This window comes from Pseudoalteromonas sp. APC 3250, from assembly GCF_030407915.1.
In the GTDB taxonomy this organism is placed as follows: Bacteria; Pseudomonadota; Gammaproteobacteria; order Enterobacterales; family Alteromonadaceae; genus Pseudoalteromonas; species Pseudoalteromonas tetraodonis.
The window spans coordinates 1-57,671 of the sequence record NZ_JASDCM010000007.1 but is presented as its reverse complement, the minus strand read 5'-3'; the positions used below and the strand labels follow the sequence as shown (position 1 = coordinate 57,671).

The following is a 57,671-nucleotide window of genomic DNA, read 5'->3' as shown; positions in this document are numbered from 1 at the left end:
TAACGCCCCTGAGATAATCACATCTTCAATAACGTAAGCTTCAGCGTCTAAATAAAACGAGATCACATCGCGCGACTCATCAACCGACGATGCTGGCGATGAACCACCAAAGCCTTGTGTGCCACCTGATGCATTTTCGCTACCAATACCACCGCTCAGTCCATCATAAATATTAACACCATTGTTGGTATCGTAATCACGGTATGCGTATTCGCTGCCCTCTAAAATACGGTACTCATCGGTGCGTATTTCTGCGCCCATTGCTAATGAGTAATCATCAAAATTTTGAGTAAAATCAAGATTAATTGTTTGCAGTGATAACTCCATACCATACGCGTAACCTTCACGTGGAATAGTGGCGCGAATATCTGCAGCGCTTAAGCCTTGGTCGTAACGTAAGAAGTTGGCATAAGAGGCATTAATCGTATCGCTAGTGGTGTAATCAATGCTGTTTTCACCATAGGTGTACGATAAGTCTAAGCTTGAGTCGTTATCAAACTGCGTTTTATAACCAAAGTTATATGAAATATCGTCAATCGTAGTGTTTATTTTTGGTAAAAAGCCAGCCGGAACTGTCGCATCACCATCTTGTAATACTGGGTTACCACCGGCATTGGCATTATGACGGAAAAATGCTGCTGATTCGTTATCACGCGTTGAGTAGGTAATAAAACCGTATAGTTCACCCGCTCCTAATTCGTAGCCGGTGTTAACCGTTAAACCAAATTGTTGAGAGTCGGCATCGCCAATTCTAAATGTATCGCGTGGCGCGGTTAGTTCACGCGGGTCGCCTGCCAGTAACGTGCCGTCACTGAGCTCAGTACAACCATAAAATTGACATGAACCATGAAGCCCTGCACGGTTAGTTGGTGCGCGGTCACGGTAGTTTATAGTTGTATTTAAATAACCATTGTCACCTAAAGCAAAGCCTTTATTAAAGTCGATGTTAACAGTTTCGCCATCACCTTCTGAATACTCACCGTAGTTAATAGCGGCTTTACCACCTTCGCTGCCATCTTTGAGCACAATATTTATAACACCGGCAATTGCATCAGAACCATATTGAGCCGCAGCGCCATCACGCAGTACTTCAATACGTTTAATTGCTGAGGCTGGAATAGCGTTCATATCGGTACCCGCCGTACCACGCCCCACCGAAGTATTAATATGAATAATACTGGCTTGGTGACGACGCTTACCATTGATCAATACCAACGTTTGATCTGGCCCTAGGCCACGTAGCGTTGCTGGTCTTAATGCGTCAGTACCATCACTGATAGATGAACTTGAAAAGTTAAAAGAAGGTGCAATAGCTTGAAGCATGCGGCCAACTTCTGTTTGGCCGGTATTTTCGAGTGCTTCTGCACTTAAAATATCAACGGGGACAGGTAAGTCTTCAACTGAGCGCCCTGCCACACGACTACCTACAATAGCAATTTTTTCGATGTTTTGTTCTGCGCTTTGTTCAGCGGCATTGATTCCTTGTGAATTAACTGCAAGTAAAGCAGGTAATACAGCTGCACTAACTCCTGAAAGCTTCATCATGTTGTTATCTTTCCTATTGATTTGTTTGAGTTTAATACTCAGTAAACCATTTTGATCAACAACCGCATCGAGCTGTGTCTCAGCCAGTAATGCTTTTAGTGCATCAAGTTGAGAATAAAATCCATACAACGAATTTGCTTCGTATTGCTTGGCAAGTTCATACGAAAAAACCACAGTTTGTTCTGTTTGCTTAGCAAATTCTATTAAGGCTTTGTCTGCTCGTTGCGCTTTTATATCAAATTGCATCATTTTCCCCTCGGTTTGACTTGCATACACACTGATACTTAAAAACAGCGGTGCAACAAGGCCAAATTGAGTTAAATGGCACGTATGGTTACTGCGCAACTTATATAAACAGTTAGCAAACAAAAATCCTCTATAGTTTTTTATCATTTTTTTAATCTTTAAATTACTTTTTACACCCTTACGAGCAACATTGATTAACAATGGTGTGATTTTCATTACGATTACCTATGATTTTTTTTGATATTTTAGGCTAACAACATGCTCGCCTAAACGTTCATGTTCAATCGAAAAATTATTTTGTAAGCTCTCTAACAGCCCTGCCACATCACCCGCTTTAAAAACACCGGCCACTTTTATACGGGCTAACTCATCAGATGATAGTTCAAACCGCGTAGCGGTATAACGGCTAACTTCGTTTAAGGCATCAACCAGTTGCTCACCATTAAATATCAACATGCCATTTTGCCAAGCTAAGTCACGCTGCACATCATCAACCGATAACTGTGTGATTGGTTTGGTAACGCTTTGTTCAATAATTGCTTTTTCACCGGAAATCACGATATTGGCATTAATTTGACGAATTTCATGATTGTTATTATCAGCTTGTTGATACGCTTTAAAATCATCAGCATTAACAGCAACGCTAGGATCGGTGATCATCACTTTACCCTCAGTAACAACCAGCTCGAGATCTGACGAAGTATTGCGCTGCACATTAAATACAGTACCGAGAGCGGTAAAGCTTTTATCACCGGCCATCACGCTGAATGGGCGTGATGCATCTTTAGCAACATTAAAACGGCCCTCGCCACGACTTAGTAACAATTGCCTACGGCCTTGGCTATAAGCGACTTCCAATGAGCTATTGGTATTAAGTTGTACAATTGTGCCATCTGGTAAAACATAGGTTGCTTGCTCACCAACTTTTGTTTTATAAATTTTTGTATAATTTACCTTGGCTAAATTTTTGTTGAAATTGCTATCTATATTTAGCAATAAATAGCTGCACATCATTAATGCAGCAACAATACTTGCTGCCATGCCAAATACATACGCAGGCTTTGTTTTGCTATTAGCCGATTGTTTATTTGGAAATAATACGCTGAGTTCGTTAAGTACACTCAGGTCATCCCAAAGCTGAGCTAATTCATACACCGCATTTTGATGAGCAGTACTTTGTAGCATCCACAGTTTAAATTGTTCCTGCTCTTCTTTTGTAAGGCCACGGTCAATAGCACTGATCCATTGCGATGCTTTTTCTAATATTAATTCTTTTGAGGTAAATTGATGGATGTTATTCATTTTGCTGCCCTCATTATGTCCGCACTTTGTTGGCAATGGTCGCTCTCATCGTGTGACTGTTCGCGCATATATAGCATGGTATTTAATAACCCTTTGGCAATGTGTTTTTCTACCGTACTTTGACTTAGCTGCATTTGCTGTGCGATCTCTTTTTGGCTCATTCCATAGACTTTTTTTAAAATAAAGCACTTTCTTACAACAGGACTTAATTGCTCAGTCGCCCGACAAAATAATAAAAAACGTTCTTTAGAGGTGTATTCGTCTTCTAATTGCATTGATTTAAGCAATTTGGGAAGTTCAGTTTCGTGGTTTAAAGGGGTACTAAATTTATTATCCCATTTAGCTATATGATTAAGTGCTAGGTGTTTAGCTGTTTTTAACATGTAGCTACGGGTGTATTGAATATCTTGCTTTAATTCAGCTTCATAACTTTTAACAAAGGTTTCTTGAACAATATCATCAACATCGTCAGGCAACACAATTTTAGACACGAAGCGCCGCAGTTGCGTGGATATGTCTGAGAATGTACTGGCTAATTTAAGTCCTCGAGCCACGTGGGTAGTCCCTTGTTATTATTATTACCGTAAGATTACGAGTTTTAGGGCTAATTACAAGGAGTTTTGTTAATTATTGGTTATTTATTAGTTGCTAACATACATAGTGCAATGTAAACGTATTACCTTTTAAAACTTTTTTAATCATTATGCCTGTTTGGTAAATATTGAAAGTTAGCGCAATTTTAGTTGATTTGGCTTTTTATAATGAGGGCAAACAGATATTTAGCTTAATTTTATTGGCGTGTTGTGTAGTAATTTAGTAGTCGCAACGCTACTATTAACGGATAGGAGTTACATATGAATAATCAAAAATTATCAGATTTTGAGCTTTATTTTCAAATTGAGGAAAGTAATCGCGTCAATCTGTTTGCCGTGGATGATTCGGCTGTGCCAAAAAGCTTAGCTGAACTTGACGCTGATATTCCGCCTTTATTTAAACTTGCTAACGAAGTAAGCAGTTTAGAGCAAAGCGCCTTAGGCCCTTTGCGTAATTTAGGTGATATTGCCCAAGAACTAACTACTTTTTTACAAGCTCAGTCGCGCAAAATAGATTTGATCATGAGTCATATTTTAGCCTCTGAACAACCAGAAGATAACTCTATCTATTGCGACAGTTACGGCGGTGGCGGCATTAAGTTTACCAGTGAACATTTGTATACATTAGGGCAAAAGTTTCGTACTAAACTTTTTTTACAACACGAGGCCTCTGCGGTGTATTGTTATAGCGAAGTGGTTGCCATTGAAAAACAAGATAATGAGCACTACCAATATACTCTGTTATTTGTATCAATAAGAGACAGCGACCAAGAGCTGGTTGTAAGAGCCAGCTTACATGCGCAAACTCGCCAGCTTAAAAAGCGCCAGCAACTTGAAAAAGCCAAAGAGAGTACAAACGATAAAAGCTAGCGTTTATTTACTTCTCAAATCGCTTTAAAATTGTGAGCCAAACGCTCATTTAGAAGTGACTTAGCAGTAATTGAACTGCTAAACTAGCCCCATCTTTATTTGTATTAAAAATCCATGAACTTTAGACTTTTACCTGAATGGGCCGAGCAAGACGCTGTTATGCTTACATGGCCGCATAAAGACACAGATTGGGCTGATAATTTAGCCCGTGTAGAACCTGTATATATTGAGCTTGCTAAGCATATAACAACGCAGCAAAAGCTTGTGATTGTGGCGCATAATAGCGCCTTAAAAATGCATATTACAGCATTGCTAAATAGCGCTAACATCCCTTTGAATCGTGTTCATTTTGTAGTAACCCCTACCAATGATACGTGGGCTCGCGATCATGGCCCGCTTACTTGTAGCGCTATTGACTCACCCGAGCAACTAAAAGTATATGATTGTACTTTCAATGGTTGGGGCAATAAATTTGAAAGCGCATTAGATAATCAAATTAATCGTACTTTGGTAAAAGAGTTAAGTAGCAAAAACAACCACTATCAAGCGCTCGATATGGTACTTGAAGGAGGCGGTATTGAAATAAACGAGCATGGTGTGTTGCTAACAACCAGCGAATGTTTGCTTAATAAAAACCGTAACCCAAATTTAAACCCAAGTGACATAGAAGCGCTTTTAAAAGCGCACTTGGGCGCAACAGACTTTTTATGGGTTGATCATGGCTATTTAGCAGGTGACGACACCGACAGCCACATTGATACCTTAGTGCGTTTTGCACCAAATAATACCCTTGTGTATGTGCAATGTGACGATAAAAGCGATGAGCACTTCAGCGCGCTTAATGCCATGCAAAAGCAACTACAAAGCTTTAAAACTGCCGATCGCACCCCATATAAGCTAATTGAGTTGCCATGGCCAAAAGCCGTGTACGATGATGAAAACACGCGCTTACCCGCCACCTATGCAAATTACTTAATTATTAACAATGCGGTATTAGTGCCTACTTATAACGATGTAAACGACCAACGCGCGTTAGCACAGGTTCAAAAAGCATACCCAGATCACACAATTATTGGGGTAAATTGTTTACCTATTATTGAGCAATTTGGCAGTCTTCACTGCATTACAATGCAATTACCTCGTGGATTTTTAGCTGGAGCAGCACAATGACAAGCCCTGCAAATTTATCAGTTGCCTTAGTGCAACAAAGCAACAGTGACAACGCTGAACACAATATTGAAAAATCAATTGCTGGCATTCGCGATGCAGCCAGTCAAGGTGCACAACTTGTTGTGCTACAAGAGTTACACCGTAGTTTATACTTTTGCCAAACCGAAGATGTCGACGTCTTTGATTTAGCCGAAACAATACCTGGGCCGAGTAGTAATACGTTAGGTGAACTTGCTAAAGAGCTTGGTATTGTGATTGTGGCGTCTTTATTTGAAAAGCGCGCTACAGGCCTTTACCACAATACCGCAGTGGTGCTCGAAAAAGACGGCAGTATTGCCGGTAAATACCGTAAAATGCATATACCGGATGACCCTGGCTTTTATGAAAAGTTTTACTTTACCCCAGGCGACTTAGGCTTTGAGCCTATTCAAACCTCAGTGGGCAAACTTGGCGTACTGGTGTGTTGGGATCAGTGGTTTCCTGAAGCGGCGCGTTTAATGGCGATGGCAGGTGCAGAGCTTTTAATTTATCCAACGGCCATAGGCTGGGATCCACGCGATGATAAAGACGAGCAAACCCGCCAAAAAGATGCTTGGGTTATTTCACAGCGAGCCCATGCGGTAGCCAATGTCGTTCCAGTGATTAGCTGTAATCGTGTTGGTCTTGAGCGCGACCCGAGTGGACAAAGTGACGGCATTCAATTTTGGGGTAACTCGTTTATTGCAGGTCCCCAAGGCGAAATATTGGCAGAGGCCGATAATCAAAGTGAACAAATATTAATGGTTGAACTTGATCAAAAACGCAGCGAGAACGTAAGACGTATCTGGCCGTATTTACGCGACCGCAGAATTGATCATTATCAAGATTTAACAAAAATCTATCGCGACTAAATAATAGTATGGCTCTTAGCAGCTAAGAGCCTAATTTAATGGAGTAATTAATGGCGTTTGAGCAATGGGCAGCCTTGCCTTGGGTAAAATCTCAAAAAGATAAAATTCAATGGGGCGAGCTTTTAGGCAGTGGCTTGAGCATTGCCATTGCACAAGGTGTAAAACAACAAGATAACTTAGTGTTAATAGTTACGCCAGATACACCAAGTGCTTTGCGCCTTGAAACCGAATTAGAGTATTTGCTTCCTGATAATCCGGTAATGATATTTCCGGATTGGGAGACATTGCCTTATGATCATTTCTCTCCCCATCAAGATATTATTTCAGCGCGCTTAGCAACGCTTAATACCCTGAAAAACGAGCAACAAAGCGTGCTCATTATGCCTGTATCAACGCTGATGCTGCGCACGGCCCCAGCTTCGTTTATATACGGTTCAACGCTTAATTTTAAAGTGGGCGATAGATTAGACACCCACGCTTTGCGTGAAAACTTAGAGCAAGCGGGTTACATGCACGTGCAACAAGTTATGGAGCATGGCGAATATGCAATACGTGGCTCTATTGTTGATTTATATCCGATGGGCAGTAAACACCCATTTAGGCTCGATTTTTTTGATGACGAGCTTGATACCATTCGCTTATTTGATGTGGAAACACAACGCTCAGATGAAAAAGTAGAAAAAATTGAGTTACTTCCTGCCCATGAGTTCCCCACTAACGACACGGATATTGAACGCTTTAGAATAAACTACCGTGAAAAGTTTGGCGCAAGCGCAGAGCAAGACTCTGTCTATATGCAAGTTAGTAAAGGTAATTGGCCTGGAGGTATTGAATACTACATGCCATTATTTTTTGATGGCTTGGCGACTATTTTTGACTATTTGCCTGAATCAACAACCGTGATGCAGCTAGGCGATTTAGAACATGCGGCGGATAACTTTTGGCACGATGTTAATGTACGCTATGAAAACCGCCGTGTGGACCCCTTGCGCCCACTTTTACCGCCGGATGAATTGTATCAGCCAATCAATGAGCTATTTTCAAACCTGGGCAATTATGGCCGTATTCGTTTATCGCAAGCAAAATTGGGCACTAAAGCGGGCAATAAAAACCTTGCCGTTAATGAATTACCCAATGTCCGCATTGATCATAAACAACATGAACCTTACAACGCATTCATTAGCTATGTGGCAGAGCAAAAAAAGAAAAAAGGCCGAGTTGTCATTAGTGTTGAGTCGGATGGTCGACGTGAATCTTTACTGAGTATATTAAAACCCAGCGGCTTGAAATTTAAAGAATTTGATACTTTTGAGCAATTTACCAACAGCAGTAGTGACGTTGGTTTAATTGTAAGCCCACTTGAACAAAGTGTCGTGCTTAGCACAAAACCTAGCCTGAGCATTATTACTGAGCAAGAATTGCTTGGAATTAAAGTATCACAACGCAGACGACGTAAGCACAAGTATGAAGCAAGCCAAGATGCGCTAATTCGTAACTTAGCAGAGTTAAAAGAAGGCCAACCGGTTGTGCACCTTGACCATGGTGTTGGCCGTTATCAAGGACTGCAAACAATTGATGCTGCCGGTGTGGTTACTGAATTTGTAACCATTATTTATGCCGGTGAAGCAAAGCTCTATGTGCCGGTATCAGCGCTTCATATGCTTAGCCGTTACTCTGGCGGTGAAGAAGCCAGTGCCCCACTGCATAAGCTCGGCTCTGATGCGTGGGATAAGGCAAAAAAACGCGCCGCTGAAAAAGTACGCGATGTCGCTGCTGAATTGCTCGATATCTACGCTCAGCGCCAAGCAAAGCCGGGTAATAAATTTACGCTGGATGGCCAAGCTTATCGTCAATTTAGTGATAGCTTCCCGTTTGAAGAAACGGATGATCAACGTAACGCTATTGAAGCTGTACTGGGTGATATGCAATCAAAACAAGCCATGGATCGCTTGGTCTGTGGTGATGTAGGCTTTGGTAAAACCGAAGTAGCAATGCGTGCAGCCTTTGTTGCGGTTAACGATAATAAGCAAGTTGCTATTTTAGTCCCTACCACCCTACTTGCTCAACAACACTACGATAACTTTAAAGACCGCTTTGCTGATTTTCCAATTGAAGTGGGTGTATTGTCTCGGTTTAACTCAACTAAAGAGCAAAAAGAAACCCTTGAAAAAATGAGTAATGGCAAGCTTGACGTGGTTATTGGCACGCACAAACTAATTCAACAAGACATCAACTTTAAAGATTTAGGCCTGTTAATTGTTGATGAAGAACACCGATTTGGGGTGCGCCAAAAAGAAAAAATTAAAGCCCTGAGAGCTGATGTTGACATACTCACCCTGACCGCAACCCCTATCCCCCGTACTTTAAATATGGCCATGAGTGGTATGCGCGATTTATCTATTATTGCTACCCCACCGGCTAAACGCTTAGCTGTTAAAACTTTTGTGCGCCAACGCGAAGAAGAGCTTATTCGCGAAGCGGTACTGCGTGAAATTAAACGCGGCGGCCAGGTGTACTTTTTACACAACAATGTAGAAACCATTGAGCGTGTTGCTCAGGAAATTAGCGAATGGGTGCCTGAGGCAACAGTTACCTCAGCCCACGGGCAAATGCGAGAGCAAGAGCTTGAGCAGATCATGACCGATTTTTATCACCAAAAATACAATGTACTGGTATGTACTACGATTATTGAAACCGGCATTGATGTACCCACAGCAAATACCATTATTATGGACAGAGCCGATAAACTCGGTCTTGCTCAGCTGCATCAATTACGCGGACGTGTTGGTAGAAGTCATCACCAAGCCTATGCTTATTTACTCACAGGTAACCCTAAAGCGCTCTCTAAAGATGCGAAAAAGCGTTTAGATGCCATTGCCTCATTAGAAGATTTAGGCGCAGGCTTTGCCTTAGCAACCCACGATTTAGAAATTCGTGGTGCCGGTGAGCTATTAGGAGACGATCAATCTGGACAAATGCAAACCATTGGCTTTAATTTATACATGGAAATGCTTGAACAGGCTGTTAACGCGCTTAAAAATGGTCAAGAGCCAACCCTTGAAAATTTATTACAAAAACAAACCGAAGTTGATTTAAAGCTACCTGCCTTGTTACCTGATGATTATATTCATGATGTTAACGCGCGTTTAGGTATGTACAAGCGTGTAGCAAGTTGTGCTAACCTTGCTGATATTGATGAACTGCAAGTAGAATTGATAGATCGATTTGGTTTATTACCTGATGCAGCTAAAAACCTATTTAGTTTACAACAACTAAAAATGCAGGCGAGCAATTTGGGCATAACCAAAATAGAAGCTAACCCGAGAGGAGGCTACTTTGAGTTTAGTCAAAATACCAAGGTTAATCCTAGCTTCATTATTGGTTTGATACAAAGTGCGCCACACATTTATAAAATGGATGGCGCAAATAAATTACGCTTTGCCATTAGCGAGGCGAATGCCCGTGAACGCTTAAAAATGATCACTGCTATGATTGCAGATTTCGAAAAAAAGGTTAGCCATTAATGTTGCTGAAAAAATCGCTGGTTATTTTATGCTGCTTATTTAGCAGTACTGCATTTGCAGAGCGCTGGTTTGAAGTAGAGGTGTTAATATTTAAACAGCACCCTGCTCCTTACTTACAAGAAGACTTTAGCTTAAAGCATGACGCCATTGAAGATAAAAACACCTTAGATTTATTGGCCTCTGCTTATAAAAACCAAGCAATGGACGCGTGTATAAACGGTGACCCACGCTTTCAAACACGTACATTTGCTGACACTTTGGTTAATTCAAACCCACAGTCTGCAGCGTGTAATGACAGCATTGATTATGTAAAAAGTTACGATGTGCTGCCAGTAACCCCTCAAGCACCAGTACAAGATTCGATGGAGCAAACTTACCTGCTCGCTCCTGAACAACTGCAGTTTGAACAACAACGCCAAGCTTTAGACCGCAAAGGACTCACCCCTATATTACATACCGGCTGGCGGTTTGAAGGCGCAAGTAAATCACGCTCACCCAGTATGCACTTATTTGCAGGCAACCAATTAAAAAACAATATGAACACCGGTTTTAGTTACGCCAATTCCGACTTTATTAGCTTACTTGATACTCCTGAGCCATTGTTTAATGAAGCACAGTCTCCGACCATGAAATGGGAGTTAGATGGCTTATTGAAAATACATTTACGCCATTATTTATACATTAATGCGGATTTCGATATTAGTGAAAAGCAAGATAATGGTGAGCTAGAATCAGCCCGTTTTTCACAATTTAGACGCGTTTTCAGCGAAGATATTCATTACTTTGATCATCCTCGTATGGGTATGATTGTACAAATTCGAAAATTTAACCATTAACAGTAGGAAAATAATAATGAAGAAGCTCCTAATAATTGCTGCAGCACTGAGTCTTGCTGCTTGTTCAAAAGTAAGCATGGAAAATTACGAAAAAATTAAAATTGGTATGGACAAAACAGAAGTTGAAGCACTTTTAGGCAGTGCTGATAACTGTGTAGAAAAAACATTACATACTAGCTGTACTTGGGGTGATGACGCTAAAAACATCGAAATTACCCTGGTATCAGACAAAGTAACGCTTTACAGCAAAAAAGGGCTAACGGATAAATAAGGACAACAAAGGAATAACGTATGTTATTCCTCTTTTTTTGCATCGCTGGTGTAAATAAGCTCTATGTTGACTATTTTACTGCGGTTTAAAGTGATTTTGTAACGCTGATAGAGCGTTTTATCCGGTTCGGTTAGAACCAATACCATGTTTAACTGATAGCGCCTTTCTACTCCCTGTTTAGAAATTTTATTGTTTTCTAAATGATAGAGCTTCCCTTCCCCTTTTTTTAAATAACGTGCAAACGGCGCGAGATTAAATTGCAGCGTTTGCTGCAAGCTATCGTAGCCTGGCAAAAATTCTTTAGCACTTACCCGGGTTTCACTAGCAAAATGCAGCCATTGCGCCGCCTGTTTGTTTTGCTGACGACGCTTAGAAAAAATTTTCCTCACTTCTTTGGGGATTTTTTTAAACCGGGTGTACTCTAACCAAATAAACTGACTCGCCACTTTATCTTTTGTGATACTGTTTTTAAAAATAAAGCGCCATTTTGGCCGCCCTCGCACAATAGCACGCCAAATAATACGGGTAATATCTTCTTTAAATATTTCTCTTAGCCCGTAAATAACCCCTAAAATTAGAATTAATGAAGCGGTTATTTCAGTAAAGGTAGAACGCGCATTGAGTATTACCACCATCACAAAAGCCATTATAACAGCCGTTACAGAGCCTTTTACCAACCGCTTTAAATAGCTATTAAGATAGCGTGTTTGGCGCTGTAAAATCACTCCATGCTCTATTAAACGCTGGAGTAAACGCATCTTATTAGTAATTCTGTTGGCGTCTTTAAGCGTTGAGTCAGAATTATATTGCTGCTCTGCTCGATACTCACTCTCTGACTTACAAAAGTTTAATAAGTCATTTCGTTCTTTAGCGTGATCGCTACTACGCGGGCCTTCATCAAGTAGCTTTAAAAAAGTTTGTTCAATTTGCCAGCTTAGGTAGTTATCAGCATTAGTATAAAACGGGATCAGCTTTTCGTTATCTGGGGTGTAACGTCTGAGTTTTCTAAGTAGGCTTTGGCTTTGTTCACAGAGCTCCATGGCTCGTTGATAAAACTCATCGCTTTCTTGAATTTTTAACGCATCTTTAATATCGGCATCAATTGCCAGACGCACTTGATAACAATATAAATTTAAATTTTGTCGGTAATCTTGCTGCTCACCTTTGTTCTTACTAACAAAACGGCTTCGTACCAATGGAAGATGAATGTTATTCGCGTTATAGGCTACAAAAGATTTAAATTGGTTATTAAAGTAAGACTCTTCGCTGAGTGTTTGCGCGTTGATACCCATTTCGTTTGGGATAGAAAAATAAAGATCGAGACGCTGCTCTGCACGCGGTGATAGTTGCGGTTCAATAACAAACGATAAATTTTCGTCTTGCTTTAACAATGATGCCTCCTTTGGTTATCTACCTGAGTTTACGTGCCTCTCTAATTTTGTTCAACAAAAAAGGCCTAGTAAAAACTAGGCCTTTTAGTAGTTCTAATGAATTAAAATTAGAACTTAACGTTTACGCCAGCGAATAAACGACGACCTAACGTATCAAACGTGTACGGGTCAGTGTTTGAATCGTTATTACCTGAGTAATACGGTGGCTCTTTATCAAATAAGTTATTAACACCTGCAGACAATGTCACTGTATCATTAATTAAGTAAGATCCACTAATGTCATGGTACACAACTGAAGGCGTTGAAGGTGCATAACATGTCTCACCATCAATACATGCGAAGCTATCTAGGCCAGCAATGTAGCGTGCTTCATAAGTTGCATCCCAGTTATCTCCTTTAACTGTTAAGTTAAAGTTTGATTTGATATCTGCGTAACTACCAGCGCCACCCGTAATGTAACCAGCGTAATCTACAACAGCACCCGTATCAACAACGTATTCATCTAAATATGTTGTATCAAGGCCAGCTCTCCAGCTTAAGCCTAATGCATCAAATGAATACTTCAGATTTAAGTCAATGCCAGATGTTTTTTCAGAACCAATATTACGAAGCTGATTATTGAAAACAATTCGACCATCAGCTTGTAAAATTGCACCTGTGCTTGCACAAAGTTCGTTTGAACTGCTGTTTGAATTACCAATACATTGATCAACAACGAATTGGTTGTTGTATGTTGAAATAGCATTTTCGATTTCAATGTCGTAGTAATCTACGGTCATTGAGAAACCTTCAAACCATTGTGGTTCGTACACCACACCAAACGTTAAAGTATCAGCTTCTTCTGGTGTTAGATTTTGATTACCGCCCACAGTTACTTCTGCCTGGCTATCAGCACCTGGGTATTTTACTTGCTCATAAGATGGCGCATTACCTGAGTAAAGCTCATCTACCGTTGGAGCACGGAATGCGGTTGAACGTACGCCACGGAACATCAATTCATCATTTGCTTTCCAAGTAAAACCAAGTTTCCATGTTTCATCAGAACCAAAAGTGCTGTAATCAAACGCGCGGATTGCCGCACTTAATTCAACATATTCTGCAAATGGAAGCTCAGATAGTAAGGGTAATGCAAACTCAACATAAGCCTCATTCACATCAAACCCACCACTTGTTGGATCTACACGTGGATCGTTACCTAGACCTTGAGCAGCAATTGAATCAGGATTATACCATGCCTTTTCTTGGCGACGCTCTACACCCGCTGCAAATGCAGCATAACCTGCAGGTAGCTCAAACATTTCACCAGATAATGAAGCTGCCAAAATAAATAACTGGCTTCCACCTGAGTTTTGCTCTGTGTATATATAATCTTGAATGTTTTCTTGTGACCAAGATGCCTCATTTAAAGGCTTAAATGTACCTGCAGCTAAGTCTTCTGTGATTGCAGAAACGTTGTGCAGATTACTCATTTTATCAACAGAATCATTGCGACCAAAGTTTGCTGATGCATCCCATGAATAATCACCAATAATACCTTCAGCACCCACAACAACACGAACAGTATCAACTGTTTGCGATAAGTCACGAGTACCACTTTCAGCCATGCGACGACGGTAGCTTATTTCATCACCATAGGCGTAATTAGTCGGTGTTGTAACGTAATTATCATTAGCATCTTTTACAAATGCACCGTTAACGACTTGTCGCTTATCATAAGTTTGTGACAGTAAGCTGTCACCCATATCTTCGGTATATTTAAAGCCAAAGTTGATAGGCTGTGGTGCTAACTTTTGCTCTGACCAGCGCTTAGTATAGGTAAACTCGCTGAAAAGCATTGTGTCATCATTTAGTTCATAATTACCTAAACCTGTGATGTTTAAGCGTTCCATAGGTGTGTATAGGTAGCTTTTAGACGCATAATTGTATGCATCGTTTTCATCGGTATAGCGGTGTAAGTTACCGCCAAGGCCACTTAAACCAGCATCGTCAGCAACACCCTGCTTCTCGATTTCACCTTTATCGTTGATGATATTAGCTGTATTAACATTGTAAATATGGCCGCCTTCGCTGAATGAAGAACCGCCACAGAAAAGTCCATTTTCGCCTTCAAATAAAGGACATGATGAGAAACCACGATCACCTTGACTTGCTTCACCACGATCAGTGTATTGAATACCAAAAACCATATTACCTTTGTCAAATGTTGTACCTAAGGTAAAGTCGATTGATGTTTCTGACGCATCATGTTTTGAAGTCATGGCTGTGTTGACGTTTAAATCTAAACCTTCAAAGTCATTTTTAAGGATAATATTTACAACACCCGCTACAGCATCTGTGCCGTATACAGCAGAAGCACCGTCTTTAAGTACTTCAATTTGTTTGATCATTGATACTGGAATAGTATTTAAATCAACCGTTGAAGCCGCACCAGTACCTGAATTGATCATACGACGACCATTAACAAGTACTAAAGTACGCTGTGAACCTAAACCACGTAAATCTATAGATGCACCACCGCCAGAGCCATTATTAACGCCAGGGTTTGTCATTGCACCACCCGTAGCCGTCATTTGTTGTAATACGCTATCTACAGATGTTGCACCTGATGCTTTAATTTCATCGGCACCGATAAGTGTAACTGGGCTAGCAGTTTCCATATCTGAACGCTTAATACGAGAACCCGTTACTTGAATTTTTTCAATTGACTTTGCTGCTTCGTCTGCAGCTAAAACCTGAACACTTGAGAACATTGGGATCGCTGCAATTACAGCTAAACCAAGAGTTGATTTTTTCATGGATGAACCCTACTTGTTGAAAATTTACCTAAATTGGTAATGCTCACTTTTATGAGAATTTTGAGTGAGCGGGAGCAACTTAGGCGTCTTTAACTGAATGAAAACTTAACGAACGATCACTATGCAATCAATGAAAATTAAGACGTCCCACGAAAGGAACAAAGGTTACAGTATGTTTCATTGTTAATTAATAAAAACAGTTAAAAATCATAAACTAAAGACCAAGCAATCACATAAAAAACACAGCTGAAATCAAATGAGTAGAGTTTGTAATCAAATGTAATTATCACAATAATGTGCCCTAAACAGGAAAATTAACATGTTAATCACAGCTCGTTATTAAAACGGTAAAACTAGGTGTTAATTCCTAACCATATTTATGCAAGTAGATTGTTTATTTAGTCTGAATTTTTTTGTTATAAGTTTTAATCATGCAAATTTTATGTGTATTGAAGGTTTCAGACGGGCTGCCAATTAAACTAAAAACGGCTATCAAAGTGGGTCCATTAGATAAATCTACATATAAATGATATAGGTGCTTTATTGCACGTATGAGCACAATTGAATAAGTAAGCCAAGCAGAGCTTAAGTTATAAACTTGGAAGGTAAATGGGTATGTAAAAGCTTTATTAAGAATGGTTATTTTATCAGATGTACTTTAATTGCAAATAACTATTAAATGTGAGGCATTTGGCTTTGCCGCTATAATTTTACGGGAATGGCGCAGTTAAAAACAACGCCTGAGTAGAAAGCCTTTAATAGGTAACGTTAAAAAAATATTCAACATTTTCACTTATGCCAGTGTTTGTATCGACAGTAGTAAGAATAAGCTTCCACACCATGTTTTTTTCTGAGCAAATCCCTACCATAGTATTAGCTACCCAAACGCTGCCCTGATTTTTAAATTGTACGGGAATGTAACCCATATACATGCTAACGCCTTCTAATTTAGCTGCAGTTATTGTTACACCAGTCGGTAACTGAGTGTAAATTGAAAACGGTGTCTCTGGTGATAGGGTTTCTTCGCTTAGCCAAACTTTAACTTGATTTGGAAAAATACACGGGTTGTTATTTTTACACTCTGTTTGTGATTGATTTACTTTTGGTGTTGATGTTGATCCAGAAAAGTCACAACCTAGTAAGAATAGTAGAAAAGAAAGTAAACATACTCTATATATATACATGCAGGTTCTCAAAGTATCTAATGTATTAGCCCAACATTTGGGCACGTTGGTTGATTATCGGCTTTAATGGGCAAGTAAGGTACAAATCACCTCAAAAAATAGACAGCAAGTTAATAAAGTTTGATTGATGTCATATTATTACGCAATTGACCTATCTTTTTAAGGCCAAAAAATTTATCATTTCAACCGCAAAAAAAACAAGTATTTCTTGAGATTATTATCTTTAACAACCACATATTGTGGGTTTTAGATAGTATACTTTGGAATAATAGTAGGTCCTACTTTTACAAGTAGGTAATTCATTTCTAAACGCATTTATTGCAGCGGAAGCCAGAAAATGAGCCAAACAGTAGCATCACAAACTGAGTACAATTATAAAGTTGTACGCCAATTCGCTATTATGACAGTGATTTGGGGCATCGTTGGCATGGGTATTGGGGTTCTGATAGCTGCCCAATTAGCTTGGCCAGCTCTTAACTTTGACACACCATGGTTAACTTACTCTCGACTTCGTCCGTTACACACGAACGCAGTAATTTTCGCATTTGGTACAAGTGCACTTTTTGCGACGTCTTATTACGTCGTACAACGTACATGTCAAACGCGCCTTCTTTCAGACAAATTAGCCGCCTTTACCTTTTGGGGTTGGCAGTTAGTTATTGTTCTAGCAGCAATTACTCTACCTATGGGTATTTCAAGTTCTAAAGAGTATGCAGAACTTGAGTGGCCAATCGATATCTTAATTGCTGTTGTTTGGGTAACTTACGCTATTGTATTTATGGGCACTATTGCAAAACGCAAAGTAGCGCATATTTATGTAGCTAACTGGTTCTATGCTGGTTTCATTATTACCGTTGCTGTTCTACATATTGTTAACAGCATGGCAGTCCCAGTCTCATTGACTAAATCATATTCAATCTATGCAGGTGCCGTAGATGCAATGGTTCAGTGGTGGTATGGCCACAACGCAGTAGGCTTCCTTCTAACTGCGGGTTTCTTGGGTATGATGTATTACTTTGTACCAAAGCAAGCGGGTCGCCCTGTTTATTCATACCGTTTGTCGGTTGTTCACTTTTGGGCACTTATCTCTCTTTACATTTGGGCAGGTCCTCACCACCTTCACTACACTGCGCTTCCTGATTGGACGCAAAGCTTAGGTATGGTGATGTCTATTATCTTATTCGTACCGTCTTGGGGTGGTATGATCAACGGTATTATGACGCTCTCAGGTGCATGGCATAAGCTACGTACTGACCCTGTTTTACGTTTCTTAGTGGTTTCATTGTCTTTCTACGGTATGTCGACGTTTGAAGGCCCGATGATGGCAATTAAATCTGTTAATGCGTTATCGCACTACACAGATTGGACTGTAGGTCACGTTCACTCAGGTGCATTAGGTTGGGTTGCGATGATTTCTATCGGTGCTATTTACCACCTTATCCCTGCGTTATTCTCGCAAGGTCGTATGTACAGCATTAAATTAATCAATACACACTTCTGGTTACACACAGTGGGTGTTGTTTTATACATTGTTGCAATGTGGATTTCAGGTGTAATGCAAGGTCTAATGTGGCGTGCAGTTAACTCTGACGGTACATTAATGTACAGCTTTGTACAGTCGTTAGAAGCCTCTCATCCTTTCTATGTTATGCGTTTCTTAGGCGGTGTATTCATCGTTACAGGTATGCTGGTTATGGCTTATAACGTTTATCGTACAGTTTCAGCGAAAAATAACTCGTTAGAACTTGATGAACAAGCGCAGTTAGCATAACGGAGTTAGATAATGAGCAATAAAAATTCACAAAACAAACACGAAATTATCGAGAAAAACATTGGCCTCATGGCCATCTTGACTGTTTTCGCAATCAGCTTCGGTGCATTAGTAGAAATTACGCCGCTAATGTTCCAAGACGATACAACCAAGCCAGTGGATGGGTTACGCCCGTTAAACGCACTAGAGTTTGAAGGTCGCGACATTTATGTACGTGAAGGTTGTGCTAACTGTCACTCTCAAATGATCCGTCCATTTCGTGATGAAGTTGAGCGTTACGGTCACTACTCTGTAGCAGGCGAGTCAGTATGGGATCACCCTTTCCTTTGGGGTTCTAAACGTACTGGCCCTGACTTAGCACGAGTAGGTAAACGTTACTCAGATGATTGGCATTATGCGCACTTAATGGATCCACGTGCCGTGGTTCCTGAGTCTAATATGCCAGGTTTCCCTTGGTTAGCAGAGAACACGCTTGATACAAGTCTGACTCTGAAAAAACTACAAATTTTCCGTGACACGTTTGCTATTAATCCAGAAAACCCAAAACACCCGGGTCTAGGTTATGGCAGTGACGAGGAATTAATCGCTGACATTGCTAAGGTTGATGCAATGAATGACGGTAAAGGTGCAACAGAAATGCAAGCCCTTATCGCTTATTTGCAACAACTTGGCACACATTTGAAGTAGATTATTATGGACTACGGGACATACAGAGGCATTTTGACTCTGGTAATTTTAGTATTATTTATTGTGATTGTTGGATGGGCATATAGCAAGCGTAGTAAAAGTCGTTTTAAAGACGCTGCTAATGTCATATTTGAAGATGAAAAAAAACACAACAATACACTCTCTAACGAGGAAAAGGGGTCTGAGAAATGACTAGCTTTTGGAGTATATGGGTTATTGTATTAACCCTTGCATGCTTAATCATTATCTTTGGTCTACTAGTTTGGAACTTAAAAAACTATGTAGGTGTAAAAGAAGGTGAAAGCTGTGGACATGAGTTTGACGGCATTCAAGAATTAAACAATCCACTACCGAAATGGTGGACTTACATGTTCTTCGCAACGTTTGTGTGGTCTGTTTATTACTTAGCAGCCTACCCAGGTTTAGGTAATTGGGAAGGTTTAGCAAAATGGACAAGCTCAAACCAAGGTATTACCTCTTTAACTGAATCGAAAGAAGCAGTCATTGAAGCGAAAGAAGATGGCCGTTTTGTAAAGCTAGATGCTGAATACCGCGCTGCTGAAGAACGTTTTGGTCCTATTTTTAATGAATTGGCTCAAATACCTGTTCTAGATTTAGTAGAGTCTAAATTTGCTGGTGATGCAGCACAGCAAGTTGCGCTAGAAAACGGCACTAAACATGAGCAAACTCAAGGTCAACTCGCAGTTGAAATTGGTCAACGTTTGTTCTCACAAAACTGTGCACAATGTCATGGCTCTGATGCTCGTGGTGGTACTGGCTTCCCTAACCTTACTGACAACGATTGGTTGTACGGTGGTTCTCCTGACAAGATCAGAGAAACATTACTTTTAGGTCGTGTTGCAGCAATGCCACCTTGGGGTGATGCATTAGGTGAGCAAGGCGTGAAAGAAATGACGGCTTACGTACTTAGCCTATCTGGTCGTACTGTTAACCAAAAAGATGCCGATGCAGGTAAAGCAAAATTTGCTATGTGTGCTGCGTGTCATGGTCCAGATGGTAAAGGTTCAGTTGCCCATAACCTACCGTTTGGTGCACCAAACTTAACTGATAACATTTGGTTATACGGTGGTTCTCAACGCGCTGTTGAAGAAACACTTAACCATGGCCGTGCTGGTGTAATGCCTGCATGGAAAGAGATTTTAGGCGAAGATAAAATTCACCTATTAACTGCTTACGTTTACAGCTTATCGCAAGATAAATAACGATAAAGTTAACAAAACGTTTCAGTTTTAATCTTTTTATTTCAGTAGATTAATTCAGATCAAAAAAGCCTCCACTCGGAGGCTTTTTTTTAGTCTTTTCATTCTATTTATTATAATATAGTCGCACATTAATTAATTTTAGAGCGACTATGCAACCGACTCCGTGGTATAAAAATTTTTGGCCTTGGTTTTTAATCTTCTTTCCTTTAGCTGCAATTATTGGCTGCATTAGTTTATTTATTACAGCCATTGGTAACGGCCCAGATATGGTTGTAGATGATTACTATAAAAAAGGCAAAGCAATCAACTTAGAACTCGTTAAGTTTGATAAAGCAAAAGCGTTGTATTTACATGGCGACCTAAATGTATCAGATGAGCGTGTAAGCTTTAAATTTACCAAAGGCGATACCAGTAATATACACGCATTAAGATTGTCGTTTTTTCACCGTACTATAAAAGCGCACGATTTTGAGGCCACTCTCACCCCCAATGCTAATCAAGAGTTCACTGCATTATTAGAAAGCTATACACCAGGCGCATATTCGGTGTTTATTGAACCCGTTGATAACAGTTGGAAAATGAAAGAAAACGTTAGTTTACCAACCACCGCCACCGTTTTAGTGACTCCTAACTATAAGTAGTATTTAGTATGTCTAAAAATTGCTTTCATTGTCTTGAAAGTGTCCCTGCTGGATTTAGCGCACATGTTGTTATAGACAATACCGCTGAGCCAATGTGTTGCATTGGCTGCCAAGCTGTTGCACAAAATATCATTGACCAAGGGATGACCGACTACTACAAATATCGCACTGTTAGTGCCGGTAAAGTAGAGCAACTCGTCCCTGAACAACTCGCTTTTATTAAAAGCTATGACAATGAAGATATTCAAGATGGGTTTATCAGTACGCATAACGACAACTCTGAGGTGCTTCTCAGTGTTGAGGGCATTACCTGCGCCGCCTGTGCCTGGCTTATTGAAAAGCAATTACTTAACCTTAAATCGGTAAAGCGCGTTGATGTAAACACCTCAACTAATCGCGCTATGATCCAATGGGATAAAAGCGCAACCCCTTTAAGTGAGCTAATCACCTCACTGGCTGAAATAGGCTACAAAGCCTATCCATTCCAATCAGATTTAGAAGCCCAGCAAAAACAACAAACAGCTAAAGCCTATATTCGCCGCCTCGGCGTGGCAGGCTTAATGACCATGCAAGTGATGATGTTTGCCTTTGCTATGTACTTTGGTATGTTCTCTGGGATGGACAGCAACTTTGAACAGTACTTTAGATGGATCAGCTTGATCCTTGCAACGCCCGTAATTTTATACAGCGCCCTGCCCTTTTTAAGTAATGCAATTAACGGCTTAAAAGCAAAACAACTGAATATGGATTTACCGGTATCATTGGCGATTTTTGGTGCCTATGGTGCAAGCTGTTACGCCACCGTAATGGAAGTCGGTGAAGTTTACTTTGAATCTATTTGTATGTTTACCTTTTTACTCTTATTAGGTAAATACTTAGAATTTAGAGCGCGCTTAAAGGCCAGTGAATTTACAGCCAACTTACAGAAGCTACTGCCACTGACTGCCCGTACACTCGATGAAAACGGCAAAGAGCACATAATTGCCGCTAAAAAGCTCAAGCTTAACGATATCGTTTTAATAAAAGCAGGCGAAACTATCCCTGCCGATGGCATCTTAGTCAAAGGCAGCACCAGTGTTGATGAGTCTATGATGACTGGTGAACATCAGCCAGTACGAAAGTATATTAATCATAACGTGTATGCGGGCACGGTTAATCATGATGGTATTATTGAAATAAAAATCAATAAGCTGGGCCAAAATACCCTGCTTAATCAAATTATTCGCCTGCAACATAATGCCCTAACAAAACGCCCACGGTTAGTAGAAATTACCGACAAAGTCGCGCAGTGGTTTGTTGCCGTATTACTGGTATTTGCCTCTCTAACCGCCATTGGCTGGTATCAAATTGACCCTGATGTCGCTTTTTGGATCACTATATCGGTGTTAGTGGCCACCTGCCCGTGCGCATTAAGTTTAGCTATTCCAACCGCGTTAACGTGTGCTGTGGCTACCTTAACTCGTAAAGGTATATTAATTAAGCAAGCACATGTGCTCGAAACACTCTCAAAACTTACTTTAGTTGCTTTTGATAAAACCGGTACGCTTACGCAAGGTAAATTTAGCCTCGACGTTGTTGACATACTTGATGGTAAGTACAGCAAAGAGCAAATTCTTGATATTGCAGCACAGCTTGAGAGCTATTCTGAGCACCCTATTGCTAGCGCCTTTAAAGAGTTTAAAGGTCAGCGTAAATTTGACGATGTACAGCTCCATCCAGGGGTTGGGATCAGCGCTCAATACGATAATACGCACTACGCCATTGGTAAAAGTGGCTGGTTTGATACCAAAAAAACCAATGCGCAAGCTACCCTTTACATAAACAAGCAACCCGTTGCACGCTTTTACTTTGTTGATAAAGTAAAAACAGATGCCGATAAACTCATTAACTCGTTAAAGGCTGCCAATCTAAGTTGTCATATGCTAACAGGTGACGCCTCAGATGCCGGTGCCAAGGTGGCAAAAAAATTAAAGCTTGATTCAGTACAAGCCAGTTGTAGTCCCAAAGATAAACAAGACGCCGTTGATCATTGGTCAACTCAAGGTGAAGTTGTTGCTATGGTTGGCGATGGCGTAAACGACAGCCCAGTCTTTGCCAGCGCTCACTTATCAATCGCCATGGAAACAGGAGCTGATATCTCTAAAAACAGTGCCGATGTTGTGCTGCTTAACAGTGATTTAGCCTCTATTGATCATTTGTTGACGATTGCTAAGCAAACACGGCGTATAATTAAGCAAAACCTAGCGCTTTCTTTATTATATAATGGCTCTATATTACCGCTTGCTGCTATGGGTTTAGTTGCGCCTTGGATGGCGGTAATTGGTATGTCTGCCAGCTCTATTATTGTGATATGTAATTCACTAAGGCTATTAAAGTTATGAGCATAATTTATATTTTAGTTCCTATCGCTATCTTGTTTGTACTAATTGCCATTGGCGTGTTTTTTTGGGCAGTAAAAGGCGAGCAATTCTCTGATTTAAACAAGCAAGGCCACAGTATTTTGTTTGAAGACGATAAAGAGCAACATAATAAAAGTAATGATTGATCCAATTTTTGTTAGCGCTTTTTTAATGGGGTTGATTGGCAGTGGCCATTGCATTGCTATGTGCGGCGGCATTGCCAGCTCATTACAATTAGCCAGTAACAAGCGCCAAACTTGGTTGTATTCTCTAGCCTATAATAGCGGCAGAGCGCTAAGTTATATGCTTGCTGGTGCCCTTGTTGCCGGTATTAGTAGTCAATTTGCCACACAAAACTCGGCCTTTGCACTGTTTTTATCATTTTTAGCGGGCATGTTTATGTTACTGGTCGGCGTTTATATCATGCGCTTAGCCGCGACATTACAATGGCTCGAAAAACTCGGCAAAACCCTCATTTGGCAGCACTTAATTAAACTTAATAAATATTTAATGCCCATTGATTCCCCATTAAAAGCGCTTGGTTATGGCGCACTATGGGGCTGGTTACCGTGCGGCTTAGTATATTCTGCGCTCACATGGGCGATGACCAGTGGCACTGCCATAAATGGTGCTCTGGTTATGCTGGCATTTGCCCTAGGGACGTTCCCTGCCATGATCACCTTAGGTGTGGCTGCACAAAAGCTCAATACGCTTTTTAATCACCCTTGGACGCGAATAATATTAGGCAGTGTTATCATTTGGTATGGTATCTACCTTCTGATCATTGCAACAGACAAGCTAGTGCATTAACATTGGTAAATGTTGTGCATAGAAATTTAACGGATTGAACTTATGGATTTTTCTCAAAGTCGTGCTAAAGGTAATTGTGCCATTAGCTGTAATAACTGCAGTATTAGCCAGTTATGTTTACCATTTTCTTTAAATGGCCAAGAAATGGATAAACTTGATGAGATCATTGAGCGAAAAAAACCATTACACAAGGGTGACTACTTATTTGAGTCGGGCGCACCTTTAAATGCAATTTATGCAGTTCGTTCGGGGTCGTTTAAATCGTATACCTTGTCAGAGCAAGGCGATGAACAAATTACAGGCTTTCATTTAGCGGGTGACCTTGTTGGCTTTGACGCCATCAATAAAATGCAACATCAAAGTTTTTCTCAAGCACTAGAAACCTCAATGGTATGTGAAATTCCCTTTGAAACTCTTGACGAACTAGCCGGTAAACTGCCTAAATTGCGCCAACAAATAATGCGTTTAATGAGTAGTGAAATAACCTACGATCAGGAAATGCTATTATTACTGAATAAAAAGTCAGCTGAAGAACGTCTTGCTAGCTTTATTTATAACTTATCAGAGCGTTTTGGTGAGCGTGGTTTTTCACGAAAAGAATTTAGATTTACTATGACTCGCGGCGAAATTGGTAACTACTTAGGTTTAACCGTAGAAACTATCAGCCGTTTATTAAGCCGTTTTCAAAAAGCCGACTTAATTAAAGTAGAAGGTAAATTTATTACTATTTTAGATAATGACGCTTTAGCCAAAACGGCTGCGATTGTTAAGCCTCGTTAATAATCATTTCTCATTTTAAAATTAATCCTACCCTGAATTGGAGCGTAATTATTGCAATTATGCTCTATCTCTACTAACACTTTGAGTAGAGGTATTAACCATTCACTTTTAAGAGTCGATGAATGAATTGTCTGGCTCATTTTTTAATATAAAAGCAACTACGTCCTATTAAACTCTTACATAGAAGGACAATCTTATGCCTAAATCTTTATTTCTATTTATCGCTCTTTCTTTAAGTATTTTATTTAGTAGCCAAGCATCGAGCTCAATGATCCCCGATGACGGCATTGATGACTCAGAAGCACTAAAAGACTTGATTTTAAACACTGCAGAAAATTCTGAGCTTAAAATAGACAAGCCAGGAGTTTATGACATCTGCTCAGCTATTATTGTTAGAAATCTTAACAATATTGTTATTACAGCTAATACTGGCGTTATACTAAAAAAGTGTGACCAATTTGAAGGAGAGTATATTTTATCCTTTTATAATTCACGCTTCATAGAAATTAATGGTTTTATTTTTAGAGGGTTAACCACAGACAAAATTAATTATGTTTGGGGTGAGCAAGGTATCCTTTTTGCCGGCTCCGAAGATATTTCAATTAAACATAATCAATTTTTTGATTTTGGCGATGCGGCTATAAGAGCAACGTCCTCAAAGCGTTCATCATATAATGCCCCTATCAACTCTTTCAGAGTAAAAATTAGTAATAATTATTTTAATAATGTTACCCAAGTGACCACAACTCACCCATGGAGTGGAAACTATGGTGGTACACATGATATTACTGTTGAAAGCAATGTATTTGAAGGTCTGAAAGGTTCCTTAAAACTAGCCACTAGAAAACCTGTTTCTAAAGCTTTAATAAAATATAATACCTTTAAAAAAACTAAAGGCACTGCAATTGAGCTGACCTATTACTCGGATGTTAAAATAATTGCTAACACTTTTATAGACAGTGATAAGTTTATCCTCAATGCTTACCCAAATAAACCAAGGAGTGTGACCGAGCCTTTTAATTGGGGAAATATTTATTTTACTCACAACACCGTTTTACGTGCTAAAGGGGGAATTAGAATACTTTCTGATGTGCCTGATGAGCTCATCGACGATATTTTTATAAGAGGCATTCATATCAATAACAACCATTTTATTGATATTGATATGACTGTTTATCCTGAAAAGAAATACTGGGATCTTATTAATTTATTTACTCGAGACGGAAAAAGTTATCTATTTTCTACAATCAAAGATAATGTTTATAACTTACTACCTGAAGTAGACTTTGTGAAAAAAACGAGTGGATTCACTGTGGAAGACAACACTTTAATAAAGCCTGAAAATAATTAAATTTTGTAAAGCTCTACACACGTTCATGCAGGATAAGGGTTTCAAAATTAGAGAAGCTTTATTTCTTGATATAGAACAAGAATATTAGTGCTACCCCTTTAACTGTTGTGTATTTGCGTTACACTCAAGGTATAACTGTTAAGTGAATGGAGTAGCACAATGGAAACGATTAAACGTATTATCGCGGTTATTGACCCAACTAAAGACGATCAAAATGCCCTCGCGCGTTCAATAGATTTAGCCAAAAAATCAGGGGCTAGCATTACCGCCTTTATGACGGTGTACGATTTCTCTTACGAAATGACTACTATGCTCTCTGGTGATGAACGTGAAGCAATGCGTAAAGCGGTGTTAAAAGATCGCGAACTATGGTTAAAAGATCTTGTCTCTCCTTATCAAAACATTAATATTAATACCCAAGTCATTTGGCATAACCGCCCTTACGAAGCCATTATTAATACCGTTATTAATGATAAATATGACCTAGTGATCAAAGGTACTCATCAGCATGGTGCGCTTAAAGCGGTTATTTTCACGCCAACAGACTGGCACTTAGTCAGAAAATGCCCAACCCCTGTATTATTTGTAAAAGATATGGCGTGGCCAGCACATGGGAATATTTTAGCGGCTGTTAATGCAGTCAGTGAAAACGCTCAGCACCTGTCACTTAATAAACGCATAATTAAAGATGCACAATTTTTATGTGAACTGGCTAATGCTAAACTTAACTTAGTCAATGCATACCCTGCTACACCGGTTAATATAGCCATAGAGATCCCTGAGTTTAACCCAGGGTTATATAACGAATCAGTTAAAAAACATCATATTGAATCAACCAATGAACTCGCTAATGAGTTTAACCTAACCTCTGATCAATGCTTTATTGAAGAGGGATTGCCAGAAGATGTGATACCGGATGTTGCAAAACGCTTAAACAGCGAATTAGTGGTTATTGGCACTGTGGGACGGACTGGCTTAAGCGCTGCCTTAGTAGGCAACACTGCTGAGCATGTTATTGACAGCCTTGATTGTGATGTACTTGCACTTAAACCTGATGGGTACGTAAGCCCGCTTGCAGAAAGTTAGCGTTTGCAGTAGCTCCCATATTACATATGGCATATAATACGCCCCTTTATTTTTAGCAATTAATTTTGCCGTACTATTTACAAGGGGGCGTAGTGTCTCATTCTGCTCAAGCCAAAGCTCAATACAACTTAAATAAGCTTCAAAAGCGTTTACGCCGCCTCACAGGTCAAGCTGTCATGGACTTTAACATGATTGAAGAAGGTGACCGTATTATGGTGTGCTTATCGGGTGGCAAAGACAGTTACACTATGCTCGACATGTTGCAACATTTACAACGTGTTGCACCTATCAAGTTTGATTTATTTGCAGTAAATCTCGACCAAAAACAACCTGGTTTTCCTGAGCATGTGCTTCCTGAGTATCTTGATAATTTAAATATTGAATACAAAATTGTAGAAGAAGATACCTACAGTATTGTTACTGATATTATTCCTGAGGGTAAAACAACCTGCTCGCTTTGCTCTCGCTTGCGCCGTGGTATTTTATATCGCACGGCTAAAGAGTTAGGTGCGACTAAAATTGCACTGGGTCATCACCGCGATGATATGATAGAAACCTTGTTTTTAAATATGTTTTATGGCGGAAAACTAAAAAGTATGCCGGCTAAACTAATGAGCGATAACGGTGAGCATATGGTTATTCGCCCACTGGCATATTGTAAAGAAGCCGATATAAGCAAATATGCGTTCAGCCAAGGCTACCCTATTATTCCGTGTAATTTATGTGGCTCACAAGAAAACTTACAGCGTAAACACACTAAAAATATGCTGGAGCAATGGAATAAAGAGCACCCGGGCCGTATAGAGAGTATTTTCACCGCCATGCAAAACGTTGTGCCTTCACACTTAGCTGATAATCAATTATTTGATTTTACCAACTTGCAAACGGGTGACGTTATTGATGGGGGCGATATCGCGCTCGATAAACCAGATATTCCAAAAGTGCCAGTTAATCATGAACAAGATGAAACAAACCAAGCCGACGTGGTTACCATTAATTTAAGTTAATTTTTAAGGGTTTGCAGTAATGCAAACCCTTCACTTTGTTCTATGCTGCTACTGACCAGCAGCTAATCCTTGTAAAAACTCTAAACTCTGCATTTCTTGTTTGTTTGCCTGATAAGGCAACTGTTGTAAGCTGTCGTAAGCAAAATCATCAATAGTAAACTCGCTAATTTCACTTTCACCAAAACTGTTAAGCTCACCTGGGCTTGGCGACATACGTTCAATAACAAAGTCCCTCAACCGTAAGTCATTCGTTTGCTTGGGCAAAACAGACCAATGCGCTTTAAAGTCAATTTGCTGACTGCCCTCATTTAAACGTGCTTTAGCAACTAAATGTGCCAATGGCGAGGTGCCACTGTATAAGTTAGCTCTTAAACGGTATAAGCCACTTTTTATAACTGTTAAATTAGCAGGCACTATCATATTATCATTACGTGGATACGCGTTATCAAAGCTAGTTAGCGTTGCACTAGGCGGCATATAGTGTATTTGTGCCACCACAGGAACTATTTTACCCGCGATATCTGCTTCAACTAATAATTGTAAATTACGTGGATAGTCTTCTTCACCTTTAAATATCATTGCCAGCTCATTTTGACGAGCCACACCGCTTTGCGTTTTTAGCGACTTTTTGGTGTCTGTATTACTGAGTGTCACTACCGCCTTACCTAAATTTGGGGCGCTTACGGTTAGCTCTATAGCTTGTGGATACACATACCGATATTGAGACAAGCTCACTGTTAACTCCCCTCCTTGCTCACCCACTGGGCTGCTAACAGGAAAGAACTGATTTGGCTTAAGTCTGTCCTCATCATATACCGTTAATGGTTGTGAATAAGGCGGAAACGCCAAACTTTTCTGATACTGATCAGCAACCACAGAGGCGGCTTTGGCTAAGTCTTCATCAAATGCTGACTGAGTTACTGAGCTGGTTTTTGTTGTTACCTTTGTCACAGGTTGGCTTAGCGTGCGCTGCTGAGCAGGAGGTGTCGATATCGGCTTTTTATCATTAAGAGGGGCTTGTTTTAGGGGGTAACTTGCATGACCCTCATCAATTAAAAACCACATAATTAGGCCCAAGCTGATAGCAAAGCCAATCACGTAGGACTTTTTCATCGGTTAGTTATCCTATATAAAACGTGTAGTACGTATACTACACGATGTTTTAAGTATGCTTATATCACGGGATCACATTATATATAAGTGCCGATGCACTCAAATTATCTGAGTCTTTTACATAACGATATTGTTTCTTCCAAAACCAACTACCTGTGGTTTCATCTACGGTTTCAAACCCTAGCGTGTCGCCAGCTACCGTAATGTTATTCATCGCAATCGTTACATTTCCTTGGCGCTGCGCTTGTTGAATCTCGTTATGACTATAACTGTTAGTCATCATTAATGGATAATGATATGGCATAAAACTATTAACAGCATCACCTTGCGATTTTAAACGCCCATTAGTGTCAATATTGGTGCTACAGCTACCAAATGAGTTTACAGAGCTTGCACCACATGATGAGTGAGTAGCCACTACCGAGTCGTCATTACCGCGTAAAAATCCAGCCGTTAAACCTAAGTAAGCATTACCATCGGCTACAAAACGTAAACGAGGTGTGCGTGCATCAGGTAATGGCGCAATTCTGCGTGCATTATTTACTTTTAAATCGTGCAATACGCCTACCGCCTCATTAACTTCACTGCCTAACCACCACGTTAGCGCGGCATCTACAGCAAAATTCCACGATGCGCCTGTTAATGTACTCACCGCTAAGTCGGCCAATTCACTGCCGCCACCAGCACCCGCTAAATCAAAGGTGGCAATAATATTAAGCGGCTGTAATCCGGCATTTTCAAGCCAGTTTTCTTGGTTATCTATAATATATCGGGCAACTAAGTCACCGGTTGAATGAGTCACAAATACACAGCCTGGCTCGCATAGATTTGAGCGAGAAATTTGCTGTAGTTTAGGCCATACCCAATCGGTGGTGATTTTTCCTTCTATTCGTTCATATGCAGGCCAATCGATGCGCTCATCTGCGCGGTTCACCCAATAAGACTGCCAATAGCTTTGTCCATTGTTTACCACATCACTGGCTGCTCTATTGGTAAGTTGTGATACCTGCAAACCATGAATTAAAATTACCTTATACTCTTTACTGAGCGCAGAAAAACTCATCAGCAGGCTTAATGCTGCTGCAAATAAAGAGACGCGTTTAAATATGTGTGTGTTGTTCATATTAATCCTTAACTGATTCAATATTTTTATTATGCTTAGCTTGTTACACGCTGTTGTCGGTGCATGGTAAAAGCAACGCATTGACCAGTATTGGGAACAAAGTTAAAAAATGCAACATTTTGTTATCATTTTCACTGTTAAGGCTAAATATCTGCGTTAAAATACGACAAAAGCGCTAAACTATTGTGCTATTTGGAACAGTTTATAAGTTTTATAAGCCGCCATTGAAAACACCATGAACTTTTTTATTAACTATCGCATGGCACTACTTTTTATCAGCGTAATAGCGTAAGTTAGTTACATACGAACAACCAAGGAATCATAATGATAAAAAAAATAATGTGTGGTGGCTTTTTATTAACCGCCATTTCCGCGCCTAGTTTTGCCGCGAGTGTTAACACCCAACTTGAACAAGCAACACAAAGTGTGAGTGAAAAGGTCATTAAATGGCGTCGTCACTTACATCAATATCCAGAACTGAGTAATCGCGAATTTGAAACCGCCAAGTACATTACTGAACATTTGAAATCACTGGGTCTTGAAGTACAAACCGGTGTTGCTCATACCGGTGTTGTGGCAAAATTAAGCGGCGGTAAAAAAGGCCCTTTAATCGCATTGCGTGCTGATATGGATGCTTTACCGGTTACCGAACAAGTTGATTTACCCTTTGCCTCTAAACAAACATCAACCTATCGTGGCAATGAAGTAGGCGTTATGCATGCCTGCGGGCACGACACTCATGTTGCTATTTTAATGGCCGTGGCAGAGTCACTGGTAAAAATAAAAGATCAGTTAGCGGGCGAAGTACTGTTTGTATTTCAACCGGCTGAAGAAGGTGCCCCCGAGGGCGAAGAAGGTGGCGCTGAGCTGATGTTAAAAGAAGGCTTATTTAAGCAAAAGCCTGAGGCCGTGTTTGGTTTACATGTCACCAGCTCACTCAATACAGGGCAAATTGGCTTTCGTGAAGGGCCACTAATGGCCAGTGAAGATTCTTTCACAATTAACGTAACGGGGCGTCAAACACATGGTTCACGTCCATGGAATGGCGTAGACCCAATTGTTGCTTCATCACAAATTATTATGGCAACTCAAACAATCGCCTCTCGCCAAGTTGATGTAACTAAAGCACCTTCAGTCATTTCGTTTGGCGCAATTAATGGCGGCATACGCTCAAATATAATCCCTGATAATGTAGAGCTGATTGGTACCATTAGAACCTTTGATCAAACTATGCGCGCCGATATTAAAAAACGTTTAGCTAAAACCGCTGAGCTGGTTGCCGAATCCGCTGGTGCTAAAGCCGATGTGCATATAGATCACGGCTACCCTGTCACAGTAAACAATGTAGCACTCACCCAAAAAATGACCCCAACGCTTGCCCGTATTGCTGGTGCTGACAATATTATTACCACCGATTTAATTACCGGCGCAGAAGACTTTAGTTACTATGCGCTTGAAACCCCTGGGCTGTTTTACTTTTTAGGCGTCACTCCAAAAGATCAAAACGCTAAAACGGCAGCAAGTAATCATTCACCTCAGTTTTATGTTGACGAAAGCGCCTTACAACTCGGCGTAGAGTCATTATCTCAACTGGTTGTTGACTACTTACAATAACAACTCAACGTAACAAGCACAGGGGTAATAACCTTGTGCTTGTAAAGCTAGGGTCTGTTGACCTTTGCGGATTAATATTTGTTCAAGCTAGGGGCGGTTTAATCACGGCGCGAGGTTTGTAACCTAGTGGACTAAGTAAAAACCGAGCAACAAAGAGTAAATCGCCCCTAGGCAGAACCCTTCGGGCAGCGCCTGTTTGGCATTGATGCTGCGTTATCGCCTATTTATGGGGAATAACCACACCACACAGGCTCTGCCTTGCTTTAATACCAAGCAGACTGCTGCAAATTCAACCTTGAAAGGTAAACAGACCCTAGTGTTATTCAGCTAATATAAATCCCCTTTCGCTTACCTTTAATTATATAAATTCTCAATCAGGTAAGGACACCTTAATGACAGCAGAATATTTTAATTTTTTAAGCCTAATTGGTGTGGCTTTTTTTGCAATTTCAGGTGCGTTATTAGGCCATGATAAAGATATTGGCGGATTTGGAGTGGTGGTTGTTGGCTCAGTCACTGCGCTTGGCGGTGGCACGCTCAGAGACATACTTCTTAACCAACCCGTTTTTTGGATAGCCAACCCCGATTTTTTATATGTCACCTATGGCGCTATTTTTGTCACTGTTATGTTTATTCGCCACTTACCCGATGTGTCTAACTATTACATGTTGTTGGTTGATGCAATTGGTATGGCTATCTTTAATGTGGTCGGTATCGAAAAAGCATTAATTGAAGGCACCACCATGATGGTTGCACTTACAATGGGCATGACTACGGGGATATTTGGTGGCTTAATACGCGACGTGATCTGTCGAGAAGTGCCGTTGGTGATGCGAGAAGAGCTCTACTCCACCGCCTGTTTTGCAGGAGGCTTGACCTATGCCGCGCTATTTTTATTAGAAGCCCCTTATTTATGGTGCATTCTTGGTTCGCTGTTGGTCAGTGTTTTTTTAAGATTGGGCGCGCTCCATTTTGGCTGGCAGCCCAATCTATTTAGAAAAAGAACACCAAAAATAAACGATTAGTATAAGCATTGCGTTACACTAATCGCTCATAGAGTCCTGATGCCCGTGACACACTTTTACCCATCGCCAGTTGCAGCACTTTTTTATCTGCTACCAGCTCAAAGGTCTGCTTTGCACGGGTAATACCGGTATACACTAATTGCCGGTTAATACCGACGCTCGCTTGTTTAAGTGGGGGCAATACCATAGCAGTGTAACTAAACTCTGAGCCTTGCGATTTATGAATGGTCATAACATACACTTTATCGTGCGCTGGGAGTCGTGCAGGTGAAAATGCACGTTCATTACCCTGCTCATCAATAAACAGTGCTTTGAGTTGGCCACTGTCATCAGGCATTAAAATACCTATATCGCCGTTAAAAAGTTTAAGTTGATAATCGTTTTGGCTAATCATAATAGGCATACCCGTGTAATGCCGCTGATTAGGGTTAACGCTAATTAACCCTTGCTGTTGCAATACACGCTCAATACGTTGATTTAAACTATTAACGCCGTAATCGCCTTCACGCACCGCGGCAAGTAATTGATAGCGGGCAAAAGCCTCATGCACTTTGGCAACACTAGCCCCTTGAGCAATCAGTGTTAAATAATCACCGTAATGACTTGCTGCGCTGTTTATAAGCTTTTCAATCGGTGTAGAGACAAAATCGTAGTCTAAAATAACATCCCTAAAATGCCCTTGCGTACTGTGTTGTTCAACGTAATTTAAAATACCCCGATCATTGGTATTAACAGCCAAAGCCAATTGGCCTATGCCACTTTGGGCATCAAAGCGATAACTATGTTGTAAAAAGGCAATGCAATCAGCCAGTTTAAACTCACTCTGATTTTGCGCGCCAAGTTTAGCGTTGCCATTAAAACACACCTTATTTAATTGCTCACAGCGTGCTTTTGAATAACGCGGTGTTTGCCCAAGCACTAAACCTTGGCATAAATCACTCATTACACTGCCAGTATCAACCGAGGCGAGTTGGTCTTTATCGCCGAGTAAAATCAATCGGGCATGCGCTGGCAAGGCCTCAATTAATTTAGCCATGAGCGATAAATCGACCATACTGGCCTCATCAATAATCAATACATCAACATGCAACGGATTGCTTTTATCGTGCCTGAATTTATTGGTAAATGGCTTAACTCCTAACAAACGATGAATAGTTTGCGCACTTTGCGGGATCAACGCATTAATATCAGCCGGTATTTCTGTGAGCTTATTTTTAGCCCCTAAAATTGACTCTGTTAATCGCGCCGCTGCTTTACCGGTCGGTGCTACTAATTTTATGCTCAATGGCGCCGCTTGATATAACGATTGTAAAATCGCTAACAGCTTTGTCACCGTGGTGGTTTTACCTGTGCCAGGCCCGCCTGTGATCACACTAAAGCCCTTTGTTGCAGCAACAGCACAAGCGACCTTTTGCCAATCAATATCAAGCGTTGGATTATCAGGAAAGTAGCGTGTTAATAACTCAGTAAGGACTGCATCATCAATATTGAGTTGTCGCTCACTCATTGTCAGTAATCGTTGCGCTAAGGTTTGCTCATACCCTGCTAAACGGGAAAAATACAACCGCTGATTAAACAATTGCAGCGGCTTGTGATCCCCCACACTGTGATGCGCGTGTAAGTAATTTATTGCCGCCTCAGTCGTAAAATCGTCACTAAATGGGGTGAGAGTGTCAGGTACGGTGCCTTCTAATTTAGTAAAGTCGCTTTGGCGTAAATTAAACGGATTAGCCCAATCAACCTCTGTTAGAGTTAAACAACTATGCTGGCTTTGCTGCGATAAACACAGCATTAAAATAATATAAAATAATTCGTCATAATCATGCTCAGTATTGTTACCACTGAGTAATTCGGCCAGCTTTACATCCACAACACGTACGCGATGCTGCTCAGTTAAATAGCTAAGCAGCGGCACAACTTTAGGTGTTTGAGTAACAGAGTCCGCTAGTTGTTCATTGAGTAGCGCCGACTCATCAACAAGCGCGTCGTCAAAGTCATCAAACAAACCAGGTTGTTGGTTTAAATCACTCATAGCATCGCTCCTTGGCTAAACAAACCATCTAAAATAATAACTTGCTCTGCACTTAACTGTTTAAAGTACACCCCTTCACCCGCTGGCATACCGCGTAAAAAGGTATAATACACGCCGCCTAAATGCGTCTCTATGGCATAGTCAGGAATACGTTGTTTAAGTAATCGATGCAGCGCTACGGTATAAATTAAATACTGTAAATGATATTGGTGGCTGGTCATGGCTTGCTCAAGCTGCTCTGGATCATAATCTGCGGGGGTACTGCCCAAATAATTCGATTTATAATCTAAAATATAATACTTGCCTTGGTAACAAAAAATTAAATCTATAAAGCCTTTTAGTAAGCCTTTTACATGGGCAAATTCAAGTTTGCTTTGGCTAAAATCAAAGTGTTTAATCAGCATTTCGTTGAGTTTAGGCGCTCTTAGGCTAGCAAGCGGTAAGTTAAACTCCATTTCAACAAGACAATCACTCGGTGATAATTGACTCAAGCTTAAATTATTTTCACTATTTAACGGGCAATTAAGCGCATCGAGTATCCATTGCTCGGTAATTTGCTGCCATTGCTCATCAATATGGTATTTTTCAAAGGCACGTTTAATTACTGCCGATAAGTTTTGCTCTGGATTTGAGGGGTGAACAAGCGGGCTGGTAAAATCAAGTTGCTCGAATATTTCGTGTAAGCAACTTCCTGGTTTTGCACCTTTTGGAAAACTATACGGTGAGAGAAGTTCATCTTGTTGCACCGCAAACTCATCTCTTTGATGATCTTCATCGCTGCGCCCAGGTGCCAGTTGGTCAGTATGCTTTTTAAAGCTTAAGGCACTAAAACTGGTTGCCCGCCAATCGCGTTCAATCTGCGTGGTTACAGTATTAATACTCAGCGCCTGCTTTTCAACGTGTTCATTATTAAAGCGAAGTATGCCCTGCTCGAGTAATTCACCCGAGGTAAATTGCAGATATTCCATCGAATCATTGGCATCACAAAACTCACTTAAATGAGTGCGCCATATTTGGCTGCTGGTTAACGCTAACCCTGAGAACAACACATGCCCAAGCGCACTACTTTGAATCGCTAAGCGGCTACTTTGCCCTTGCCCGATATTATATACACCCAAGGCACAAAAATGCACTGCACGGGTCAGTGCGACATACAATAGGCGTAAATCTTCTGCTAAACGTTCTTGCTCGGCTTTTTGCAGGGCGTCTTCGTCTTTACTTAAATCAAAAATTAACTTGCCGTTATGGTGATAAAGCGCGTCTTTAGTTTCACGATAGCCACTAGCAAAGGGCATAAATACCAATGGATATTCAAGCCCCTTTGAGGCATGCATAGTGACAATTTTAACCAAGTTTGCGTCGCTCTCTAAACGTACTTGCACAGTTTCGCCATCTTGCTGGCTCACCTTTTGCGCAAACCAACGTAATAAACGAAGTGTCCCTTCAAGCTCTATTTGTTTTTGCTGCAGTATTTCGCCAAGGTGTCTAAAGTCGGTAAGCCAACGTTCTACGTTATAGCCCAAGCCTTGCCATTTGGCACTGAGTTGATTATGACTCAGTAAGCGCTCAAGCATCGCCATAGCCCCTTGCTTGTGCCAAATATGGCTAAGTTGGGCAAAAAAGTTTAAGTGTTCTTGCCATGCATTTTCATCATCGGCCAAAGCAAAAATATCGTTATAACTTAAACAAAATAATGGCCCTGCGAGTACACCTCGTAGTAGCGACTCGTCGTACTGGCCGTGCAATGCGGTTAAAAAGTTGAGTAAATGGTGACTTAGCTCTTGGCTAAATACACTATCACGAGACAAATACACGCTGGCAATATTAGCTTTACTCAGCGCTTGCTTCATTATTTGTGCTTCAACGCGGTCGCGCACCAAAATACAAATATCAGCAGCACTGACAGGGTTAGCGCCAATACAGGCAACACCTTGGTTTGCTTGCTCAAGTAAAGTAACTATTTTATTAGCAAAATGGGTGGCTAAATGAGCTTGCCCTACGCCTTTACTGGTCGGCTTATTTTTTCCATCGCCGGCTTCATCTACAAACACATTAAATTCAAAGGCGGTGGCCGGTTTGCCATCAATTAAAAACGACTCATCTGCTTTTTTGCCCTTGGCTTTCACTTTATTAAAGGGAATGGCATCGTTATAAATAAAGCTGTTGTCGTATTTACTGAATAAGCTGTTTACGCTATTTACAATATCACTGCTGGAGCGAAAATTAGTGCCTAATGTAAATTGTTGCGACTGCTCTACGGCCTCTTTGGCACCAATGTAGGTAAATATATCTGCGCCCCTAAAGCCATAAATAGCTTGTTTGGGATCGCCTATCATGGCTAAAGTGGTATTGCTTTGAGCATAAATTTTACTAAAAATACCGTACTGAATAGGGTCGGTGTCTTGAAACTCATCAATCATTGCCACCGGAAATAACTGCGCAATTTTTTGCGACAATACGTCACCCTGCTCACTATTAAGGGCTGTATGTAAATTAGTGAGTAGGTCATCAGGGGTGATCACGCTTTGTTCTTGTTTGCGTTTAACTATGGCCGCTTTTACCCAGCTCGCCGCATATTGCACTATCGCAATTTTTAGCCCTTGTTTAATGGTATTGTTAAGTGCGGCTAAGGCATCGAATTGGCTAATAAGTGGATGCGTCAGTAATGTGCCATTTTTTTTATAATTAGCGGTATTACTTAAATTCTCGCTGCTCCAAACCTCAAACGAATATTTGTTAGTACCAAATTCAAAAAAGTCATCATTGCCTAAGCAAAATGCTTCAAGCGCCGCTAAACTGCCTTTTCGCCCGGGTGTTTTTGAGCCACTTAAATCGGATGCTTTAACAGCACCAATAAACTCTTGCTCTAGGCACGTTTTTTTAAAAGCGGGTATAAGCTCTAAATATTCATCTCGCGCTTGCCACACATCCTCTAAATTTATTTGCGGCGTTATTTCGGCGTTAGCTTTATTTAAAATACTGCTTACTTGGCTAAATAATGATTCAGGTGCGGCAAACACCTCTAAAATCGCATCTGTTTTTTGCTTATTAAGCGGGTAGACAAACGCGCGCCAAAAATCTTTTATGGTCTCAAGCAGTATCTCGCGCTCATCTAAAATAAACTCTAAGTTAAACGCTACTCCCGACTCAAACGCATGTTGTTTTAGCATCCGCTGACAAAAACCATGAATGGTAAAAATAGCCGCCTCATCCATTGATTTAGCTGCTGCATCGAGTAAGTCAAACGCACGGTGCTTGTCATCAACGCCCGCTATTACACCCTCAATTAGCTCATCATTAGGTACTTGCCCCAGTAAAGCATCACGCGCGGCAATAATTCGGCTGCGAACTCGGTCTTTAATTTCTTGCGTGGCGGCATCGGTAAAGGTTACTACCAAAATTTGCTCAACGCTCAATGGCGTATTCAGCTCACCGGGTATTTGCATGCCCAACAAATAGCGCAAATACAAACCCGTGATCGTGTAGGTTTTACCTGTGCCTGCACTGGCTTCAATTAAGCTTTGGCCTGATAATGGCATAGTGAGTGGGTTAAGCGCTTGCATAGTCACTCTCCTTGGCATGCTCAAATAACGGGGCGAGTAGCTTATCGCTCCAATGTATAAATTCGTCTTGGCAGTCATTAAGTGATTGCACCGTGAGACGAATATAAGGGTTTTCTCCTTCGCCTCGGCCAATATACTGTGGACTAAATTTACTGTTGGCTTTTGCCATATCACCACCGCTTTTTACGTATTCATAACCACTTACCGGAAAAAACGCCACGGGCTTGTTGCGTAATGCTTTATAAAGCTCAAACCAATCTGCGAGCAGTAAATCGGCATCGGCTTTACTCATTGGGGCAAAACTAATTTGTTTATCTAAACCTAGCAATAAAGTTTCAACCTCTTGTTGCATGCTTTGAGCTGCCAGGTGATAAAGAAAGCCTTTTATTAAATCTTTGGCTTTAATACTGGCACTGCGGTAAAACACTTGTTTTTGCATATACACATGGTTAAGCCAGCCTTCAATGGTGGTATTTTCAAACGCAAGTAACACTTCTATCGGTTCGCTTTTACCGGCTTTTATTTGCTCTTTTACTTGCCCTGCAAGCGCATCAACTCGGTGCTGCATACCCTCATAAATTAAGCTGCCAACATTGGCTTGGGGCAACTCACCGCGCTGCAGGATTTGCTCGGTACTGAGCGGCGTATTGTTAATGTTTGCTTCAAGTATTTCGTCAAGGTAAAAATAACGGCGCAGCGCATCTAAGCTAAACGGTTCTTCGTCTTTCGCTATATCGTTAAATTGCGGCAAGCGTAACCCTAAACTTTGTTGATAGAAGCTCTCTTGGGCATGGCATACACTGTGAATAAACATATCAAGATCAAGCAACTCTGGGGGTGTTACATCAAGCGCAGTGATTGCTTTTGGCTCAATGGCCTCGCTAGGCAGCCAAATTGGGTTATAGCTGTGATTATTTACTCCCGCCTGTTCATCGCTAGGAGCTGAGTAATACAGGCTATTAAAAGGCTGCAAATGCTGCTGCGTAATAAGGCATTCAGGCAAGGGTTTATCACTGGGTTCGCTAAGTTTAAAACTGCGTCCAATGTATTCTAAAAGCTCACTTACTAGAGTTGATGGCATGCGCGGCTGGTTGTCAAAACACGAGCGGCCAATGTAGCTCATATATAAATTATCTCGAGCACTTAAGAGCGCTTCTAAAAAGAGGTAACGGTCATCGAGTTTACGTGAACGGTCACCTTTTTGCTTTTTAGAATACGGCACTAAATCAAATCCGATTGGCTGCACGGTACGTGGGTAATCGGCATCGTTTAAGCCTAGCATACACACCACCTTAAACGGCACGGCGCGCATGGGCATGAGAGTACAAAAGTTCACTTGTCCTACTAAAAAGCGCTGACCTACACCTTTTTCTTGTATACCTTGCTTGATTAGATAGCTCACTATGCGCTGCGAAACGGCTTTACTGTAGTCGCCGTTGTCGTGGTGCTTCGCAATATCTTCGAGCACCTTTTGCAGCACTAATAAATCCCAGCTATCATCGCTTTCGCTCTCATACACAGCATTGAGTAGCTCACTTAATATATGGGCTTTATTAGAAAGCGTATCATCAGGGGTGAGTTTCGCTTTAAAGTCTTGAAGCACATCAATAAAATGCACCAGCTTATTGAGAGTATCAAGCGCCATACCTTCTACTTCATCGGCGCTGTAAATACCATTAAATGGGCACTGTTCGTCGCGCATGGCAATCCCCAGTAATAAACGGTTCAAGCCATGTTGCCAGGTATTTAAATCAATGGCGGGTAAATCAAAGCTTTGTTTATGCTCAGCGTTTATGCCCCACTTTACCCCTACTCGCTCAAGCCAATAATGTATTTGCTCGTATTCATGGGCTTCTAGGCCAAATTTTTCGGCAATTTGCGTAACCTGTAATAAATCAAGAATATCCGACACGCCAAAGCGCGAAAACGGTAAATTAGCTAAACTGGCAAACGAGCTCAGTACTGGTTTTTCTTGCTCTATGGCTAAATCGGCAAGGGCGTATGGTATAAATCGGCTGCCCTGCGCACCACCAAAAACGGCCTCAATGTAAGGGCTATAAGTACCTACATCAGGCATCATGACGATGATGTCTTTGGGGGTAAGCGTTGGGTTTTGATTAAACAAATTGAGTAAGTAGTCGTGCAGGCGCTCGACTTCCCTTAATGGTGTGTGGCAGTCACTTAACGTAATGCTGGTATCGTTTGCACTTATGGGCAGTTTACCCTCATCGTTTATAAACCATTCTTTGTTATCGGTAAGCGATTCACCTTTAAAGGCAAGTTGGTATATTTCGCTTTGCACTTGCCCAAGTAAGGTATCGTCAAACGCATCAATAAAACCATCAATCCAACGGGCATCAAGCTGCACCAGTTGCTCAAAATAATCGCGGCCGAGTTTACCCCACGACGACAACAACGGATTACCAATAAAATAGTATTCTTCATCGGGATTCGTTTGCTTTTTTTGCTGCGCTTCCACCAGCGGCATTTTGGCGTATTTAGCGTTTATTTTAGCCGCTGTTTTTTCATCGATTATATCGCCCCAATAATGCTCGCTAGGATTAAAAAAGAATAAAAACACCTCGGTTTTTTTACTCAAGGCTTCAAACACATCAAGCTGTGAGCTGGCAATCGCAGATATACCAAATAGGCTAATACGTTTTGGTAATAAGCTGCTATCCATACTCTCAAGGGCGCTGAGTAATTGCCCTTGCATGTTGGCGCGGTGAAATTGGCTTTGCCCAAGTGTTTTACTTAATTTAACAAGGCGGCGCCATAAATCGGGTTGCCAAGGAGCAATGCTGATATCTACATCTTCAAGCGTATCAACACCGCTATCCCAAGTGGCTATCCAATGGGGGCGGTACATTAAATATTGGTCGTACACATCGGCTATTTTTTCACATAGGGCAAAGGTTTTTTGGCCGTCAATATCCCCCTCTAAATAGGTTTTTAGGGGTAAATACAGTGGCTCGTCAATACAAGTAGGTAAAATTGCAAACAGTTTCCACGCAAGGTTCGGTTTATTAAACGCCGACTCTTTAGGCACGTTTGGCAATAGTTGCTGGTACAACTGCCAAATAAAGCTCGACGGCAGCGGAAAGTCTACCTGCGCAGCCACGCCTAAATTTTCACTTAAACCAATTTTTAGCCACTGCGACATACCCGGCGATTGCACTAACACCACTTCTTTATCAAATGGGCTTTGCAACGGGTTTACCTTTAGCAGTTGATGAAACTGCGCTTGCAGGGCTTCCATACGGTTTGATTGAATAATATTGAGCATACGATACCAGCCTTACTTGAGATAAAGCCAGTGTAAGATATTTTCAATTTAAGCGGTAGCGCTAAGGAGGAATTGGCGTTAATAAATCAGCATGTTAGCTAGTAGCTAGCTAACATGCTGATTTATTAAACGCACAGGACTCACTTTAGTCACTGTGCGTTTTTATATTAAACCAACTATTGGTATGGGCTTATGCTAGATAAGCTAAAGTCACTTTGCATTATTACGTTACCATCAATGCCTTTGAGCTTAAGTGACAAGCCTGGATCTGCTTGCTGCCAATCAATGGTTAAATCCCCATAGTTAACATTATGCGTGTAATCACCGACACGATGTTTATTTGGGCTAACGTCTTTCCACTTTTCTGTCAGGCCTGAGCTGGTCATTTCAATGAGTGGGTAATCAAGATTGTGTTGATACCTTGAAATTTCCCCCCAATGGGTATCGCCGCTGATGATCACCACGCCATTTATTTGGTGTTTTTTAATTAACGCAAATAAACGGTTTCTATCCTCTGGAAAATTTGCCCACGATTCCCAGCCAGTAAAATCAGGCAGTAACTGCAAGCTTGATGCAATTAGTTTAATCGCTGCTGGCTTTTTAAGTTCGGCTTCAAGCCATTGCCACTGCGCCTCCCCTAGCATAGACGCGCCTTTTACTTCGGTTGGACTATACGGGCCTTGGTTATTTGCTTTACGCTTGGTGTAATACTCAAGTTCGCTCACTGAATTAAGTTTATCGCGATTAAAACGTAAGTCAGGCATGATCACTTGCACGGTTTGCTCGCCTTCGCCATACATGTAAGAGGTATAAATACCATCAGCACGGGTTCGGCGCGCTGAGTTTGCCGGTTCATCCCAAAAATCGAGCATAATTTGCCGAGATGCTTCTTTATGCGGGTACTCTTTACCCGCATCGTTTTGACCATAGTCGTGATCGTCCCACATGGCTATTAATGGTGTATTTGCTTTTAAGGTTTTAAAGCCAGGCTTTGCCCCTAATCGTTGGTATTTATTTTTAAGCACGGCCATGTCGTTAGTATCGCCATAAATGTTATCGCCTAAAAAAATAAATAAATCACTCTGCTCTTTGTTGATGGCGTTAAATATAGGAATGTCTTTATCTTGATGCCCACACGAGCCAAACAATATTTTAGAGGGCGCAGCCATTGCGCCACCACTAATAACAAAAGCAAGTAACAGCGCTGAATGATTAAAGGTTTTTAGTAACTGTTTCATTTTAAAATCTCATTAATAGCCGGTGCCATATTAGGGTTAATCGTGTCTGGGTTTTGCCCAAGTGCTTTTAAAACGGTGGCGGCAATTTGCGCTTGTTTAAGCTCATTATCGGTTTTTATTAAGCCATTACCTTTAATTGTAGGACCAATGGCAGCAAGCCAAATATGATCTGAGCCAATAATTCCCTCAGGAAATGCCTTTTTACCCTGCTCCGACTTTGCTAATGCCCGTTTAGAGCTGTGATGTTGCCAATCGTTTGCGTAGCTGCCACGGCCGTGATCGGTAGTAACAATTAACGTAGTATTATTTTTATAACCTGCTGTGCTTTGAATGGTTTGCCATAAATCTTTTAAAAATGCATCGCTTTGTTTGGCCGACTTTAAGTAAGCATCGTAATGGCCATCGTGAGCAAAATCGTCAGTTTCCCCTAAGCTAATCACCAATAATCTTGGCTTTTTAGCCAGCATATAGGCTTTAGCAAATCGATAGGTAAAACTATCAAGCCGCACATTGTGCCATGGGCTGGGGATTTCTGTTTGTAATGCGTTTAACAGGGGCGCATCGGCAAATAAATCATCGGCAATAGGCATAAATCCTGCATTTACATACACATGACTACGCTTAGTATTTACAATGTAAGGAAACACATCCCAGCTACCAAATAAAGCCGTGCTGTTTTTAAATTCAGGCTGCGCATCTAATCGCTCTAAAATGGTTTTATTTGGATTAAATACTTTATCGTTACTCTTAATGTTTTCATCCACTTCGCCGGTAAGAATTTCGTTATAACCAGGGTATGAAAAATACCATGGATTACTCACTGACATCGCTGAGCCGTTTGCTCTGTCGCCCATAATTACGCCTTGAGTGGCAATCGTTTGTGTTAAAAACGGCATTAATAATTGCTGGCGCTGTTGCACCCTTTCATCCCAAAATTCATTGCTTAACTGTGCTGGTTGCTTAACAAATTCTTTATTATTGAGCAGGTTTTTATCGGCACCATTAAATACTTCCTGCCAGCGCACGCCGTCAAGGGTGACTAACACTACATTTTGTTGAGCAGCCAATGCCACATTATTAAACAATAAAATTAAACTTAACCCGATAATTTTTATCATGCTTTTCATGGTGTTCTCATCAACTTTATATAGTAAAAAGCCCATCGATGATGGGCTCATATAAGATTACTTTAGGTTTAAAAAGTAGCCGTTAATGTAACCGCTGCTGTGCGTGGCGAGCCGATAAAGTAAGTACTCCCATTGCCCGTACCACCTGCCAAGTAACTTTTATCGGTAATGTTATAAACCACAAAGGCAATATCAACGGCTTTAAACGGGCCTGCGTTAACTTCGGCTGAATAACCTGCGTTTAAATCAAGCACGGTGTAGCTATCTACATCGCCACGCTCACCGGTGTATTTAGCCGATAAACCAAAGCGGAAATCGCCACTGTAGTAATCGGTTGATAGCACAAATAAATCATCCACTGAGTCAATTACTTTGCCTCCAGCTTCAAAGCCTGGCGCATCGCCTTTGTATTCAGAGCTATTATTGGTGTATGAGCTATATACATTCCACTCATTATTAAGCATATAACTTGCTGACAGCTCTAGACCTTTGGACTCAATACCGCCCACATTGAGGTACGAGCCGTTTGTGCCTATGGTGTAGTCTATACCGCCCGTGTCGCTGCCTGGTGCTATAAAGGTGATGCGGTTATCAAACTCAATTGAATAGGCCGTTGCTGTTAATTTAAGTGCATTATTTTGATAGCGCACACCCAGGTCAATATTTTCAGCGGTTTCTGGCTTAATTGCTGATAAGTCAGAGCTATCGCGTTCAAGCACACCGTCTTTAATGGCGGCAAAGTTTTCGCTATAGCTGGTAAATAACTCAGTATTACTATTTAGCTGATACAAAATACCACCACTAAATAGAATGTCTGAATCACTGTTTACTTTAGCTGTTGTGGCGTTTTTATAGTGGTCATACTTTTCTATATCCACTAAGTATTTTTTTACCCCTAGGTTTAAGGTAAGGTCGCCAAATGCCATTGAGTCTTGTGCATACCATTTAAGCGTATCAGTCTCAAAGGTGTTTTTATATTGCGTCCAGTATGGGGTGCTATCAAAATGATGATAAATACGGGCATCGATTACTTTATGCCAATCACGCGACTCATCACGGTCACTTTGCTCATACCAAAAACCCGCTTCTATATCGTGCATGCCAAAGCTAGCTTGATAATTAGCAATTACCCCTAAACGATCTTTATTGTAATGAGTATGACGATAAGACATAACAGGCGTTGCATCAGCGTCGTAACACGCAGGATTAAGCTCAGGGCCCGACTCCCACGGCCAGTTTAAACTTGCGATACAACCTGCGTTCGGCGCAAGTGGATTACCGTTGCTATCTGTAAAGCCATAAGAGCCTGCGTTTGTGCCCCCCTCGGTGGTTGGGTTGCCATTTTCATCTACAGGGGACGTTAAATAAGGTGGGATCCAATCGCCACGACCAGAATTTTTATGATAATACGGGCTAACGGTTAATAATGATGTTGGAGAAATCGCGTATTCAAATTTTAAATAGCCTAGAGTATTTTCACGCAAGGTGCCCCAACCTTCTGCAAACATTTGGTCAAAGTGCGGAACGCCTGTCCAGTTCCATGTTAGCTGATCCCAATCAGGGGTTTGTTCAAATTGCTCTAGGCTCACGCTATTGTAGTTGCTCTCGCTTACATCGTCATACGATAAGCGCCCTGTAATAGTTAGCTCATCAAGGGTGGTAACAAATTTCGCTTCAGCGTGTTGGTTATCTTTTCCGCCATTGCTGCCTGAGCCAATCCAGCGGCTGGTATCGGTTTGTGAGTAACTCACGTACGCTTGGGTATTATCGAAAATGGTGCCAGTTTCGTGCTTAACATAATAACGCGAAGCATCGTGACTGCCTGAGGTATAAGCAAAGGTGGTGCTTTTATCTAAACTCGGTGCTTTACTTACAAAATTAAAAGTACCGCCTAATGCCTCTAATGAGGCAGATTTAATATCTGAAGTGCCCTGACCTACTTCCACGGTGACAAGATTTTCGCTATCTAGGTAACGATTCGCTTTAGCACCACCGCCATAATTAGAACCGCCATTAGGAATGCCGTCTATCGTCATACCTAATTGTTGTTGGTTAGAGTCAATACTAAAACCACGCATGGTAATGGTTGTTGACCAATCGTCGCCGCCAAATGCGTCTCCTTCGTTTATGCTAATCCCTGGCAAGTTATCAATTACCGATAACACACTCGATACCGAGCTTTGTTGTTCTAGCATCGCAGGTTCAATAACGTTGTTTGCATAACTGGTTGGTTTTGCAGTAACAGTTACTTCTTCTATCACGTTATCGTTAGCATAAGCTGAAGTTGATACCGCCATGGCCACAGCCATGCTCAAAATCGATTTATTTTTTAAAGCGTACATTGTTGTCCCATTTGATTCTAATTATAAAAGGTAATTATGAAAGCGGGCACAGTCTATTTTTTAAGTATGACAACGAGGGGCAATTTTATTGACAAACAGGTTAAACAAATATGAGTTAATTATGACGTAAAGTAATCAAATCAAGCACATCGTAATTAAGAGCAATCAGACTAAAACAGCACCCAAAAGCCAAGGGACTCTCTAAAGTCATAAAATTTTCTCACTCTTTCTAACTGCAATTGATCAAAATCTTATTTAACTTAGATATAAAGAGTTAAGAGCCCATAAAGTGATAACTTTTAGCCCAAAAACACGGTTTTATACAAAGTTAAAAACCAATTTTGCAATCAGCTTTTTCTGGGCTATCTTTTTATTAACGCTTTAATTACAGGTAGCTGCACTATGTTTAATTTTTTCGCTAATAGCGCTGAGCAAGCATTAAAACAGTCTATTACGGCAATTGTTTCCATAGATGAAAAAAACAATATTGTCTTTTATAACAAAGCCGCGCAAAAATTATGGGGCTACACAGAAGATGAAGTACTCGGTCACAACATACGAAAACTAGTCCCTGACGAACATAAAACAAACCACGACGACTATGTAAATCATCATAGAGAAACCGGGCAAGACAAAATTGTTGGCAGCTACCGAGAAGTTGAGTTACAAACTAAATCGGGAAGTCGCATTTGGGTCGAATTAGCGCTTTCTCAGGTGAAAGTAAATAACAACAAACATTACACCGCTTTTATAAGAGATATATCAGCAGAGCGTGAAGCAAAAGAAATCAATGAGCAATCGTTAGAGCAAGCCCTTGATGCAGTTGTATGTATTGATGAAAATAATTGTATCACTTTGTATAACAAAGCCGCAGAAACACTGTGGGGTTACAGTAAACAAGAAGTAATGGGAAACAATGTAAAAATGCTAGTACCCCATGCAATACAACATAACCATGATGAGCTTGTAAATGCAAACCGAGACACAGGTGTCGATAAAATAGTTGGTACCAGTAGAGTAGTTGAAATTGAACGCAAAGATGGAACAACCGTGTGGGGGCGATTATCGCTATCGAAAATTAAATTAGCTAATCGCGTTATTTACACAGCTTTTATCAAAGATGTAACGCAAGAGGTAATAACTAGAGAAGAACAACGGATGTTGTCACTTGTTGCAAACGAAACAGACAACGCGGTAATAATCACCGATCCTAAGGGCTATATTCAATATGTAAACAATGGATTTGAACGTTTAACAGGATACGCTTTAAGTGAAGTAAAAGGTAAGAAACCAGGCAGTTTTTTACAAGGCAAAGATTCTGACAAAAACATGATAGAAACGATACGCACACATCTTAAAAATCGAACTCCTTTTTATGGAGAAATATTAAACTATAAAAAATCGGGGAGTGCTTACTGGACCTCGCTATCTATCAACCCAGTAATAAGAGAAGGGAAATTAGAAAATTACATTGCAATTCAAGCTGATATATCTGAAGTAAAGCAAATGGCGCTTGATTTCACAAACAAACTAGAAACTATCGGCGAGTCTATAGCTATGTTGCAAGTGTCTCTTCATGGTGAAGTACTTGATTGTAACGAATTACTAAAAACGGCATTAAAACCCAATTTTTCTGTAGAAGAGTTTGCTAAAAATCTGATTTCTGATCTCAGCGTTGAAGAAAGAGCATTTTTAGACAAAAACAAACATATCTCAAAAACTTTTGAACTTGAAAAAAATAATCAATACAGTGCCTTTGATGCGAGAATATGTGCTCTTCGTGATGTTAATGGTCAAACCACTAGTTATATGTTTATAGGTTTAAACATAACGGAAAGAAAAAAAGCAGTTAATCAAACTCAAATATCAATGAAAGAATTATTAGATATAAGCCAAACCATCAGCAAAATAGTAGAAACAATTAATGGAATATCAGAGCAAACAAATTTACTTGCACTCAATGCTGCTATTGAAGCCGCAAGAGCAGGTGAAATGGGACGCGGTTTTGCCGTTGTTGCTGACGAGGTAAGAACTCTTGCAGGCAATTCAAAGGCATCTTCTGAAGAAATAAACGGCTACATAAAAGAAACGGTTACTAAAATTCAAGAGCTTGCAGAATTATCTAAAAAGATAGATTCATAAATCCGCTTTTAAGTAATAAGCCCACATTTGTGGGCTTATTAGTGAGAACTCTTTAAAACTTAAACTAACTCAGCAAGCATCTCATCACTATAAGGTGTCACTTCTTCACCATTTTTAATTTTGCTAATGTAATCTGGGTTAGCAATAAGTGGGCGACCAATGGCAATTAAATCAAATTTATTATCGTTGATCGCTTGTTTGGCAGTTTCAAAACTATAACTACCTACACCCACTAAGGTACTTGCATAACCAGCTCGTAAAAATTCAGAGGTTGATTTACCTTCTAGTGAATCAAAACGCATGCTGTCGTCAAAAATACCGCCGTGTAGATAGGCTAGTTTGCGGTTTTCAAGCTCTGGTAATAAGTAGTCAAATACTGCTTTATCACGGTTATCTTCGCTCATATTAAAGTAGGCACCTGGTGTTAAACGCATAGCGGTACGCTCATTGCCTACAACATCAATAATGGCATCAGTTACTTCCAGTGCAAAACGAGACATATTTTCTGGTGTTTGCCCGTACTCGTCATCACGTTCATTTGCCGCATAATGTAAAAATTGGTCAATTAAATAACCATTAGCACCATGAATTTCCACGCCGTCAAAACCTGCTTCCATCGCGTTTTCTGCCGCTTTAGCGTAGTCAGCCACTAAGCCTTTAATATCATCTTTAGTGGCAGCTTTTGGCGTAATATAAGTTAGCTCACGCATACGCGGTACTGAACCTTCAACCCCTATCGCCGATGGCGCCAGAACATCACCACCAAAAAAGTGAGGGTGAGCAACACGGCCAACATGCCATAATTGCGCGAACATTTTACCGCCATTGGCATGCACGGCGTCAGTGACTTTTTTCCAACCTTGAACTTGTTCATTAGTGAAGATACCCGGTGTATTTGGGTAACCTTGTGCATCGGCACGAATAATAATTGCTTCACTAATAATTAATCCTACATCAGCACGGCGAGCGTAGTAATCAACCATCGCTTGTGTAGGCACTAAATTGTCATCTGCCATACAACGAGTTAGTGGTGCCATTAGTACGCGGTTTTGCAGTTCAATGCTGTTATTTAATTTAAAAGGTGAAAGTAAGTCTATCGACATAATGTTTATCCTTTGTTGAATGTACATTCAAGATAAGGTCACTTGAATGAATATTCAAGTATAATTTTGAAACTTTGTTCAAGATTGCGTAAACTGCTTTACCTAAACGCTGTTTAAGGTAGGATTATTGCTGAAAGTTCGCTTTACCTACTCTGCCAACGAGAAGAGTCATTATGAGAACTGCAGAATTTGATACAGAGTTTGTACTGCGCCAAGCAATGGCGATGTTTATGCTTCACGGTTATGCAAAAACCAGTATGCAAAAACTGACTCAAGCAACCCATTTACATCCGGGCTCGTTATACGCAGCATTTGGAAGTAAAAAAGGCATTTTTTTAGCCGCTACTGAGCAATACCAAACCGATCGCAATACTCAATTTACTGCTCTGTTTGAGCACAGCAGTTGTATTTTAGATACGCTGAAACAATACCTTAATATCATTGTGCAAGAATGCGTTGACGGTGAAGCAACCAAAGTGTGCCTGCTCACAAAAAGCATTAGCGAGGTAGAGGGTAACGATCCACAAATTTGCCACGTATTGCGTACTAATTTAACTGCATATGAGCATGCTTTTGCGCAGCAGTTACAAAAAGCAATTGATAATAAAGAAATTACCAATGGCCGAAGTGCCATAGAGCTGGCACGATTTTGTGTTATGGGTATATATGGATTACGCACCTACGCATTAACAAACCAAGACCCCGACGCACTAAACCAACTAGCCAATGAGCTACTAGCAGCCATCAGCTAAACTAAATTTTAAAGCGCAGCAGCTCGCTGCTCTTTGTATACTCCACAGTGAGAGAGAGCCAAAAATGACCACCGATAATTTATCAAAGCAAGACGACGTAATTTTAGGCCTTGGCGCAAAAAAACGACTCGCATACATGTACGAAACCGTGCAGCAATTTAAGCAAGTGTGGATTTTAAACGATGACGACGGCTGCGTAATGCTCACTAACGAGGACGACGATTGCGTGCCGGTATGGCCAACACGAGAGTTCGCACAAGCCTGGGCAACCGGCGAATGGCAAGGCTGTACACCTAAAGCAATTCCAACAAACGATTGGTTTAGCCGCTGGACACCTGGCCTTGAAGAAGACGACTTACTGGTGGCCGTGTTCCCTACCGAAGAAGACGACGGCACAATTTTATTCCCTGATGAGTTTCAAGCCCAGTTGAGTAAATCAATTAGGAAGTACTAACTTCTAAAGCAGTGTTCACCTTAAACAAGCTTATTATAAGCATTAAAAGAAAAGTTTATTTACCAAAAGGTTATAAAGCATCTATTATAGTGTTGTAACTTACTTTTATAAAAATCGACCTGGGTGGACGTCAATTCCACCCCTGTAAAAAATCGAATAAAGTAATCAATGTTCAGGTAAATTTAATAAAAAATATACGTTTATTTTCTGTGTTTAAATTGGGGTCTACATGCTGTTCAATTCAAAATATAAAAACAAAATTAATGAGTTAAATAACGAGTTAATTCAATTAAAAAAAACCAATGAAAAGCTTGAAGCGCAATTGTTAGCAGCAAACAGCGAGCAATCACAACAAAACGACAATGAAATAGCAAATGATACAGCCTTTGTAAAACAGCGTGAATTAAACACATTATCATTACAGTCATCTGATTTAATTAGTGACATCAGAGAAAGCTTAGCCTCAACTTCACATAAACTAATTAATGATATTACGTCATTTAAGTCATCCCAAGAATTACTTGATACAATTTTAGATATGTTAGCAACGACTTCATCGTCAACACATAATATCTCAAGAGATACAAAATCAGCCACTAAATCCGTTAAAGAATTGCAGTCAGTAACAATCGGAATTAATGATTTTGTAAACATAATTAAAGGGATTTCTGATCAAACAAATTTACTTGCACTTAATGCGGCCATCGAGGCCGCTAGAGCCGGAGAGCAAGGACGAGGCTTTGCTGTTGTGGCAGATGAAGTAAGAACGCTCGCTCAGCGCTCTTCTGATGCATCTAACGAGATCTCTAATTTAATAGCTAAGGTCAATGAGCAAATGCAAAGCGTTGTAACTAACATTACTAACGTTAGCGAAGAAAGTGATGGCATTGCAAATAGCTCATCAGAAATTGATGCTACCGCTAAAAAGGTGGTTGAACTATCACAAAATATGTATAGCGTTATTGTTAATTCAAGTGCCGATGCATTTATTCAAACAGTAAAAATGGATCACATTGTATGGAAATACGATATTTATAAAGTCATTTTAGGGCAATCAAATAAGACTGCAGAAGACTTTTCTGATCATACCATGTGTCGTTTAGGTAAATGGTATTACCAAGGTGAAGGTGCATTAAAATATTCAAGCATTAACGACTTTAAAGCATTAGAGCAACCACATGAAGATGTCCATAAGAATGGCTTTGCTGCTTTAGAAGCATTCCAATTAGGCGATATCAATACTGCTGTAGAAAAAGTATCTCTTATGGAGCAAGCAAGTTTTAAAGTAGTGGACATACTTAGCGCTTTATCACACAAAATTATGGATTATAACTGTAAATAAAATAGTCAAAAAACACCTCACTTTGCATAGCGTTATGGTTCATAATCATTTGGCTATGCATACCAAACTTATATAAATTAATCACAAACTAATAACACCTCCACCTAAGCACTGCTGTTCAATAATTAAACTAACTAAATTATTAACCCTTTAAGTAATCATTAACTATATTTTTATGATAGCGGGTCACGGTTTACTGATTCATCTTACCAATTCAGCGGTATTAAAAACACTTAGCCACATTGCAGCAATAATGAGCACTGTCGTTTAAATACTCTTTTTTATTTAGGTTTTAATTATGTTTAAAGTTCATTTTAGTGTTGTATTCGCGACGTTATTTACTTTGCCCGTATGCTCACAAGAAGCGCAAACACAATCACTCGTGCAAAAAGCGTTAAGTAATGCGCCCACAATTATAAACTTATCAGCAAATCACCCTAACACCCTAGTAACGCCCGCTATTAATGAGCTCGATGCCAGCCCTGAGTCGGATTTAATTCGTTATGGGCGCTTATTAATTATTGATACCTATAAACAACTTCCCAATAACGTAAATAATAAGCTCAATTGTAGCACTTGCCATCTTAATGAAGGGCGTGTAGCCAAAGCCGCGCCTTATGTGGGCATGAATGTGGTATACCCTAAATATCGCTCTCGCAATGCACAAATAAACACCATTGAAGACAGAATTAACGGCTGTTTTCAACGCTCAATGAACGGTCAGCCACTGCCTACTAATTCAGTGCCAATGCAGGCTATTGTCAGCTACATGAACTTTTTATCACAAAATATAAAAACCAAAGACGACCTGCAAGGAAACACGGGCTTTGTCGCTATTAATAAAGAGCTAATACCAAACGCCGATAACGGAAAAACTCTTTACGTTCAGCACTGTGCAAGTTGTCACCAACTAGACGGTCAAGGCTTATATCCTAATAATACTTACATGTTCCCAGCCATTGCCGGCAGTCAGTCGTTTAATGATGGTGCAGGTATGGCACGCACTTACACCGCAGCGGCATTTATTAAAGGAAATATGCCATTGGGCCAAGAAGGCATGTTAACCGAGCAACAAGCTATTGATATTGCTTATTACTTTTCACATTTAGAACGCCCTATTTTTGCCAATAAAGCGGATGACTGGCCAAAAGGTGGCGCACCAAAAGACGTGCGTCGATAACAACGTACTGTAGCGTAATAATTTGCCACTTACTTATTTATCTTCTTGGAGCGATATAAAGTTAACAGCCACATTTTAAGTAAAAATACGCTGAAACAGTCATAACGATAATTATTCTGCTAAAAATGCAGTATAATTTTTAAGGATCACTAACTTAGGTATTACATGCGGTACACTTTCAATTTAATATGTTGTTTGCTACTACAAACCATTGGTTTTAGTGCATCTGCTGTAACACTAAACGAAAATGACAGCTTACAATTAAAATCAGCTATTTGGCATCAAGTAGATTTAGCTAAACCAACCCAAGGTGAGCAACTCGTTAATGCCTATGACAATGTTAATACTCCCATCACTTCGCTGTACAGTGCGAATGGCAGTGCAATAGCAAAAATTAGTTTAACCACAACGAGCGCTGGACGCTGGTATATAATACCCCAAGTTAATTACTTAGATAGTGGCGTTGCTTTTTATCAAGATGCTAGTGGGATCAGAAAAGTCGCTGACTTTTCACAAGATAGTGCCATCCCATCAGCCATTGTAATGCACAGCCGAGCTTTTGAATTACAACTAGAAGCTAATTCACACGGTGTTTTATGGCTTTATGTTAATGCTAAGCACTTTGCCAAACCTGTCAGCATTAACGTTATTCCTCAATCTAGGTTTGTTAAACTTCAGTTTTATATCAATTCATTAAGCTTAGTGTCTATAACGATAATGCTGACCTTGGCTTGCATGGCCTTGATCATGTTTTTTAAAACACGACATCGCGTGGCATTATTTTGTGCAGGTTACATAGGGTTACATGGCATTGGTTGGGCATTCGCAGCGGGGATAGCTGCGCTACTTTTTAATTACCATGCGATTAACACCCATTACTTTGGCATGTATATTTTTGCCTTTGCTATTGCCTCTGCCAGCTCATTTGCCTATTACTTATTTAACTTTGACCAACATACCCGTTCTGGTATTAGCCGATTTTTAAAGTACTTTTCCATAACGGCACTTGCCTGTGGTTTTTTAAACCTATTTTTATCCTTCCATTGGGTGTTCTATTTAGCTCACTTCCTCGCTGCAATTTGGGTGTATTTAAGCTTAAAGCTTGGCTTTACAATGCTGGGGATGAAGGACTTTAGAGCGAAATACTTTTTAACTGGCAACCTTGTTTATAGCTTATCCTTGGTTATTTTTATTTTATCGCACCTAAATTTAATAGAAATAAGTTCACCTGAATTATGGGTGCTTATTGCTCTGGCCATTGATTGTATCTGTATTTTGCTTTCTTTATCTGAATGGCTAAAAATAAAGCAAAACAATTATATAAAAGCGCTAGAGTTATCACGCATAGATCCACTCACCAAAGTAGGAAACCGGCTGCAATTACAACAAGTGCTCGATAACTTAGATAATTTTTACCTCATAGTGTTTATAGATTGCGACAATATTAAAAGCGTTAACGATCACCTAGGTCATGCTCACGGTGACAAACTACTCATTGAAGTTACACGGTTAATTAAAAGCGCGTTAGCCGATAAAGGTGAGGTATGCAGAACTGGCGGTGATGAGTTTATTTGTGTGTGTAACGTTAAATCAGCACAACAGCTCGGCCAACTCACCCTGAGCATCAACGAATCGTTAAATTATATTCATCAACAAGTACAGAAAAACTGGCCCCTATCAGGCCTGAGCTATGGCATAGCAAGTAGTGAGGAATGTAATGACTACAAAGCCTGCTTAACCTTAGCCGACCAACGAATGTATACATTAAAGCACCAACGTAAAAACAAACGCCAACACGTTTAGTGTTATTACAGGCACAAAAAAGGACGCCTTGAGACGTCCTAATATAGAATAATGGTGGAGAGAGAGGGATTCGAACCCTCGTTAGGGATTAACCTAAACACACTTTCCAGGCGTGCGCCTTCAGCCACTCAGCCATCTCTCCACAATGTTGCATTGCAACAGCGCGCTATAGTATGAAATACACTTGCTTGGTGCAAGGCCTTTTTAACATCACGCTTTTAACTGCTCAATAATCAAACTAACCACCTATAAGCAAATAAAAAAGGCGATACCTGAGTATCGCCTTTATCTAATGCATTATATTGCCATCTATTATTTTGCCATATTGGCTGTAAAATCAAGCATGCGATTTAATGATTTAAGTGCGCCTTCGCGCAAATCCATGTCAACAAACACTTCTTTACCGCTGGCATCAATCAGTGCTTCCTCAATCGCTTGTAAGCCATTCATTGCCATCCATGGGCAGTGAGCGCAAGTTTTACACGTAGCGCCGCTACCGGCCGTTGGAGCTTCGAAAAACTCTTTCTCTGGGCATAGTTGCTGCATTTTATAAAAAATACCGCGATCGGTGGCTACAATAAACTTTTTATTAGGCATAGTTTGCGCTGCTTTAATTAGCTGGCTAGTAGAGCCAACTGCATCGGCTAATTCAACAATTTCAGCCGGTGATTCTGGATGCACAAGTACGCCCGCATCTGGGTGCAATGCCTTCATGTCTTTTAAGGCTTTGGTTTTAAATTCGTCATGTACGATACATGCGCCGTTCCACATGATCATATCGGCACCGGTATTCTTTTGAATATAGCTGCCTAAATGCTTATCTGGGCCCCAAATAATTTTTTCGCCTTGCTCATCTAAGTGCTCTACTATTTCAAGTGCACACGATGAGGTAACAATCCAATCAGCACGCGCTTTAACCGCGGTAGAGGTGTTAGCGTATACCACCACTTTACGATCTGGGTGTTGATCACAAAATGCTGAAAATTCATCAACAGGGCAACCAATATCTAATGAACAAGTCGCTTCAAGTGTTGGCATAACCACAGTTTTATTGGGGGTTAAAATTTTAGCGGTTTCACCCATAAAACGTACGCCCGCGACAATGATCATGTCGGCTTCGTGTCTAGCGCCAAAGCGTGCCATTTCTAGTGAATCGGCTACACAACCGCCTGTTTCTTCAGCGAGTGCCTGAATTTCAGGATCAGTGTAATAATGAGCAACAAGTACCGCGTTTTTTTCTTGCAGTAACTGCTTTATTCGCGCTTTATATTCGCCTTTTTCGTCTTGTGTTAACGGAGCTGGCTTAGGAGGAAAGATATAGCCTTCTGGCATAATAGTTTGAGCTAAACTCATTGTTCTCGACCACTTTATTTACAGTGTAATTAATAGTGCAAATTATACGAGAAACGAACACTAAATAATAGCAATCTAACAAGGCAGTTTATAAATAAAAATTAGGGAGATAGTCGGAAATATTTTATATCGAAGAAAGTGTAACAGAAGTGGTGGGTCATGATGGACTTGAACCATCGACCAATGGATTAAAAGTCCACTGCTCTACCAACTGAGCTAATGACCCGCTCTGATTTACTTATAAAAGTAAGTACGCGTAAATCCGCCGATTATAACCATTCAATAGAGAATGGTGGGTCATGATGGACTTGAACCATCGACCAATGGATTAAAAGTCCACTGCTCTACCAACTGAGCTAATGACCCGCTCTGGTTTACTTATAAAAAGTAAGTGCGCGTAAATCCGCCGATTAGACCATTCTAAATATAAAAAAGAATGGTGGGTCATGATGGACTTGAACCATCGACCAATGGATTAAAAGTCCACTGCTCTACCAACTGAGCTAATGACCCGCTCTGGTTTACTTATAAAAAGTAAGTGCGCGTAAATCCGCCGATTAGACCATTCTAAATATAAAAAAGAATGGTGGGTCATGATGGACTTGAACCATCGACCAATGGATTAAAAGTCCACTGCTCTACCAACTGAGCTAATGACCCGCTCTGGTTTACTTATAAAAAGTAAGTGCGCGTAAATCCGCCGATTA

42 protein-coding genes and 5 tRNA genes (1 of these 47 running past the window's edge) are annotated in these 57,671 nt (G+C 40.5%); 26 read left to right on the top strand and 21 right to left on the bottom strand.

Annotated features, from left to right (window positions below):
* The 3 genes in view from QL986_RS09390 to QL986_RS09380 are tightly spaced (at most 9 nt apart) and all read right to left on the bottom strand, a layout consistent with a single transcriptional unit that may run on beyond the window.
* Positions 1–2,007, bottom strand: partial view of a TonB-dependent receptor gene (locus tag QL986_RS09390; RefSeq protein ID WP_013464682.1) — the 5' portion only. It extends 1,026 nt beyond the left edge of the window; the window shows 2,007 of its 3,033 coding nt (coding positions 1–2,007); its start codon is at positions 2,005–2,007; the stop codon falls past the left edge of the window.
* A 9-nt stretch (positions 2,008–2,016) separates the two neighbouring features.
* Positions 2,017–3,093, bottom strand: a complete 1,077-nt coding sequence (locus QL986_RS09385; protein ID WP_013464681.1) for a FecR domain-containing protein — start codon at positions 3,091–3,093, stop codon at positions 2,017–2,019.
* A complete protein-coding gene (locus QL986_RS09380) occupies positions 3,090–3,647 on the bottom strand; it encodes a sigma-70 family RNA polymerase sigma factor (protein ID WP_013464680.1) in 558 nt (185 codons plus the stop codon). Before QL986_RS09380 ends, QL986_RS09385 begins: the two co-directional genes overlap by 4 nt.
* 300 nt (positions 3,648–3,947) lie before the next feature.
* Here QL986_RS09380 and QL986_RS09375 point away from each other — a divergent pair, with 300 nt between their 5' ends.
* The 6 genes from QL986_RS09375 to QL986_RS09350 all read left to right on the top strand — a co-directional run bounded on the left by QL986_RS09375 (position 3,948) and on the right by QL986_RS09350 (position 11,247).
* Positions 3,948–4,556, top strand: a complete 609-nt coding sequence (locus QL986_RS09375) for a PilZ domain-containing protein (protein ID WP_013464679.1) — start codon at positions 3,948–3,950, stop codon at positions 4,554–4,556.
* 114 nt (positions 4,557–4,670) lie between these two features.
* Entirely contained in the window at positions 4,671–5,726 is a 1,056-nt protein-coding gene (locus QL986_RS09370) for an agmatine deiminase family protein (RefSeq protein ID WP_013464678.1), read from the top strand.
* Positions 5,723–6,616 (top strand): carbon-nitrogen hydrolase, encoded by an 894-nt coding sequence (locus tag QL986_RS09365; RefSeq protein WP_290191484.1) that lies wholly within the window; start codon positions 5,723–5,725, stop codon positions 6,614–6,616. The genes QL986_RS09370 and QL986_RS09365 overlap by 4 nt, the downstream gene beginning before the upstream one ends.
* A 50-nt stretch (positions 6,617–6,666) precedes the next feature.
* A complete protein-coding gene (mfd, locus tag QL986_RS09360) occupies positions 6,667–10,140 on the top strand; it encodes a transcription-repair coupling factor (RefSeq protein WP_290191483.1) in 3,474 nt (1,157 codons plus the stop codon).
* Positions 10,140–10,976 (top strand): peptidoglycan binding protein CsiV, encoded by an 837-nt coding sequence (locus QL986_RS09355; protein WP_138687010.1) that lies wholly within the window; start codon positions 10,140–10,142, stop codon positions 10,974–10,976. Before mfd ends, QL986_RS09355 begins: the two co-directional genes overlap by 1 nt.
* Positions 10,977–10,992: 16 nt before the next feature.
* Positions 10,993–11,247: a hypothetical protein gene (locus tag QL986_RS09350; RefSeq protein ID WP_013464674.1), complete on the top strand. Its 255-nt coding sequence runs from the start codon at positions 10,993–10,995 to the stop codon at positions 11,245–11,247.
* Between the two features lie 23 nt (positions 11,248–11,270).
* On the opposite strand, the gene QL986_RS09345 is transcribed toward QL986_RS09350, so the two are convergent.
* The 3 genes from QL986_RS09345 to QL986_RS09335 all read right to left on the bottom strand — a co-directional run bounded on the left by QL986_RS09345 (position 11,271) and on the right by QL986_RS09335 (position 16,617).
* Positions 11,271–12,638, bottom strand: a complete 1,368-nt coding sequence (locus QL986_RS09345; protein WP_013464673.1) for a hypothetical protein — start codon at positions 12,636–12,638, stop codon at positions 11,271–11,273.
* Positions 12,639–12,745: 107 nt separating this feature from the next.
* Positions 12,746–15,433 carry a TonB-dependent receptor gene (locus QL986_RS09340; RefSeq protein WP_013464672.1) on the bottom strand — a complete coding sequence of 896 codons (2,688 nt, stop codon included), beginning with the start codon at positions 15,431–15,433 and terminating at the stop codon, positions 12,746–12,748.
* 755 nt (positions 15,434–16,188) lie between these two features.
* The gene (locus QL986_RS09335) at positions 16,189–16,617 is read right to left on the bottom strand and encodes a hypothetical protein (RefSeq protein ID WP_013464671.1); all 429 of its coding nucleotides are present in this window, start codon (positions 16,615–16,617) and stop codon (positions 16,189–16,191) included.
* A 337-nt stretch (positions 16,618–16,954) separates the two neighbouring features.
* On the opposite strand from QL986_RS09335, the gene ccoN reads away from it, so the two are divergent.
* The 12 genes from ccoN to ttcA all read left to right on the top strand — a co-directional run bounded on the left by ccoN (position 16,955) and on the right by ttcA (position 28,372).
* Positions 16,955–18,388, top strand: coding sequence for a cytochrome-c oxidase, cbb3-type subunit I (gene ccoN / locus QL986_RS09330; protein WP_013464670.1), 1,434 nt, complete (start codon positions 16,955–16,957; stop codon positions 18,386–18,388).
* A gap of 12 nt (positions 18,389–18,400) precedes the next feature.
* On the top strand, positions 18,401–19,075 hold the full coding sequence (gene ccoO / locus QL986_RS09325; RefSeq protein ID WP_013464669.1) for a cytochrome-c oxidase, cbb3-type subunit II: 675 nt from the start codon (positions 18,401–18,403) through the stop codon (positions 19,073–19,075).
* A 6-nt stretch (positions 19,076–19,081) separates the two neighbouring features.
* The gene (locus QL986_RS09320; RefSeq protein WP_010389598.1) at positions 19,082–19,267 is read left to right on the top strand and encodes a cbb3-type cytochrome c oxidase subunit 3; all 186 of its coding nucleotides are present in this window, start codon (positions 19,082–19,084) and stop codon (positions 19,265–19,267) included.
* Entirely contained in the window at positions 19,264–20,298 is a 1,035-nt protein-coding gene (ccoP, locus tag QL986_RS09315; protein ID WP_013464668.1) for a cytochrome-c oxidase, cbb3-type subunit III, read from the top strand. Before QL986_RS09320 ends, ccoP begins: the two co-directional genes overlap by 4 nt.
* A 149-nt stretch (positions 20,299–20,447) precedes the next feature.
* Positions 20,448–20,939, top strand: coding sequence for a FixH family protein (locus QL986_RS09310; protein ID WP_013464667.1), 492 nt, complete (start codon positions 20,448–20,450; stop codon positions 20,937–20,939).
* A gap of 8 nt (positions 20,940–20,947) precedes the next feature.
* A complete protein-coding gene (locus QL986_RS09305; protein WP_036956214.1) occupies positions 20,948–23,320 on the top strand; it encodes a heavy metal translocating P-type ATPase in 2,373 nt (790 codons plus the stop codon).
* Positions 23,317–23,484 (top strand): cbb3-type cytochrome oxidase assembly protein CcoS, encoded by a 168-nt coding sequence (gene ccoS, locus QL986_RS09300; RefSeq protein ID WP_008109812.1) that lies wholly within the window; start codon positions 23,317–23,319, stop codon positions 23,482–23,484. The genes QL986_RS09305 and ccoS overlap by 4 nt, the downstream gene beginning before the upstream one ends.
* Positions 23,477–24,148 (top strand): sulfite exporter TauE/SafE family protein, encoded by a 672-nt coding sequence (locus tag QL986_RS09295; protein WP_036956213.1) that lies wholly within the window; start codon positions 23,477–23,479, stop codon positions 24,146–24,148. The genes ccoS and QL986_RS09295 overlap by 8 nt, the downstream gene beginning before the upstream one ends.
* 42 nt (positions 24,149–24,190) lie before the next feature.
* The gene (locus QL986_RS09290; protein WP_013464664.1) at positions 24,191–24,928 is read left to right on the top strand and encodes an FNR family transcription factor; all 738 of its coding nucleotides are present in this window, start codon (positions 24,191–24,193) and stop codon (positions 24,926–24,928) included.
* Between the two features lie 196 nt (positions 24,929–25,124).
* Complete coding sequence (locus QL986_RS09285) at positions 25,125–26,279, top strand: right-handed parallel beta-helix repeat-containing protein (protein WP_128583524.1); 1,155 nt, start codon at positions 25,125–25,127, stop codon at positions 26,277–26,279.
* A 159-nt stretch (positions 26,280–26,438) separates the two neighbouring features.
* Positions 26,439–27,365: a universal stress protein UspE gene (uspE, locus tag QL986_RS09280; RefSeq protein WP_128583391.1), complete on the top strand. Its 927-nt coding sequence runs from the start codon at positions 26,439–26,441 to the stop codon at positions 27,363–27,365.
* A 92-nt stretch (positions 27,366–27,457) separates the two neighbouring features.
* Positions 27,458–28,372 (top strand): tRNA 2-thiocytidine(32) synthetase TtcA, encoded by a 915-nt coding sequence (gene ttcA, locus QL986_RS09275; RefSeq protein WP_058154443.1) that lies wholly within the window; start codon positions 27,458–27,460, stop codon positions 28,370–28,372.
* A 48-nt stretch (positions 28,373–28,420) separates the two neighbouring features.
* Here ttcA and QL986_RS09270 read toward each other — a convergent pair whose 3' ends face one another.
* Both QL986_RS09270 and QL986_RS09265 read right to left on the bottom strand, forming a co-directional pair.
* Positions 28,421–29,485, bottom strand: a complete 1,065-nt coding sequence (locus QL986_RS09270) for a hypothetical protein (protein WP_290191482.1) — start codon at positions 29,483–29,485, stop codon at positions 28,421–28,423.
* A gap of 64 nt (positions 29,486–29,549) precedes the next feature.
* A complete protein-coding gene (locus tag QL986_RS09265; protein ID WP_013464659.1) occupies positions 29,550–30,608 on the bottom strand; it encodes a hypothetical protein in 1,059 nt (352 codons plus the stop codon).
* Positions 30,609–30,932: 324 nt separating this feature from the next.
* On the opposite strand from QL986_RS09265, the gene QL986_RS09260 reads away from it, so the two are divergent.
* A complete protein-coding gene (locus QL986_RS09260; RefSeq protein WP_036956171.1) occupies positions 30,933–32,222 on the top strand; it encodes an amidohydrolase in 1,290 nt (429 codons plus the stop codon).
* A 392-nt stretch (positions 32,223–32,614) separates the two neighbouring features.
* Complete coding sequence (locus QL986_RS09255; protein ID WP_013464657.1) at positions 32,615–33,247, top strand: trimeric intracellular cation channel family protein; 633 nt, start codon at positions 32,615–32,617, stop codon at positions 33,245–33,247.
* Positions 33,248–33,260: 13 nt separating this feature from the next.
* Here QL986_RS09255 and recD read toward each other — a convergent pair whose 3' ends face one another.
* The 6 genes from recD to QL986_RS09225 all read right to left on the bottom strand — a co-directional run bounded on the left by recD (position 33,261) and on the right by QL986_RS09225 (position 46,835).
* The gene (recD, locus tag QL986_RS09250) at positions 33,261–35,279 is read right to left on the bottom strand and encodes an exodeoxyribonuclease V subunit alpha (protein WP_128583389.1); all 2,019 of its coding nucleotides are present in this window, start codon (positions 35,277–35,279) and stop codon (positions 33,261–33,263) included.
* Entirely contained in the window at positions 35,276–38,842 is a 3,567-nt protein-coding gene (gene recB, locus QL986_RS09245) for an exodeoxyribonuclease V subunit beta (RefSeq protein ID WP_290191481.1), read from the bottom strand. Before recB ends, recD begins: the two co-directional genes overlap by 4 nt.
* The gene (recC, locus tag QL986_RS09240) at positions 38,829–42,128 is read right to left on the bottom strand and encodes an exodeoxyribonuclease V subunit gamma (protein ID WP_290191480.1); all 3,300 of its coding nucleotides are present in this window, start codon (positions 42,126–42,128) and stop codon (positions 38,829–38,831) included. Before recC ends, recB begins: the two co-directional genes overlap by 14 nt.
* Before the next feature lie 176 nt (positions 42,129–42,304).
* Positions 42,305–43,366, bottom strand: coding sequence for an alkaline phosphatase D family protein (locus QL986_RS09235; RefSeq protein WP_036956166.1), 1,062 nt, complete (start codon positions 43,364–43,366; stop codon positions 42,305–42,307).
* Positions 43,363–44,493 carry an alkaline phosphatase family protein gene (locus QL986_RS09230; protein ID WP_290191506.1) on the bottom strand — a complete coding sequence of 377 codons (1,131 nt, stop codon included), beginning with the start codon at positions 44,491–44,493 and terminating at the stop codon, positions 43,363–43,365. The genes QL986_RS09235 and QL986_RS09230 overlap by 4 nt, the downstream gene beginning before the upstream one ends.
* A 68-nt stretch (positions 44,494–44,561) precedes the next feature.
* Positions 44,562–46,835, bottom strand: coding sequence for a TonB-dependent receptor (locus tag QL986_RS09225; RefSeq protein WP_290191479.1), 2,274 nt, complete (start codon positions 46,833–46,835; stop codon positions 44,562–44,564).
* 402 nt (positions 46,836–47,237) lie between these two features.
* On the opposite strand from QL986_RS09225, the gene QL986_RS09220 reads away from it, so the two are divergent.
* Positions 47,238–48,977 (top strand): PAS domain S-box protein, encoded by a 1,740-nt coding sequence (locus QL986_RS09220; RefSeq protein ID WP_013464650.1) that lies wholly within the window; start codon positions 47,238–47,240, stop codon positions 48,975–48,977.
* A gap of 59 nt (positions 48,978–49,036) precedes the next feature.
* On the opposite strand, the gene QL986_RS09215 is transcribed toward QL986_RS09220, so the two are convergent.
* Positions 49,037–50,080, bottom strand: a complete 1,044-nt coding sequence (locus QL986_RS09215; protein WP_013464649.1) for an alkene reductase — start codon at positions 50,078–50,080, stop codon at positions 49,037–49,039.
* A gap of 173 nt (positions 50,081–50,253) precedes the next feature.
* Here QL986_RS09215 and QL986_RS09210 point away from each other — a divergent pair, with 173 nt between their 5' ends.
* The 5 genes from QL986_RS09210 (at position 50,254) to QL986_RS09190 (ending at position 55,611) form a co-directional block, all read left to right on the top strand.
* The gene (locus tag QL986_RS09210; RefSeq protein WP_013464648.1) at positions 50,254–50,832 is read left to right on the top strand and encodes a TetR/AcrR family transcriptional regulator; all 579 of its coding nucleotides are present in this window, start codon (positions 50,254–50,256) and stop codon (positions 50,830–50,832) included.
* 64 nt (positions 50,833–50,896) lie between these two features.
* Entirely contained in the window at positions 50,897–51,286 is a 390-nt protein-coding gene (locus tag QL986_RS09205; RefSeq protein WP_013464647.1) for a DUF2750 domain-containing protein, read from the top strand.
* 229 nt (positions 51,287–51,515) lie between these two features.
* Complete coding sequence (locus tag QL986_RS09200) at positions 51,516–52,628, top strand: methyl-accepting chemotaxis protein (RefSeq protein ID WP_013464646.1); 1,113 nt, start codon at positions 51,516–51,518, stop codon at positions 52,626–52,628.
* 298 nt (positions 52,629–52,926) lie between these two features.
* A complete protein-coding gene (locus QL986_RS09195) occupies positions 52,927–53,808 on the top strand; it encodes a c-type cytochrome (RefSeq protein ID WP_013464645.1) in 882 nt (293 codons plus the stop codon).
* 165 nt (positions 53,809–53,973) lie between these two features.
* Positions 53,974–55,611, top strand: a complete 1,638-nt coding sequence (locus QL986_RS09190) for a diguanylate cyclase (protein ID WP_024601361.1) — start codon at positions 53,974–53,976, stop codon at positions 55,609–55,611.
* A 52-nt stretch (positions 55,612–55,663) separates the two neighbouring features.
* Here QL986_RS09190 and QL986_RS09185 read toward each other — a convergent pair.
* The 6 genes from QL986_RS09185 to QL986_RS09160 all read right to left on the bottom strand — a co-directional run bounded on the left by QL986_RS09185 (position 55,664) and on the right by QL986_RS09160 (position 57,624).
* A tRNA-Ser gene (locus tag QL986_RS09185) sits at positions 55,664–55,753 on the bottom strand.
* A gap of 170 nt (positions 55,754–55,923) precedes the next feature.
* Positions 55,924–56,964: a quinolinate synthase NadA gene (gene nadA / locus QL986_RS09180; RefSeq protein WP_013464643.1), complete on the bottom strand. Its 1,041-nt coding sequence runs from the start codon at positions 56,962–56,964 to the stop codon at positions 55,924–55,926.
* 150 nt (positions 56,965–57,114) lie between these two features.
* Positions 57,115–57,190 (bottom strand) — tRNA-Lys (locus tag QL986_RS09175).
* A gap of 64 nt (positions 57,191–57,254) precedes the next feature.
* A tRNA-Lys gene (locus tag QL986_RS09170) sits at positions 57,255–57,330 on the bottom strand.
* Positions 57,331–57,401: 71 nt separating this feature from the next.
* Positions 57,402–57,477, bottom strand: a tRNA-Lys gene (locus tag QL986_RS09165).
* A gap of 71 nt (positions 57,478–57,548) precedes the next feature.
* Positions 57,549–57,624: transfer RNA gene (locus QL986_RS09160), tRNA-Lys, on the bottom strand.
* Between the last annotated feature and the right edge of the window lie 47 nt (positions 57,625–57,671).

What these genes read in the sequence shown, in the direction of transcription:
- QL986_RS09340 (WP_013464672.1), bottom strand. Translation starts at nt 15,433, where the DNA reads ATGAAAAAATCAACTCTTGGTTTAGCTGTAATTGCAGCGATCCCAATG.
- QL986_RS09365 (WP_290191484.1), top strand. Translation starts at nt 5,723, where the DNA reads ATGACAAGCCCTGCAAATTTATCAGTTGCCTTAGTGCAACAAAGCAAC.
- QL986_RS09305 (WP_036956214.1), top strand. Translation starts at nt 20,948, where the DNA reads ATGTCTAAAAATTGCTTTCATTGTCTTGAAAGTGTCCCTGCTGGATTT.
- QL986_RS09210 (WP_013464648.1), top strand. Translation starts at nt 50,254, where the DNA reads ATGAGAACTGCAGAATTTGATACAGAGTTTGTACTGCGCCAAGCAATG.
- ccoS (WP_008109812.1), top strand. Translation starts at nt 23,317, where the DNA reads ATGAGCATAATTTATATTTTAGTTCCTATCGCTATCTTGTTTGTACTA.
- recC (WP_290191480.1), bottom strand. Translation starts at nt 42,128, where the DNA reads ATGCTCAATATTATTCAATCAAACCGTATGGAAGCCCTGCAAGCGCAG.
- QL986_RS09190 (WP_024601361.1), top strand. Translation starts at nt 53,974, where the DNA reads ATGCGGTACACTTTCAATTTAATATGTTGTTTGCTACTACAAACCATT.
- QL986_RS09215 (WP_013464649.1), bottom strand. Translation starts at nt 50,080, where the DNA reads ATGTCGATAGACTTACTTTCACCTTTTAAATTAAATAACAGCATTGAA.
- recD (WP_128583389.1), bottom strand. Translation starts at nt 35,279, where the DNA reads ATGAGTGATTTAAACCAACAACCTGGTTTGTTTGATGACTTTGACGAC.
- QL986_RS09200 (WP_013464646.1), top strand. Translation starts at nt 51,516, where the DNA reads ATGCTGTTCAATTCAAAATATAAAAACAAAATTAATGAGTTAAATAAC.
- QL986_RS09355 (WP_138687010.1), top strand. Translation starts at nt 10,140, where the DNA reads ATGTTGCTGAAAAAATCGCTGGTTATTTTATGCTGCTTATTTAGCAGT.
- QL986_RS09260 (WP_036956171.1), top strand. Translation starts at nt 30,933, where the DNA reads ATGATAAAAAAAATAATGTGTGGTGGCTTTTTATTAACCGCCATTTCC.
- QL986_RS09375 (WP_013464679.1), top strand. Translation starts at nt 3,948, where the DNA reads ATGAATAATCAAAAATTATCAGATTTTGAGCTTTATTTTCAAATTGAG.
- QL986_RS09385 (WP_013464681.1), bottom strand. Translation starts at nt 3,093, where the DNA reads ATGAATAACATCCATCAATTTACCTCAAAAGAATTAATATTAGAAAAA.
- QL986_RS09320 (WP_010389598.1), top strand. Translation starts at nt 19,082, where the DNA reads ATGGACTACGGGACATACAGAGGCATTTTGACTCTGGTAATTTTAGTA.
- QL986_RS09255 (WP_013464657.1), top strand. Translation starts at nt 32,615, where the DNA reads ATGACAGCAGAATATTTTAATTTTTTAAGCCTAATTGGTGTGGCTTTT.
- QL986_RS09230 (WP_290191506.1), bottom strand. Translation starts at nt 44,493, where the DNA reads ATGAAAAGCATGATAAAAATTATCGGGTTAAGTTTAATTTTATTGTTT.
- QL986_RS09265 (WP_013464659.1), bottom strand. Translation starts at nt 30,608, where the DNA reads ATGAACAACACACACATATTTAAACGCGTCTCTTTATTTGCAGCAGCA.
- QL986_RS09310 (WP_013464667.1), top strand. Translation starts at nt 20,448, where the DNA reads ATGCAACCGACTCCGTGGTATAAAAATTTTTGGCCTTGGTTTTTAATC.
- recB (WP_290191481.1), bottom strand. Translation starts at nt 38,842, where the DNA reads ATGCAAGCGCTTAACCCACTCACTATGCCATTATCAGGCCAAAGCTTA.
- QL986_RS09290 (WP_013464664.1), top strand. Translation starts at nt 24,191, where the DNA reads ATGGATTTTTCTCAAAGTCGTGCTAAAGGTAATTGTGCCATTAGCTGT.
- nadA (WP_013464643.1), bottom strand. Translation starts at nt 56,964, where the DNA reads ATGAGTTTAGCTCAAACTATTATGCCAGAAGGCTATATCTTTCCTCCT.
- QL986_RS09370 (WP_013464678.1), top strand. Translation starts at nt 4,671, where the DNA reads ATGAACTTTAGACTTTTACCTGAATGGGCCGAGCAAGACGCTGTTATG.
- uspE (WP_128583391.1), top strand. Translation starts at nt 26,439, where the DNA reads ATGGAAACGATTAAACGTATTATCGCGGTTATTGACCCAACTAAAGAC.
- QL986_RS09270 (WP_290191482.1), bottom strand. Translation starts at nt 29,485, where the DNA reads ATGAAAAAGTCCTACGTGATTGGCTTTGCTATCAGCTTGGGCCTAATT.
- QL986_RS09235 (WP_036956166.1), bottom strand. Translation starts at nt 43,366, where the DNA reads ATGAAACAGTTACTAAAAACCTTTAATCATTCAGCGCTGTTACTTGCT.
- QL986_RS09285 (WP_128583524.1), top strand. Translation starts at nt 25,125, where the DNA reads ATGCCTAAATCTTTATTTCTATTTATCGCTCTTTCTTTAAGTATTTTA.
- mfd (WP_290191483.1), top strand. Translation starts at nt 6,667, where the DNA reads ATGGCGTTTGAGCAATGGGCAGCCTTGCCTTGGGTAAAATCTCAAAAA.
- QL986_RS09295 (WP_036956213.1), top strand. Translation starts at nt 23,477, where the DNA reads ATGATTGATCCAATTTTTGTTAGCGCTTTTTTAATGGGGTTGATTGGC.
- QL986_RS09195 (WP_013464645.1), top strand. Translation starts at nt 52,927, where the DNA reads ATGTTTAAAGTTCATTTTAGTGTTGTATTCGCGACGTTATTTACTTTG.
- ccoN (WP_013464670.1), top strand. Translation starts at nt 16,955, where the DNA reads ATGAGCCAAACAGTAGCATCACAAACTGAGTACAATTATAAAGTTGTA.
- ccoO (WP_013464669.1), top strand. Translation starts at nt 18,401, where the DNA reads ATGAGCAATAAAAATTCACAAAACAAACACGAAATTATCGAGAAAAAC.
- QL986_RS09220 (WP_013464650.1), top strand. Translation starts at nt 47,238, where the DNA reads ATGTTTAATTTTTTCGCTAATAGCGCTGAGCAAGCATTAAAACAGTCT.
- QL986_RS09225 (WP_290191479.1), bottom strand. Translation starts at nt 46,835, where the DNA reads ATGTACGCTTTAAAAAATAAATCGATTTTGAGCATGGCTGTGGCCATG.
- ccoP (WP_013464668.1), top strand. Translation starts at nt 19,264, where the DNA reads ATGACTAGCTTTTGGAGTATATGGGTTATTGTATTAACCCTTGCATGC.
- QL986_RS09335 (WP_013464671.1), bottom strand. Translation starts at nt 16,617, where the DNA reads ATGTATATATATAGAGTATGTTTACTTTCTTTTCTACTATTCTTACTA.
- QL986_RS09205 (WP_013464647.1), top strand. Translation starts at nt 50,897, where the DNA reads ATGACCACCGATAATTTATCAAAGCAAGACGACGTAATTTTAGGCCTT.
- QL986_RS09350 (WP_013464674.1), top strand. Translation starts at nt 10,993, where the DNA reads ATGAAGAAGCTCCTAATAATTGCTGCAGCACTGAGTCTTGCTGCTTGT.